The sequence below is a fragment of the Aurantimicrobium minutum genome (genome assembly GCF_029894165.1).
In the GTDB taxonomy this organism is placed as follows: Bacteria; Actinomycetota; Actinomycetes; order Actinomycetales; family Microbacteriaceae; genus Aurantimicrobium; species Aurantimicrobium minutum_A.
On sequence record NZ_JARXXU010000001.1, the window covers coordinates 796,786 to 854,456 of the forward strand.

The 57,671-nt window shown below is 56.4% G+C and carries 48 protein-coding genes (2 of these 48 only partly in view); 30 read left to right on the plus strand and 18 right to left on the minus strand.

Going from position 1 to position 57,671, the window contains the following annotated elements; all coding sequences use genetic code 11:
- The 4 genes in view from M2119_RS04150 to M2119_RS04165 are tightly spaced (at most 38 nt apart) and all read right to left on the minus strand, a layout consistent with a single transcriptional unit that may run on beyond the window.
- Positions 1–407: the 5' portion of a MarR family winged helix-turn-helix transcriptional regulator gene (locus tag M2119_RS04150; protein WP_280803693.1), read on the minus strand. The gene continues 7 nt to the left of window position 1, outside the view; the window shows 407 of its 414 coding nt (coding positions 1–407); its start codon is at positions 405–407; the stop codon falls past the left edge of the window.
- 38 nt (positions 408–445) lie between these two features.
- Positions 446–1,762 (minus strand): ABC transporter substrate-binding protein, encoded by a 1,317-nt coding sequence (locus tag M2119_RS04155; protein ID WP_280803694.1) that lies wholly within the window; start codon positions 1,760–1,762, stop codon positions 446–448.
- Positions 1,763–1,771: 9 nt separating this feature from the next.
- Positions 1,772–2,584 (minus strand): carbohydrate ABC transporter permease, encoded by an 813-nt coding sequence (locus tag M2119_RS04160; RefSeq protein ID WP_280803695.1) that lies wholly within the window; start codon positions 2,582–2,584, stop codon positions 1,772–1,774.
- Complete coding sequence (locus M2119_RS04165; protein WP_280803696.1) at positions 2,584–3,462, minus strand: carbohydrate ABC transporter permease; 879 nt, start codon at positions 3,460–3,462, stop codon at positions 2,584–2,586. Before M2119_RS04165 ends, M2119_RS04160 begins: the two co-directional genes overlap by 1 nt.
- A 95-nt stretch (positions 3,463–3,557) precedes the next feature.
- Here M2119_RS04165 and M2119_RS04170 point away from each other — a divergent pair, with 95 nt between their 5' ends.
- From M2119_RS04170 to M2119_RS04180, 3 genes are read left to right on the plus strand one after another with little or no spacing between them, the layout of a single operon-like run.
- The gene (locus M2119_RS04170) at positions 3,558–4,661 is read left to right on the plus strand and encodes a cupin domain-containing protein (protein ID WP_280803697.1); all 1,104 of its coding nucleotides are present in this window, start codon (positions 3,558–3,560) and stop codon (positions 4,659–4,661) included.
- Positions 4,661–5,500, plus strand: a complete 840-nt coding sequence (locus M2119_RS04175; protein ID WP_280803698.1) for a fumarylacetoacetate hydrolase family protein — start codon at positions 4,661–4,663, stop codon at positions 5,498–5,500. The genes M2119_RS04170 and M2119_RS04175 overlap by 1 nt, the downstream gene beginning before the upstream one ends.
- 2 nt (positions 5,501–5,502) lie before the next feature.
- The gene (locus M2119_RS04180) at positions 5,503–6,255 is read left to right on the plus strand and encodes a maleylpyruvate isomerase family mycothiol-dependent enzyme (protein WP_280803699.1); all 753 of its coding nucleotides are present in this window, start codon (positions 5,503–5,505) and stop codon (positions 6,253–6,255) included.
- A 65-nt stretch (positions 6,256–6,320) separates the two neighbouring features.
- Here the strand turns inward: M2119_RS04180 and M2119_RS04185 are convergent, their stop codons facing one another.
- The 4 genes from M2119_RS04185 to fbaA are packed head-to-tail and all read right to left on the minus strand — an operon-like array spanning position 6,321 to position 9,772.
- A complete protein-coding gene (locus tag M2119_RS04185) occupies positions 6,321–7,106 on the minus strand; it encodes an ABC transporter ATP-binding protein (protein WP_280803700.1) in 786 nt (261 codons plus the stop codon).
- A complete protein-coding gene (locus M2119_RS04190) occupies positions 7,103–8,158 on the minus strand; it encodes a helix-turn-helix domain-containing protein (protein WP_280803701.1) in 1,056 nt (351 codons plus the stop codon). Before M2119_RS04190 ends, M2119_RS04185 begins: the two co-directional genes overlap by 4 nt.
- Before the next feature lie 46 nt (positions 8,159–8,204).
- Positions 8,205–8,735 carry a DUF6264 family protein gene (locus M2119_RS04195; protein WP_280803702.1) on the minus strand — a complete coding sequence of 177 codons (531 nt, stop codon included), beginning with the start codon at positions 8,733–8,735 and terminating at the stop codon, positions 8,205–8,207.
- Between the two features lie 11 nt (positions 8,736–8,746).
- A complete protein-coding gene (fbaA, locus tag M2119_RS04200) occupies positions 8,747–9,772 on the minus strand; it encodes a class II fructose-bisphosphate aldolase (RefSeq protein WP_280803703.1) in 1,026 nt (341 codons plus the stop codon).
- A 158-nt stretch (positions 9,773–9,930) separates the two neighbouring features.
- Between fbaA and glpX the strand changes: the two genes are divergently transcribed.
- Complete coding sequence (glpX, locus tag M2119_RS04205) at positions 9,931–10,917, plus strand: class II fructose-bisphosphatase (protein WP_280804451.1); 987 nt, start codon at positions 9,931–9,933, stop codon at positions 10,915–10,917.
- On the opposite strand, the gene M2119_RS04210 is transcribed toward glpX, so the two are convergent.
- Genes M2119_RS04210 through rmuC form a run of 4 tightly spaced genes read right to left on the minus strand, consistent with a single transcriptional unit; the run spans position 10,914 to position 15,126 of the window.
- The gene (locus M2119_RS04210; protein WP_280803704.1) at positions 10,914–11,318 is read right to left on the minus strand and encodes a DUF3237 family protein; all 405 of its coding nucleotides are present in this window, start codon (positions 11,316–11,318) and stop codon (positions 10,914–10,916) included. The genes glpX and M2119_RS04210 overlap by 4 nt on opposite strands.
- A gap of 2 nt (positions 11,319–11,320) precedes the next feature.
- The gene (locus M2119_RS04215; RefSeq protein WP_280803705.1) at positions 11,321–12,571 is read right to left on the minus strand and encodes a flavin-dependent oxidoreductase; all 1,251 of its coding nucleotides are present in this window, start codon (positions 12,569–12,571) and stop codon (positions 11,321–11,323) included.
- A 56-nt stretch (positions 12,572–12,627) separates the two neighbouring features.
- A complete protein-coding gene (locus M2119_RS04220) occupies positions 12,628–13,863 on the minus strand; it encodes an MFS transporter (RefSeq protein WP_280803706.1) in 1,236 nt (411 codons plus the stop codon).
- Positions 13,864–13,878: 15 nt separating this feature from the next.
- On the minus strand, positions 13,879–15,126 hold the full coding sequence (gene rmuC / locus M2119_RS04225) for a DNA recombination protein RmuC (RefSeq protein WP_280803707.1): 1,248 nt from the start codon (positions 15,124–15,126) through the stop codon (positions 13,879–13,881).
- A 79-nt stretch (positions 15,127–15,205) separates the two neighbouring features.
- Here rmuC and M2119_RS04230 point away from each other — a divergent pair, with 79 nt between their 5' ends.
- The 3 genes from M2119_RS04230 to M2119_RS04240 are packed head-to-tail and all read left to right on the plus strand — an operon-like array spanning position 15,206 to position 17,515.
- Entirely contained in the window at positions 15,206–16,702 is a 1,497-nt protein-coding gene (locus tag M2119_RS04230) for a CoA-acylating methylmalonate-semialdehyde dehydrogenase (protein ID WP_280803708.1), read from the plus strand.
- Between the two features lie 4 nt (positions 16,703–16,706).
- Positions 16,707–17,300: a hypothetical protein gene (locus M2119_RS04235; protein ID WP_280803709.1), complete on the plus strand. Its 594-nt coding sequence runs from the start codon at positions 16,707–16,709 to the stop codon at positions 17,298–17,300.
- Entirely contained in the window at positions 17,297–17,515 is a 219-nt protein-coding gene (locus M2119_RS04240; protein ID WP_280803710.1) for a DUF6186 family protein, read from the plus strand. The genes M2119_RS04235 and M2119_RS04240 overlap by 4 nt, the downstream gene beginning before the upstream one ends.
- Positions 17,516–17,518: 3 nt before the next feature.
- On the opposite strand, the gene M2119_RS04245 is transcribed toward M2119_RS04240, so the two are convergent.
- Both M2119_RS04245 and M2119_RS04250 read right to left on the minus strand, forming a co-directional pair.
- Positions 17,519–17,851 (minus strand): type II toxin-antitoxin system PemK/MazF family toxin, encoded by a 333-nt coding sequence (locus M2119_RS04245; RefSeq protein ID WP_280803711.1) that lies wholly within the window; start codon positions 17,849–17,851, stop codon positions 17,519–17,521.
- Entirely contained in the window at positions 17,848–18,060 is a 213-nt protein-coding gene (locus M2119_RS04250) for an antitoxin MazE-like protein (protein WP_280803712.1), read from the minus strand. The genes M2119_RS04245 and M2119_RS04250 overlap by 4 nt, the downstream gene beginning before the upstream one ends.
- 72 nt (positions 18,061–18,132) lie before the next feature.
- On the opposite strand from M2119_RS04250, the gene ychF reads away from it, so the two are divergent.
- Together ychF and M2119_RS04260 are read left to right on the plus strand one after the other, a co-directional pair.
- On the plus strand, positions 18,133–19,206 hold the full coding sequence (gene ychF, locus M2119_RS04255) for a redox-regulated ATPase YchF (RefSeq protein WP_280803713.1): 1,074 nt from the start codon (positions 18,133–18,135) through the stop codon (positions 19,204–19,206).
- A gap of 14 nt (positions 19,207–19,220) precedes the next feature.
- The gene (locus tag M2119_RS04260) at positions 19,221–19,898 is read left to right on the plus strand and encodes an SOS response-associated peptidase (protein ID WP_280803714.1); all 678 of its coding nucleotides are present in this window, start codon (positions 19,221–19,223) and stop codon (positions 19,896–19,898) included.
- Here the strand turns inward: M2119_RS04260 and M2119_RS04265 are convergent.
- Positions 19,882–21,180, minus strand: a complete 1,299-nt coding sequence (locus M2119_RS04265) for a threonine/serine ThrE exporter family protein (RefSeq protein WP_280803715.1) — start codon at positions 21,178–21,180, stop codon at positions 19,882–19,884. The two genes, M2119_RS04260 and M2119_RS04265, sit on opposite strands and share 17 nt — an antisense overlap.
- A gap of 78 nt (positions 21,181–21,258) precedes the next feature.
- Between M2119_RS04265 and M2119_RS04270 the strand changes: the two genes are divergently transcribed.
- From M2119_RS04270 to M2119_RS04340, 15 genes are all read left to right on the plus strand, one after another.
- Positions 21,259–22,041, plus strand: coding sequence for an SDR family NAD(P)-dependent oxidoreductase (locus M2119_RS04270; RefSeq protein WP_280803716.1), 783 nt, complete (start codon positions 21,259–21,261; stop codon positions 22,039–22,041).
- 84 nt (positions 22,042–22,125) lie between these two features.
- Positions 22,126–23,160 (plus strand): zinc-binding dehydrogenase, encoded by a 1,035-nt coding sequence (locus M2119_RS04275; protein ID WP_280803717.1) that lies wholly within the window; start codon positions 22,126–22,128, stop codon positions 23,158–23,160.
- A 10-nt stretch (positions 23,161–23,170) separates the two neighbouring features.
- The gene (locus M2119_RS04280) at positions 23,171–23,638 is read left to right on the plus strand and encodes an SRPBCC family protein (protein WP_280803718.1); all 468 of its coding nucleotides are present in this window, start codon (positions 23,171–23,173) and stop codon (positions 23,636–23,638) included.
- 90 nt (positions 23,639–23,728) lie between these two features.
- Complete coding sequence (gene smc / locus M2119_RS04285; protein ID WP_280803719.1) at positions 23,729–27,274, plus strand: chromosome segregation protein SMC; 3,546 nt, start codon at positions 23,729–23,731, stop codon at positions 27,272–27,274.
- 23 nt (positions 27,275–27,297) lie between these two features.
- On the plus strand, positions 27,298–27,978 hold the full coding sequence (locus M2119_RS04290) for an FHA domain-containing protein (protein ID WP_280803720.1): 681 nt from the start codon (positions 27,298–27,300) through the stop codon (positions 27,976–27,978).
- A 45-nt stretch (positions 27,979–28,023) separates the two neighbouring features.
- Positions 28,024–28,839, plus strand: a complete 816-nt coding sequence (locus M2119_RS04295) for a PP2C family protein-serine/threonine phosphatase (protein ID WP_280803721.1) — start codon at positions 28,024–28,026, stop codon at positions 28,837–28,839.
- 79 nt (positions 28,840–28,918) lie between these two features.
- Positions 28,919–30,025 carry a serine/threonine-protein kinase gene (locus M2119_RS04300; RefSeq protein WP_280803722.1) on the plus strand — a complete coding sequence of 369 codons (1,107 nt, stop codon included), beginning with the start codon at positions 28,919–28,921 and terminating at the stop codon, positions 30,023–30,025.
- A gap of 2 nt (positions 30,026–30,027) precedes the next feature.
- The gene (locus M2119_RS04305; protein ID WP_280803723.1) at positions 30,028–35,727 is read left to right on the plus strand and encodes an Ig-like domain-containing protein; all 5,700 of its coding nucleotides are present in this window, start codon (positions 30,028–30,030) and stop codon (positions 35,725–35,727) included.
- 8 nt (positions 35,728–35,735) lie between these two features.
- Complete coding sequence (locus tag M2119_RS04310) at positions 35,736–36,698, plus strand: AAA family ATPase (protein WP_280803724.1); 963 nt, start codon at positions 35,736–35,738, stop codon at positions 36,696–36,698.
- A complete protein-coding gene (locus M2119_RS04315; RefSeq protein WP_280803725.1) occupies positions 36,698–37,960 on the plus strand; it encodes a DUF58 domain-containing protein in 1,263 nt (420 codons plus the stop codon). Before M2119_RS04310 ends, M2119_RS04315 begins: the two co-directional genes overlap by 1 nt.
- The gene (locus M2119_RS04320) at positions 37,957–40,155 is read left to right on the plus strand and encodes a DUF3488 and transglutaminase-like domain-containing protein (protein ID WP_280803726.1); all 2,199 of its coding nucleotides are present in this window, start codon (positions 37,957–37,959) and stop codon (positions 40,153–40,155) included. Before M2119_RS04315 ends, M2119_RS04320 begins: the two co-directional genes overlap by 4 nt.
- 9 nt (positions 40,156–40,164) lie before the next feature.
- Complete coding sequence (locus M2119_RS04325; protein WP_280803727.1) at positions 40,165–40,770, plus strand: FHA domain-containing protein; 606 nt, start codon at positions 40,165–40,167, stop codon at positions 40,768–40,770.
- 66 nt (positions 40,771–40,836) lie between these two features.
- Complete coding sequence (locus M2119_RS04330; RefSeq protein WP_280803728.1) at positions 40,837–43,383, plus strand: FtsK/SpoIIIE domain-containing protein; 2,547 nt, start codon at positions 40,837–40,839, stop codon at positions 43,381–43,383.
- Positions 43,384–43,523: 140 nt separating this feature from the next.
- Positions 43,524–44,315 (plus strand): bacteriorhodopsin-like, encoded by a 792-nt coding sequence (locus tag M2119_RS04335; RefSeq protein WP_280803729.1) that lies wholly within the window; start codon positions 43,524–43,526, stop codon positions 44,313–44,315.
- 61 nt (positions 44,316–44,376) lie between these two features.
- On the plus strand, positions 44,377–44,925 hold the full coding sequence (locus M2119_RS04340; protein WP_280803730.1) for a cysteine hydrolase family protein: 549 nt from the start codon (positions 44,377–44,379) through the stop codon (positions 44,923–44,925).
- On the opposite strand, the gene M2119_RS04345 is transcribed toward M2119_RS04340, so the two are convergent.
- Complete coding sequence (locus M2119_RS04345; RefSeq protein ID WP_280803731.1) at positions 44,922–45,524, minus strand: TetR/AcrR family transcriptional regulator; 603 nt, start codon at positions 45,522–45,524, stop codon at positions 44,922–44,924. The two genes, M2119_RS04340 and M2119_RS04345, sit on opposite strands and share 4 nt — an antisense overlap.
- Positions 45,525–45,581: 57 nt before the next feature.
- Positions 45,582–46,358, minus strand: coding sequence for a CPBP family intramembrane glutamic endopeptidase (locus tag M2119_RS04350; protein ID WP_280803732.1), 777 nt, complete (start codon positions 46,356–46,358; stop codon positions 45,582–45,584).
- 148 nt (positions 46,359–46,506) lie between these two features.
- Between M2119_RS04350 and typA the strand changes: the two genes are divergently transcribed.
- Positions 46,507–48,414, plus strand: a complete 1,908-nt coding sequence (typA, locus tag M2119_RS04355) for a translational GTPase TypA (protein WP_280803733.1) — start codon at positions 46,507–46,509, stop codon at positions 48,412–48,414.
- Between the two features lie 162 nt (positions 48,415–48,576).
- A complete protein-coding gene (locus M2119_RS04360) occupies positions 48,577–54,063 on the plus strand; it encodes a beta strand repeat-containing protein (RefSeq protein WP_280803734.1) in 5,487 nt (1,828 codons plus the stop codon).
- A 128-nt stretch (positions 54,064–54,191) separates the two neighbouring features.
- Here M2119_RS04360 and efeU read toward each other — a convergent pair whose 3' ends face one another.
- Positions 54,192–55,004: an iron uptake transporter permease EfeU gene (gene efeU / locus M2119_RS04365; protein ID WP_280803735.1), complete on the minus strand. Its 813-nt coding sequence runs from the start codon at positions 55,002–55,004 to the stop codon at positions 54,192–54,194.
- 155 nt (positions 55,005–55,159) lie between these two features.
- Between efeU and M2119_RS04370 the strand changes: the two genes are divergently transcribed.
- From M2119_RS04370 to M2119_RS04385, 4 genes are all read left to right on the plus strand, one after another.
- Positions 55,160–55,579 (plus strand): hypothetical protein, encoded by a 420-nt coding sequence (locus tag M2119_RS04370; RefSeq protein ID WP_280803736.1) that lies wholly within the window; start codon positions 55,160–55,162, stop codon positions 55,577–55,579.
- 44 nt (positions 55,580–55,623) lie between these two features.
- Positions 55,624–55,941: a ferredoxin gene (gene fdxA / locus M2119_RS04375; RefSeq protein ID WP_110233995.1), complete on the plus strand. Its 318-nt coding sequence runs from the start codon at positions 55,624–55,626 to the stop codon at positions 55,939–55,941.
- Between the two features lie 5 nt (positions 55,942–55,946).
- Positions 55,947–57,050 (plus strand): succinyldiaminopimelate transaminase, encoded by a 1,104-nt coding sequence (dapC, locus tag M2119_RS04380; protein WP_280803737.1) that lies wholly within the window; start codon positions 55,947–55,949, stop codon positions 57,048–57,050.
- 104 nt (positions 57,051–57,154) lie between these two features.
- Positions 57,155–57,671, plus strand: the beginning of a protein-coding gene (locus tag M2119_RS04385) for a citrate synthase (RefSeq protein WP_280803738.1). 791 nt of this gene lie beyond the right edge of the window; only the first 517 of its 1,308 coding nucleotides appear in the window; its start codon is at positions 57,155–57,157; its stop codon lies beyond the right edge, outside the window.

A 57,671-nucleotide genomic window follows, 5' to 3' on the forward strand; every position in this document is an offset into this window, starting at 1 on the left:
TCGAGCAATCGCTCGAGTAAAACCTGAAGTTCGTCATGCTCCTGTGACGTGAGCTTCGACGTGAGCTCTGCATCCAGCTCACTTACACGAGGCAGCAATGCCTCGTATTCGGTTGTGCCTTGTCTGGTGAGGAAGAGGCAATACCGACGCTTATCCTCGGCATGACGTTCCCGAGAAATCAGTCCACGATCAACCAGACGCTGCACGATGTCAGCGATTGTGGAGCGGTCGAGGTCGAGCTCAGCGCACAGGTCTGCTTGGCTCAAGCCGGGAGAAACTTTCAGAGAGGACAGCACGCCAAACTGTGGGCTTGAAATCTCTGAGGACACAATCCGCTGCCAATGGAACATGTGTGCTTGTTGGGCGCGACGTATGAGGAGCCCGGTGTATCTGCGTGCAGTTGTCATCTCTTGCTCCTTTCTGTCTCTGTCATGCGGACCACAGCCTATTCAGCCATCGCGGCGTTGGCTGCCACTTGGGCAGCCGGGACGCCGTCGGTCACGCTGAGGGTTCCCGTAAAGATGTCCGTGAAGTAGGGAAGGTAGGCAGCCTGTGCCTCACCGTATTTCGCACCGCGCGGTGCTTGGATGTAGCCATTTTTCAACACATCAATCATGGGTGTCACGTCAATATTCTGAGCACTCCAGTAATCAAAGAACGTTCCACGCTCGCTCATGACAGCGGTCAATGCTGCGCCGCTTTCCCCGATGTAGGAGGCGCCCTTGCCGCCAAGCCAGGCGAGCACCTTCTTCTGTGCTTCGGAGTTCGTGGCGGTGGTGGAACCTGCCGCAATGATGCCGTTGGTTACGCTCACGGCGCCCGTGGGGCCGGCAGGAATACGCGCAATTCCCCAGTCGAAAGTGGCACCCTCCTGGACGTTGGCCAGATTGTAGGAACCGGTCTCAAACAGCGCCATCTTGCCTTGAATGAAGAGATCGCGGCTGAGGTCGCCTCCGGCAGGTGGGTTGGTGTCTGTCGCCGGAGGAGAGACGTGGCTCACGTTAATGAGGTCAGTGAGGTACTGGAATGTCTGGCGACCTTCAGTGCTATCAAAAACAAACTCTTCACCGTCCTGCCAGGCGGCGCCGTTTGAGCCCAGGAAGTTGAGCACAATTGCATTGAGATCGAAAGCCGCATTGAATCCAAAGGTTTCGACTCGTTGCGGGTCAAAGCCGGCGTCAGCTGCGCTGAGTCCCGTTGCGTCACGAGTGAGCTGCTGGGTGACCTGACGCAGCGAGTCGGTACTCGCTGCGGGGTCCCAGGACAAGTCTTGAATTTGCTCTTCGGTCACGCCATATTGGGCCAGGAGGTCCTTGTTATAGAGCAGGCCAATACCAGGGTCACTGAGCTGGGGGACGCCCCACAGGGTTCCTTCTGTGGTGTATTGCTCAACGACGGCAGGGTCCCAGTCCGACCATTCCTCCGTGAAATCAGCTTTATTGATGGGCAGAAGCATGCCGTTAGCGGCATATTCAGCAAAGTTCCCGGCATTGGTCCAGAAAATATCATCATTGGTGCCGGTGGCGAGGTCCGTTCGAAGTTGGGTCCAGTAATCCGCCCACGGGATAACCACTGTTTCTGCTCTGATTCCCGTTTCTTTATAGAGCTCATCAAAGGATGTGTCGTAGGCGTCAGCCACGTTCTGATCCCATAAACGAACGGTCACGGTGGCATCCGCCGGGGCGGCAGGAGCACATCCGGCCAGGGCGACAACGGTTGTGGCAGCCAGAAGGGCGGAGAGGAGTCGAGTGATGAGTTTCACGAATGGTTCCTAGTTATCGGTTTCTTCAACGAAGGTGGTGACGAGGTTATTGCGAACAATGACAAAAGCTGAGAGGGCGGGGATGAGTGCCAAGAATGCTGCGCTGAGCACGAGGTGCCAGTTGCTGTCGTATTGCCCCTGGAGAGAGCTCATAGCGACGGTAGCAGTTGGCCAGTCTGATCCGGCAATAAGTCGGGGCCAGAGGAAGGCATTCCACATGGTGACGAAGGTCACGAGAGAGATCAGTGTGATGAAAGACTTCATCGCAGGTGCTGCGACGAACCACAGCACACCCCACGGGCCTAAACCGTCCACGCGGGCCTGATCGAGTAATTCACGGGGCAAGGTCTCGAATCGTTCCCGGAACAACACCAGCGCATAGGGGGAGAACAGGACATAGGGCAACAGGATGCCGAGCGGCGTTCCCTTCATCCCCAGAGCGGTCATGACGAAGAACAGCGGGATCACCGTTGTCACCGCAGGGATGAGATACGCCGCCAGCAGCGTCACATACAGTCCACGCTTGCCCGGAAAGCTAAAGAACGCGAATGCATACGCGGCAATCAGGGTGGAAGGAACCTGGATCACAACCATGACGACGCACAACAGCAGAGAGTTCCCCAGAGCAGCGGCAAAGTTGCTGGGGCCCCAGAGAACCTCGGAGATGTTGTCCACGAATTGCGCCGGGGAGGCCTGACCAAAGTCCAATCTCGACAGCGCTGCATCGCTGCTCATCGCGCCGAGAGCAACCAGCACAAAGGGCACCACGGTCGCCACCAGGAACAGGCTGAGAATCAGAATCTTGGGGAGGGAAATCTTCATCAGACAAACCTCCGTGTCAGGAGGCGATAGATCAGGTATTCAACTGCAATGACGGCCAGTTCAACCAGGGTAAAGATGATCGCCATCGCAGCGGATTCACCCACTTGGAAAGTGGTGAGGGCGGTTTGAGTGATGGTGAAGGTGGCCATGGCGGTTGCACCGCTGGGCCCGCCACCGGTCAAGACATACACCACGTCATAAACGTTGAGGGATGCTAACGTGACGGTGACGACAAGAAAGAAGGCAATGCGGCGCATCTGGGGCAGTTGAATTTCCCAGAACAGCCGAGCAGGCCCCGCACCATCGAGTCGGGCCGCATCGAGGGTGTGGCGGGGGATGCTACGCAATCCCGACGCCACGAACAAAGCGGTGTAGCCAATGCCAGCCCAGGCGATGACGCCAGCGACGACCAGAGGTGCTGTCGCAGGGTTGGTCAGCAGATCCTGGCGGAAGCCCAGGCTTTCGCTGAGTAGGCCACCTGTGGGAGCCAGTATCCACTTCCAAGCCACCGCGATGGCAACGGGGGCTGCCATCCAGGGCAGGAGAAAAACAGCGGCCAGCACCTTCATGCTGCGGGTCCAGGACGAGAGGTAGTAGCCCATGACTCCGCCCAGGAAGATCTGGAGTGCGGTTGCAACGAAAGCAATGACCAGCGTGGTTGCCAGTGAGCTGATGAACTGAGCGTCGCCAAGGACACGAGTGAAGTTGTCCCCGTGTCCCCATTCAAGTGGGCTGATCAGGTTCCAGTCGACGGTGGAGAGGGGCAGGAGCGTGACGAGCGGGACACCCACCGCGAGCAGTGCACCGAGGAGAGCGGGGGCGAGGAAAGGCAAGGGTGTGGCCCGCATAAAAACTACAGAATCATTCTTCTGATTCACGTCAGCACCCTTCCATTTACAGTTTATCGAGGATATAGTTGGGCTACCAACTACTTGTTGATATAGTTGGCACCCCAACTGTTTTCCTTACGACAATGGAGTTGATTCAGATGCAACAAATGGATGGAACTGCCGACACCCCCGAGCTTGTCGAGCTATACAAGGACATCGATGCTCAGTCGATCGCACCGCTGTGGACACAGCTGAGCGACCTGATGCCGATGGTCCCTAGCCCTAAGGCTGTTCCCCACGTGTGGCACTGGAAGGACCTGTACTCCATCGCTGAGCGCTCTGGCGACCTTGTCCCCGTCGGTCGTGGCGGTGAACGTCGCGCCCTAGGTCTGCGTAACCCTGGACTCCCCGGCACTGCTTACGCAACCTCGACATTGTGGTGTGCAGTGCAGTACCTGGGTGGCCGCGAAACCGCTCCGGAGCACCGTCACAGCCAGAACGCTTTCCGCTTCGTCACCGAAGGCGAAGGAGTCTGGACTGTTGTCAACGGTGACCCCGTTGCAATGCGCCGCGGAGACCTCCTGCTGACCGCAGGGTGGAACTTCCACGGTCACCACAACGAGACGGACAATCCCATGATCTGGATTGACGGACTGGACATCCCTTTCGTCAACTACGCAGACCTCGGCTTCTTCGAGTTCGGTTCCGATCGTGTCACTGACTACTCCACCCCGGATATTTCCCGCAACGAGCGCCTGTGGGCCTACCCCGGACTGCGCCCCTTGTCGGGATTAGGTAAGACCCCTAGCTCGCCCCTGGCGAAGTACAAGTGGGAATACACCGACGCTGCCCTCAACGAGCAGTTTGCACTCGAGGATGAGGGTCACCCCGCCACCGTCGAGCAGGGTCACGCAGCTATTCGCTACTCAAACCCCACTACCGGTGGCGATGTCATGCCTGACATGCGCTGTGAATTCCACCGCCTGCGTCCCGGCACCAAGACCCGCCTGCGTCACGAGGTTGGTTCCTCGGTTTGGCAGGTATTCCAGGGTAAGGGTCGCGTCGTTATGGGCGAGAAGACCTACGAACTCGAACGCGGCGACATCTTCGTAGTTCCGAGTTGGATCCCGTGGTCACTCGAAGCCGAAACTGAGATTGATTTCTTCCGATTCAGCGACGCACCATTGGTGGAAAAGCTGAACTTTGCACGTACCTACATTCCCGGACTCACTAAGGAAACGAACTAATGAAACTCGCTACCCTCCGTCTTGACGGCCGTACTGTGGCTGTTCGCGTTGATGACCTCGCTGCAGTTGAAATTGAGGGAGTAAGCGACGTTGGCGCCCTCCTGCAGGACGCAAACTGGAAGCGCACAGCAGAAGCTGCTGCAGGTGCGTCGCACGTGCTCGCTGACATCGCTCCCACCCAGTGGGCACCCGTTGTTCCTGACCCCCGCAAGATCGTCTGCGTTGGCCTGAACTACCGAAACCACATCAAGGAAATGGGCCGCGAACTTCCAGAGTTCCCCACTCTGTTTGCGAAGTACCCTGATGCACTCATCGGACCTTTCGACCCCATCGTGCTGCCTGCACACGCAGGGGACCACGTAGACTGGGAAGGTGAACTTGCCGTCATCATCGGCAAGCGTGCCTCACACGTCAAGGAAGCTGACGCTACTGCCTACATCGCGGGCTACTCCGTGATGAATGACGTCACCATGCGTGACTACCAGTACCGCACCCCAGAGTGGTTCCAAGGAAAGACCTTCGAAGCGACCGCTCCGTTCGGTCCTTACCTCATCACTGAAGGTAGCTTCGAATTCGGTGGAAAGCTCACCACCAGCGTGGATGGCAACGTCATGCAAAGCACCCTCACTAATGACCTCGTGTTCTCGCCTGAAGCACTCATTGAGTACATCTCGGCTATCTTCCCGTTGGCTCCTGGTGACGTCATCGTCACTGGAACCCCCGGTGGTGTAGGTCACGCACGCAAGCCTGAGGTATACCTCACGCCTGGCCAGGTGCTGACTACCGCCATTGAGGGCATCGGCGTTATCGAGAGCCCCGTCGTCGCCGCAGGGAAGTAATCGTGGTCGCACGCGAGGTTCAGCTCCAGGATGAGAAGCTTCTCGAGCTTCTCCTTCAGGAGCGTCGAGGTCAGGCCTACTTCTCGCGGAAAGTTAACGAACTTTCCGACGAGGACTTTGATGCCCCCTCGTTATTGCCCGGGTGGAACCGACGTGCGCTGATTGCCCACGTCGGCTTCAACGCGCGTGCGGTTCGTCGACTCATCACGTGGGCAGAAACCGGTGAAGAGACTCCGATGTACGACTCCACCACACAACGTGATGATGAGATCGACTTCGGTTCAACCCTCAACATCCAGGCCATTCGCAATCTCCAAGACCATGCAGCAATTGATTTGGATGTTGCCTGGCGTGATCTTCCCAATGACCGCTGGAACTTTGAAATCAAGACGGCGCAAGGCCGCCTCGTTCCTGTGTCGGAGACCATTTGGATGCGCATGCGCGAGGTGTGGATCCACGCGGTGGATATCGACAACGGCGGTGATGTTGCAGACTTCCCTCGGGTCGTCATCGACATGTTGCTGCCGGACTTGATCAATGTCTGGCGTCGCAAGCGCGCCATCAACCCGGTCGGCAACATCGTTCTTGCCCCCACAGACCGTGACCTTCGTCTCGTTCTCGATGAGGACGGCAAAGAGGACATTGTCTATTCTGGCACTGCCGTGGATCTGGTCCGCTGGGGTATTGGCCGTGGAAATATCGGCGTTGTTGACCAGGACGGCAACAAGGCCCCCACAGCGCCACCATGGCTCTGAGTTCTCACAACACACAGAACGGGAGTGACCTGAGGTCTCTCCCGTTTTCTGTTTAACGAATACGTTTAGCGAATAACCGTTGCACGCCAACGGCCTGCATCGTAATGAACTTCAATGTTCACGTTGAACACATTGCTGAGATGTTCTGTGGTCAGAATTTCATTGGTAAGACCAGAAGCAACGACGGCACCATTCTTCATAAGCAAAATATGGGTCGTGGTGTTGGGAAGTTCCTCCAGATGGTGGGTAACCATTACCGACGACATCTCGGGATGTTTCTCAACAAATCCATCAATCGTGCGGAGGAGATGATCTCTTGCAGTTATATCCAGCCCTGCAGCAGGTTCATCAAGCAGTAGGAGGCGAGGTTCTTTCATTGCAGCTTTGGCGAGCATTACGCGCGCAAGTTCACCCTGTGAAAGCGCGCGCCACGTTGTATCCATGACATGTTCTAAGCCGTGTGCTCGAAGTTGTTCTACAGCTTTCTCTCTTTGCAGTTTCGTGGGCTCCCAGCGCATGGGGAGCTCCAGGGTATTTGTGAACCCGGTTAAGACAATGTCGGTGGCCGTCATCGGCCATTCCAGCCCATGATGTGTACTGACATAGCTAATCTGATTCTTCAGTTTGTCTATCTCTACTGTTCCACGGAGGTGCCCAAAAATGTGTACTTGTCCTCGGCTGGGAAGTGTGTTCCCTGCCAGCAAGCTCATGACGGTGCTCTTGCCTGCGCCATTGGGGCCCACTATCGCCCAATGTTGAGAAGGACCGACCTCAAAAGAGACATCAGAAACAATGGGGCGGGCATTCCGTAGAACTGTCACGTGGGAAAATTGAAGCAGGCTGTTCGTCATAGTTCAGAAAATTCGATTATCTGGGGCTTCACTTCATCACGTGGCTTACGAGCGACAGTAGGGCTGTAGCCGAACTCTGCCTTAAAACAACGAGCAAAATGGGACTGTGTTGAGAATCCACAGTAAGCAGAAATAGCTGCAACACTCATGAGTTCCGAGTTGGGATTGTTGAGGATTCGCCGTGCAAGTTGAAGTCGCTTCGTCCTTATCGTCATGGTCAGTGTTGTGCCTTGTGAGCTCAATAATCTGGACAGCTGACGTTCGCTGACCCCAAGATCTGCTGCAATCATGGCGGCACTGAGTTGGTTATTCCTGATATGCCGTTCAATAAAGGAATTCACTGCTTTGAATTGCCCCACTGGGCCGTCTTTACTTGCTTGTGCATATATGCCGCGCAATAGGTCAAGAGCTGTGTCTTCAATTTCTCCTAGGCTGCCCTCCCGTTGGTCGCTGAGGACGCTGACAAGAAGTTCAGCCAGCGAAGTTGCATAACTGTTGCCTTTGAGGTCACCGCCAAAGCTAAATACATCAACGCCTTCTGAGAGAGCGTCTACTACACCAACAATCTCTTCGAACAAGGGGCGGGGAACAATGAAAACTAGTTCTTTTAGACCTTGCGCAAATACGCGGACAAATGGCTGGTCAAGGCTGATGACAAGCATGTTACCGGGGTGGAGTTGTCGAACACCATCCTTAAAATAGACCGCGGCATCACCATGAATTGTGAAGTTCATCATGACGGAGTTTGTGAAATTTCGCGCAATATGTTCGTGGGTCCGCTCTACCATGTGAGATTTGGCTGAAACATGGCCAATCATGGTTTGTGGCAGATGAACCAACATAATTGTTGCGATTAACGGTTCATCATCTAATGTCCGAGCGCTAAGTTCATAGAGTGAATCTGTGATGTGTGCTTCCCACGAAGCTCGTCTCAGGGCATCTGCAACCTCAGCAGTTGAAAATCTCTCAATGATTTCTTGAAGTTGCGGGGACTCCTGAATTACTTCACCTGACTCGGTAATGGTTAGTTGCACTCGTTTTTTTCGAGCCATGCCATTTCCCTTCTCGGCGCAGTCAAAGTCACTCTTTGGAGGGGAACTACTTGCTTGCTGCCAGGTTCATCAGTGCTTCCTGGAAGCTAGGGTCACTCAGGAGTGCAATAAAGATGCAGGCGGTGGAGAGCATGTTGGACACAACAGCTCCTGTAATGGGAACCCACCAGCTCATCTTCTTCGCCTTCATGCGCTGGCGTGACCACCACACAACCAAGGCCAAGATGACGGCCTGAATCGTCACTGCAACCCAGCCCATCAGGGTGGCAAAGGCAATGTTCTGGAACGTGCCTAACTCCAGAGTGGGAACAAGCTTGTTCATTTCCTCATACAACGCGTTCATCGTGTTGCGAGGGTTGATGTAGTCGCCCAGGCCCGTGAAGACGGAGAAAATTCCGACAAAAATCAAGCCCCAGGTGAGGAATCGATCAAAAGCAAGGCTCCGCTCCCGCTTCTCCTCAGGAGTCAGCGGAATCGGAGCCTGCTTCAGATCAGGAGTGTTGTCTTTTTTCGGGTTCACTTTCGGAGCCTTCTCAGATTTCTGGGGAGCAGGCTGTGTTTCAGGTGAATCCGACATTAAATACTTTCTTACTTGCCCGAGTGGCCAGCAGAACCCAGCTGCTGTGTGGACTGAACGACGCGAGCTGCCATGGCAGTTTCTGCCAGCTTGCCCCAGGCGCGAGGGTCGTAGACCTTCTTGTTGCCCATTTCGCCGTCCACCTTGAGCACGCTGTCGTAGTTGCGCAGCATGGTGTCTGCAACAGAACGAGTGAAGGCGTACTGGGTGTCGGTGTCGATGTTCATCTTGATGACACCGTTCGCAACAGCTTCTGCGATCTCTGCATCGGTTGAGCCGGAGCCACCGTGGAAGACGAGGTCGAAAGGCTTAGCGCCGGTGCCATACTTCGCCGCAACACCGTCCTGGATTTCCTTGAGGAGTTCGGGGCGAAGCTGGACGTTTCCTGGCTTGTAAACACCGTGCACGTTACCGAAGGTCATGGCGGCCATGTATCGGCCGTTCTCGCCCAGACCCAGGGCTTCAACGGTCTTGATGCCGTCTTCGACGGTGGTGTAGAGACTGTCGTTGATGTCGTGAGAAACACCATCTTCTTCGCCACCGACAACACCAATCTCGACCTCGAGAATGGCGTTAATGTTTTTGGTCTTGGCCAGCATCATCTGGGCAATCTCGAGGTTCTCTGCCAGAGGCACAGCGGAGCCATCCCACATGTGGGACTGGAAGATGGGGTTACGACCGGCCTTAACCTCTTCCTCGCTTGCAGCGATGAGGGGCAGAACGAAGTCATCGAGAGCATTCTTAGGGCAGTGGTCAGTATGCAGTGCAACGGTGATGGGGTAGCTCTTCGCTACTTCGTGTGCGAACTTGGCGAACGCGAGGGCGCCGGTTGCACGAGCCTTGACGGTGTGACCTGCGAAGTAGTCTGCGCCACCGGTGGTGACCTGGATGATGCCGTCAGAACCAGCTTCGGTTAAACCCTGCAAGACAGCGTTGAGCGTCTGAGAGCTCGACACGTTGAAGGCGGGGTAGGCAAAGCCCTTGGCTTTGGCCTTATCGAGCATCTCTGCGTACTGTTCCGGTGTTGCGACGGGCATGTCATCTCCTTGTGCTGGCGCGAATATAAGTGGGAAAGCGCTCTTCTAGTCTAACCAGCCGGCACGAGCGGGTGTTTGTCCTCAGCCGGGAGAGATTTCGTCTGTGTGTGCCCGTCGACTCGAGCACAACGCGCGTCGACGCCTAGGCTGGAGCTGTGATGACAACAAACACCGGAACTTTGAACCTGCACCCTGATCGCAACCTTGGTATGGAGCTGGTGCGTGCCACCGAAGCTGCTGCAATTCGTGCGTATCCCTTCATTGGTAAGGGTGATAAGAACGCAGCCGACGGCGCCGCCGTCGACGCCATGCGTGAATTTCTGGGAACCGTGGACTTTAGCGGAACCATCGTCATCGGTGAGGGCGAGAAGGACAATGCCCCCATGTTGTTCAACGGTGAAGTTGTCGGCACCGGCCGCGGCCCTGCCTGCGATATCGCCGTGGACCCCATTGATGGAACCAGCCTCACCGGTGCTGGTCGTCAGAACGCCCTGTCTGTGATTGCCGTTTCTGATCGCGGAACCATGCTAGATGCTTCGTCCGTGTTCTACATGAACAAGATTGTCGCCGGCCCCGAAGCAATTGGTGTGGTGGACATTCGCCAGACCATTGCAGAAAACATTCGTGCACTAGCCAAGGCCAAAGGCAAGCCCGTGAGCGAAATGTCGATTGCAGTTCTTGATCGTCCCCGTCACGAGGGTTTGATTGAAGAGATTCGCGCAGCCGGTGCTGGAACACGTCTTCTTCTGGACGGCGACGTTGCCGGCGGCATCAATGCGGCTCGGTACGAGTCACGTATTGATATGTGTGTTGGCATCGGCGGTAGCCCCGAAGGTATTGTGACCGCGTGTGCCATCAAGGCACTCGGTGGCTTTATTCAGACCACGATGGCGCCCAAGGATGAGGCAGAAGCTGCTAAAGGCATTGCTGCCGGACTCAAGATGGATTACGTCTACACCGCCAACGAACTGGTCAGCAGTGACAATACTTTCTTCGTGGCCACCGGTGTGACCGATGGTGCACTGGTGGAGGGTGTTCGACGTAAGGGGCCGGTCATCCGCACGGACAGCATCATTCTTCGAGGCCGTTCTGGCACTATCCGCCGCGTACAGGCTGACTACCGCGCAGATCGCTGGCTCGCTTAAAGAACCGGTGACACCTCGAGTACCACCTGGTTAGCCAGGCGTGCTCCGGTTGCAGCAAACAGTCGCTGGTTAATATCTGGGCGGTCCGCCGATGTGGTGAAGCGAATAGAGGTGCGGAAATACACGTTGCCATCTTCGGCCACGTGTCGAATGCCGCGTGATTCCACCTCGACCAGCTCACCGCTGTCGAGCTGGAGGGCATAGTGTGCGTCCAAACTCACGGTGCCATCGCTGTGAATCCACTGCCAGTCAGTCCCCGGCAAAACAACACCGTGACCCATCACACCCGACACGCGTCCACCGGTGATGGGAACCATCCGGCGGTGACCTATGGCGGTCTTGCCAAAGTCCACAATGTCGGCAACCTCAACCTCGATCTGCGCGAAAACTTCTGCACTCAAGGCTAGGACCTGCTTTCTTCGAGGAGGGTGTCCCACGAGGGACGGTTGTTGAGGGTCTGCTGGTCGAATCCGGCAACCTTCTTGTAATTCTGGGCGATTTCATCGAGTTCTGACTGCGCAATCACGTCGTTGATGTTGGTGAAGCCCTGTGGTGCACGTTCGTGCACCATCTGGAGGACTAACTCGGGACCCATCTGACGATTGGCGTTCTGAAGTGCAGTTGTCTTGGGGAGGCGCTCGTTTTCGTAGAAAGCCAGTGCATCTTCGAGGGGCAGAGTTGCGAGTGCATAAGCCAGGACGCGGGCATCAAGCAGGGCCTGTGAAGTTCCATTTGAGCCAACGGGGAATGTGGGGTGCGCGGTGTCACCCAGCAAGACAGTGCGACCTCGAACCCAGGAGGTGAGGGGTTCGCGGTCCACCATGGGATATTCCAGAACTTCCTCCGCAGTACTAATGAGTTCTGGAATGTTGAGCCATTCCCACTCCCAGTCAGCAAACAACTGCGCAAAGCGTGAAATGGGAACGGCGCGATTCCAGTCGTTCTCTAGATCAGTCATGCCCGGGTCAACCTGTTCGGCAATCCAGTTGATTTCCTGCAGGCCGTCCTCGCCGACGGGGCTGAGGGGATAAGCCACGAACTTGAGATTGCGATAACCGGCCATAAACATGGAACGGCCGCTGAGGAATGGCTGTGCCCGACTGGTTGCCCGCCACAGCACCGCACCATTCCAGATAGGGGCGCCTTCGTTTGGGTACCACGCAGCACGCGTGGCGCTCTTGATTCCTTCGGCTGCAATGAGGAGGTCACCGCGAAATTCTCCGGCCGTGGTTTCCACGATGACGGTGTCGCCTTCGGTGCGCTCAGAGAGGACGCGCGCATCAGTTTTCAGTGCGTCTGCGCCTAAGCGTTCCTGCACCTTCTGCGCCAGAAGTATCTGGAAACGCCCGCGGTGGACGGAATATTGTGGCCAGTGATACCCAGCGTCCAGGCCACGCGGCTCGGACCAAATGACGTTTCCATGTTCGCTGATATAGCTGAGGTCAGCGGTGCGAATCCCTATCGCGTCGAGATCGTCACCCAATCCAAGTTCGGTGAGCTCCCGAACGGCGTGAGGCAGGATGTTGATTCCAACGCCGAGAGGCTTGATTTCTTTGACCGATTCAAGAATCTGAATGTCGGTGATTCCGACGTGGTGCAAGGCGAGTGCAGTGGCTAACCCACCGATACCTCCGCCGGAAATAATGACACGCAACTGGGCTCCTCTGCCAACGTCGAATGCTCAAATTCTAGCGAAAACCTATCAAGTGTTTAGTGCCGTGCTAGCTCTTGGTCAACACTGCGGTTTCGCCGAAGAATGAGTGCTGCCGGCACGTTCACGACAACAGAAATGATCATGAGGGTGGTAAGAACAACCGTCCACGTTCCTGACAGGTTAAACAGGGCACCCATCACGCCAGGCGCAATTGCCGCACTCAGATAGGCCACAATCTGAGCAAACCCACTGACGGCCATTGCGCTGCGTTGAGACTCTGTGCGCACATTGATGAGCAACATAGACAGCGGGAATTCCAGGCAGCCAATACCGACCACAGCAACCCAGACCCAGGTGGCATGAGTGGGCACAAAAAGTAATCCGAGATAACCGGCAACAAAGAAAACACTAGAGATAGTGACGAGCCAGTGTGCATGGCGACCCATGCGCTTCGCAATCCCTGGGGTGAGGAATGCCAAGGGCAAACCCATGCCTGTGAACAGGGCGAGCAGAGCACCACTCTGCGCAGGCGTGACGCCGGCAATATCTATCAGGATCACCGGCATCCACGCGTACATCGCATAGCCCGTAATCGACGAGACAGCGAGAACAGCACCGATCGCCCAGGCGGTGGGGGAGCGCCACGGGTGGGCCTGGCGGGCAACGTGCGCCTCGTCGGTGACCCCGGTGATTTTTTCGCGGCCGTGTCTGCGGTATTCGATGATCCAAGGAATCAACGCCACGAGGGCAAAGATGGACCACTGCGCGAGCGATCCGCGCCAAGACACCACCTCAGAAACTGGAACTGCAATCAGAGCAGGCAGGAATGCGCTGACCGCCATGATCGACATATAGACAGAAGTGAGCGTGCTGACACGGTCGGGGAAGTACTTCCGCACCACAGGCGGCATGGCCACGTTGGCAAAACCCATACCCATCAGTGCCACGAGCGTGCCCAGAGCGAGTGTCTGCCAGTTCACAGAGAGGGCACGAATGAGGTGACCCGAAATCATGAGTATCAACCCCACAATGAGCGTGCGCTCTAATCCAATCTTCTTTTCGATTCGAGGGGTGAAGATACCGCCGGCAGCAAAGCTCAACGGCGCAATGGCGCCGAGAAGCGAAATAGCAAAAGTGTTGAGTTCAAATGTTTCATTAATTGCGGGAATCAGAGGTGACAGTCCAGCCACAGCCGAACGCATGCTGAATGCCACCAGCGCGATTCCGGCAAAAGCGAGAACGCGCCCTGCCCAGAAGGCACGAGGCGCGTTAGTCGCGGACGGGGAACTCACTGTCCCATCCTGTCACTAGCTGGGGGAGTCGGTGACGCCCAGCATGCTGTTATCGGGGTCCGTGAGCTCGCCTGCGGTGAGTGGTTTCGGAGCGTCATGGACTTCAATGCCTTCGGAAAGAATCTTGGTGGGATCGATACCTGGGAATTTTCGCGCCGTTGAAAGGACGCGAGTTTCCAGTGAGGAAATGAAACCGTTGTAGTGCTTGACGGTGTTCTCGATTGCTTTACGTAGGTCTTCGGTGTGCTTGGTCATGGTGCTCAGGCGTGAATACAGTTCGATACCCAGATCAAACAGCTTCTTCGCTTCATCTGTGACAACCTGCTGCTGCCAGGTGTAGGACACGGTCTTGAGAACAGCCCAGAGGTTGACTGGGGAGGCAAGCGCTACACGCTTACTGAAGGCATAATCCAGCAGAGTGGGGTCAGCTTCCAGGGCAGAAGCCAAGAGCGACTCGCTGGGGATGAAGGCCAACACAAATTCAGGGCTGAAGTCGAAACCGCTCCAATAGCTCTTTGAGCTCAGAGCATCCACATGAGAGCGCACAGCTTTCACGTGAGCATCCATCAATGACTTCCGGCGAGCGGCTTCCTCGCCTGTTGCGGTGAGGGGAATCTGGCTGGCCTCCAGATAGGAGTTGAAGGGGACTTTGGCATCAATCACGATGGTTTTGCCGCCGGGAAGATTGATCACCATGTCCGGGCGGATGGTTCCGCCATCGGTTTTCATGGTGGTTTGGGTATCAAAGTCAACATGCGCGGTGAGGCCGGCAACCTCCACCAGGCGACGCAGTTGTGCTTCACCCCAGGTGCCGCGAACACTGTTAGAGCTCAAGGCTGACGCCAAAGACTGTGTAGTGGCACGGAGCTCTTCGCCGAACTGCCGAGATGCGGTGAGTTGCTGAGCGATCTGCCCGTACTGTTCTTGACGCTGGTTTTCCAGGTCGTTGACCTTGGTTTGCATCGCCTGCAGTGTTTCTTTCACAGGCGCCAGAGCTTCAAGAACCTTGTGCTCCTCGCGCGCCCGTACAGCGTCTTCGTCGACCTTGCGCTCACTGACCTCGCGTAGTTCGGTGAGCATCCGTTCGAGGGTGTGGATCTGCTCGTCTTTGCCGGTCAGAAGAGCTTCTGCGGTCGCAACGCGCACAGCAAGCTCACCCGAGTCACGGGGAACGGCCGTGCGGGAGCGCAAACCCCAGCCCACGGCGATACCGGCGATGATGCCGGCAATGAGTCCAAGCACGAGAAAGAGAACTGCATCCATATCTTTAGTGTGTCAGCAGGTACTGACATTTAGGGGTCGCCACGGTTAGAGTGAGGGAGCACAGAAGGAATTGATATTCATGTCACAACTCCCCGTTGTCCCTCACTGGATTGATGGGGCACTTCGCCCCGGCAATTCGGGTCGTACCGCTCCTGTTTTTGATCCCGCCCTGGGTATCGAAACTAAGCAGGTCGCTATCGCTGATGCGACTGAAATCAATGCAGCCATCGCTGCAGCCAAGGCTGCATTCCCCGACTGGCGTGACCAGTCCCTGGCCAAGCGTCAACAGGTCATGTTTGCCTTCCGCGAGCTGCTCAATGCACGCAAGGGTGAACTCGCTGAAATCATCACCTCCGAGCACGGCAAGGTTCTTTCTGACGCCCTGGGTGAAATCACCCGCGGCCAAGAAGTTGTCGAGTTCGCCTGTGGTCTGAACCAGATGCTCAAGGGCGAGTACTCGGAGAACGCCTCAACCGGCGTGGATGTCTATTCCACTCGCCAGCCACTGGGTGTTGTGGGCATCATTAGCCCCTTCAACTTCCCCGCCATGGTCCCGATGTGGTTCTTCCCTGTCGCCATCGCCGCTGGAAACACCGTTGTACTCAAGCCATCAGAGAAAGACCCCTCAGCTGCGATCTGGTTGGCGGAGCTCCTCACCGAAGCAGGTCTTCCTGATGGAGTCTTCAACGTGCTCAACGGAGACAAGGTAGCTGTCGACGGTCTGCTCGAGCACCCTGATGTTCAGGCCATCTCTTTCGTGGGCTCAACCCCTATCGCCCAGTATGTCTACGAAACCGGTGCCCGCAACGGCAAGCGTGTTCAGGCACTCGGTGGTGCCAAGAACCACATGCTCGTACTTCCTGATGCCGACCTCGACCTCGTCGCAGACTCCGCCATCAACGCGGGCTTTGGTTCCGCCGGTGAGCGCTGTATGGCGATCTCCGTTGTTGTTGCTGTGGAGCCCGTTGCTGACCCCCTGATCGAGAAAATCGTGGAGCGGATGGGCACACTCATCACCGGTGACGGCCGTCGCAATTGCGACATGGGTCCACTAGTGACCAAGGTGCACCGGGACAAGGTGGCCTCCTACATCGATATCGCCATTGCTGACGGCGCGACTGTCGTCGTGGACGGCCGCGACGGCACTTTTGACGGTGCTGCCGACGGCTTCTGGTTGGGTCCCACCCTGGTGGATAACGTGTCGACCTCCTCCAAGGTCTACACCGAGGAAATCTTCGGCCCTGTTCTCTCTATCGTTCGGGTAAAGAGCTATGAAGAAGGTGTTGAGCTGATCAACAACGGCGCCTTCGGTAATGGAACCGCGATCTTCACCAACGATGGTGGCGCAGCTCGTCGTTTCCAGAACGAAATTGAGGTCGGCATGATCGGCATCAACGTGCCCATCCCCGTCCCTGTGGCGTATTACTCCTTTGGTGGCTGGAAGAACTCACTGTTTGGTGACACCAAAGCGCACGGTGCTGAAGGTGTTCACTTCTACACCCGAGGCAAGGCCATCACCAGTCGCTGGCTCGACCCCAGCCACGGTGGCATCAACTTGGGCTTCCCCCAGAACTAGTCTCATGTCACGAGCCATCGGAGTGAAACCACCCCGGTGGACTCTGAGCGCCATCCTCTGGATGAGCGTGCTCACCATCATGGCCACGTTCCAAACCTGGCGCGGCGCCTATGTTGATGGCATCTTGTTCTATGCCATCGTGGCCATGCTGGTCATTGATCGCCTCACGGGCGGTCGTATTGTGCTGATGAAAAAGCCGATTGTCGCTCCGAAAGTTATCACCCTCGGAATTACAGGAGTCTTGGGAGCAGTTCTGGTCATTGCCCCACGGCATAGCTGGATTGACCTCATTGCCTTTATTGCCATCGGCGTGACGGTGCTCGTCGTAGCATGGGAACCCTACGAGGTCAGAGTTACACGTCCGCGACAGGCCTTGGTGAGATCCATGTGGTTCTGGTCGCTGGCCGCTGTCGCAATATGTCTCTGGGAAGCCACCGCTTTTGTGCTCAGTGTGACGATGCCCGGGGGAAATGAAAACTTTCCCACCATCTCCGTACTTCTTGATCCCTTTGTGGAAAATCTGTGGGGCCGAGTCGTCTTCGTCGGGCTCTGGTTGGCTGCTGGCTATGGACTTCTTCGTTTTTGGAGGAAGTCATGATCCGCAGCATTGTCGTTCTGGGATACATCGTTATTGTTCTTGTCGCCATAGGTGTCGAGATGTATGCCCAACGCAGGCCATTCGTTATTGCACCGCTGGGAGACATGCTGGATCGCGTGATGCAGTCTCGAACAACCAGGGTCGGTGTGATTGCTGCGTGGTGGTGGTTTGGCTGGCATTTTGCCTTCGCCGACACCGTCCAGATAGAGCTCTAGCCACTATCGGGCTGTGCCGATTCCCAGGTGTGTAAGTAAAGAGCGTTCAATTGCACGCATTTCAGGCAAACTGAGAGCCCCGATGCGCTTACTCACATGTGAAGTTTTCACCGTGGTGATTTTGTCCACTTGAGCGAAGCTTTCTATTGACTCTCCGTCTGGGGTTTCAAGGCGAATCGCAACCCGGATACGTCTCAGTTCACTGGGCATGGACGTCAGAGGAATGATAGTGACACTCGAGGCTTCCTGGGCGCTGTCATCTTGGATGATGATGCCTGGACGCGGCTTGCTGGAATACGTTCCACCGGCAACCGTCCAGATTTCTCCGCGTCTCACGCGGGCTCATCCCAAATCCAGCCAGAGTGTTCAGAGAGCCATTCATAAATGTCATCCTGCTCATCTGCTTTGTTGATACTGGCATATTCACGTTTCATGTCTGACAAAAACTTTTCGTTTGCCCGGTCGGGTACCCAGATTTGTAGAAGGCGGTAGCCCTCTTCTTCCATTTTCTTGCGGTGTTGTGCAACTCTCATACGACTAGACATACCTGAAATTGTTACATGTAACTCTCTGTGGTGGCAAGAGTGTGGATAACTCCACCGCTACGATTAACCCTTGTGGCTCTAACTATCGCAATCGTGGGACTGCCCAATGTCGGCAAGTCAACCCTGTTCAACGCTCTGACCAAGAGCACCGTTCTCGCAGCGAACTACCCGTTCGCCACGATTGAACCCAACGTGGGAGTAGTCAACCTCCCCGATGAGCGCCTCGGCGTCCTCGCGGGCATCTTTGGCTCTGAACGCCTGCTGCCAGCGGCGGTCTCCTTTGTCGACATCGCCGGCATTGTGAAGGGGGCTTCTGAAGGTGAAGGCCTCGGAAACAAGTTCTTGGCCAATATCCGTGAAGCTGACGCCATTGCGCAGGTTGTGCGTGGATTCTCTGACCCTGACGTCGTTCACGTTGATGGCACCGTCAACCCAGCCTCCGACATGGAGACCATCAACACGGAGTTGATCCTCGCTGACCTCCAGACGCTGGAGAAGGCCATTCCTCGTATTGAGAAGGAAGTCAAGGGCAAGAAGGCAGAGCCTGCTGCTCTCGAGACTGCTCTGGAAGCACAGAAAGTACTCAACGACGGCAAGCCACTCTCGTCCACCACCATTGATCTCGCACCCATCAAGGAACTGGGTCTCCTCACGGCCAAGCCTTTTATCTATGTGTTCAACGTGGATGAGGATGTTCTCGGTGACGCTACTAAGCGCACTGAACTTGAAGCTCTCGTCGCCCCTGCCAAGGCTGTTCTCCTCGATGCCAAGCTCGAGTCTGAACTCATTGACCTTGACGCCGCAGATGCTGCCGAACTGCTGGCCTCGACCGGTCAGGATGAGTCCGGTCTCGACCAGCTCGCACGTATTGGCTTCGACACTCTCGGACTACAGACCTACCTCACCGCAGGTCCGAAGGAAGCTCGTGCCTGGACTATTGGTAAAGGCTGGAAAGCTCCTCAGGCTGCTGGTGTGATTCACACCGACTTCGAGCGTGGCTTTATCAAGGCCGAAATTATCTCCTTCCAGGATCTGGTTGACACTGGTTCCGTCGCAGAGGCTCGAGCCAAGGGCAAGGCCCGCATGGAAGGTAAGGACTACGTCATGCAAGATGGCGACGTCGTCGAATTCCGCTTCAACGTCTAGCGAGGAGATCTAGCATGTGTGGAGGTTACGCGCTCGCGGAACCGACCGACGTGCTGGAAGACGTCTTCAATATTGATCTGGTGGGGGAGAACCTCCCCGGGCCCAGCTGGAACATCAGACCCACTAACCAGGTTCCTGTGGTGGTGGACACTCTGGGTGCCGCAGGCGACCAGCACCGGCGCTTGGAAAGCGCTCGCTGGTCATTGATTCCCTCGTGGGTGAAGGGGGAACCCCCGAAGTTCTCTACCTTCAATGCTCGTAGCGAAGACGCTGCATCAAAAGCTTCCTGGAAAGACGCGGTGAAATCCAAGCGCTGTCTGGTTCCTGCTTCCGGTTACTTCGAGTGGGTTGTGGAAGACGGAGTGAAAGTTCCGCACTATATTCACACGGAAGAAACCCTTGCTTTTGCTGGGTTGTATTCGTGGTGGCGGGCAGTAGAAACAGATCCCTGGATGCTCACCGCCACCATTCTGACCATGCCTACGGTTCCAGAACTTGCGGCTATTCACGACCGCAATCCTGTGCCGTTGCCCAAGCAATTCTGGTCAACGTGGTTGGATCCACATGCGGTGGGAACTCAAGACCTCGTGGATGCGGCCGTTGCCGCCGCGGTTCCTGTTGCTGCGTTCCTGACCCAATATCGAGTGAACCCGCTGCGAGGAAACGGCCCGGAGCTTATTTCCCGGGCTTGATTGTGACGGACTTCAGAATGAGTCCTGCTCCGTTGCGCATAATGAGCTTGGCGTCTGGAGTGATTTTGGACAGCAATGGATACACCGCAGTGGCCAACATCATGCCGATCGCCATGGCAAAGAATGTCAGGCCTGCCGTGCCGGCAACGTTGCTGAGGTCCTGAGCAGATTCGAGTTCTCCGGTGATCGCGACAAAGCCAGTTGATCCAGGCACGATCAGCCAGAACGTGGGCAGGAAGATGGCCAGATCGCCGGGACCTCCGCCGAGGCGTGCATTAATCGCCCACGAGGTGATGAGGCCCACGGCTGTGGCGATTCCCGCAGACAGCGGGACACCCAGGCTGGGCAATGTGAGAACGGAAATGGCGAAGCTGAGCATCATGACAAACAGGCTGGGCAGCCACAAACGAACGGGTGTGCAGAAGTAGAGGAAGGTTCCGATGCCATAAATCGCGGCACCGGCCCAGGCAACCCACGCGGGTGTCATGGTGGCGGTGACGTCTTCAAGCCTGGACGCAGGTAGTCCGCTGGCCGCAATCGCCAGAGCTCCGCCAAAGGCCATGCTTCCCAAAATCATGACGGCATAAATCAAACGTGATGCCCCAGAAACCATATATCCGCTGACCAGTTCGATGATGGCCGAGGTGAGTGCGGCGCCGGGAAGCAAGACAACGACGAGCATGGCCACCATGCGAATAGGGTCAGGCTTATCCAGGAAGATGGAGAGTCCCGCCACCATTATTCCTGCCAAGAATGTGGCCATTAGAGGTAACAATGCAGCGAAACGGGTGGAGCTGCTGAGAAACAACACCAGGGTTCCAATGACGGCACCCATGACTGCCACTGCGCCCAGTGCAGGAAGGTCTAAGCGAAATGCCGCACCAAACCCGAGTGAGGAGAGGGCATATCCCAGGATGCGCAGCCAGGCAGGGTAAAGGGGTTTCTTGGTCGCAATGGCGCGCAGACTTTCGGCAACATCGTGGGCATCGTCCTTGTTGTGACGAGCCTGGGCCAGGACGGACTGCACTTGGGTCATTTGATCAAAGCGGTAACTGGTTTTCACAACGTGCATTTGGGGGACACCGTGGCGTTTGGTCTCGGTCAGCACCAATGTGGGCAGCAACACAATTTCTGCATCCGCGTCGTAGGCCTCGGCCAGGTCTCTCAGAACAGCTTCTGCCTGGGGTGCGGGATAGGTTGAACTGACCATCGCGGCAGCTGCTTCGGTGAGCATGTCTGTGACGTCTGGTCGCGTCGAATCGGGGGAGTTCTGCGCTGTCATGAGATAACGGTAACAAAGCCCAGGCGCAACCTAGACTTGGAGCCTCGCACCATTTCTGTTACGGAAACAAGGTTTGCCATGGAATACACCGGATTGACCACTCTCATTACTGGCGCAAGTTCAGGTATTGGCGTGGAGTTTGCAGAGGGCTTTGCAGCACGCGGAAGCAACCTCGTTCTCGTCGCCCGGCGCAAAGACCGGCTGACGGAACTCGCCTCCCGGCTCGAGAAGCAGTATTCGGTCCAGGTCTCGGTCATTGCACAGGACCTGAGCGTGCCCGGTGCCGGGGCAGCTCTCGAGAAGGCAGTGGCGAAGCAGAAGTTGACCGTCGATGTTCTCGTCAACAATGCAGGGTTTGGAGTTAATGGCTATTTCGTGGATGAAGACCGCGCCGTGACCCAAGCAGAAATTACCCTCAACATGGGCACTCTGGTTGATCTCACCGCTGCCTTCCTCCCCGGCATGATCAGCCGCGACAAGGGTGCCGTGGTTAACATCGCCAGCACGGCATCGTTCCAGCCTGTTCCTGGCATGGCTGTTTATGCGGCAACCAAGGCCTTTGTTCGCTCGTTTACGGAGGCTCTCTGGGGTGAACTGGGCACCTCACAGGTGCGGGTGCTTGCGGTGAGCCCTGGTGCGACGGAGTCAGAATTCTTCGAGGTAGCCGGCGGAAAGCCCTCAGGCACGTCGATGCCCGCATCTGCAGTGGTGGACACCATGTTCACGGCATTAGATAAGCCACGTTCCACGCCTTCTGTCGTGGTGGGGGGAACCAACGGTTTCACCGCCGGTTTGGTGAAGTTCTTTCCCAAGAAGTCGGTCATCCACATGGCCGGTGGCATGTTCCTGCCCAAGAAGTAAACAGCTCGATGCGGGCCAGAGCCTGCCCGGCATAGTCTGGAACAGAAATATTTCACCTGTTGCCTGACGAAACGAGTACACATCATGAGAGCCACATTCCTGTATGGAGCCGGTGATGTACGCGTCGTGGATGTTCCAGAACCTACTCTCGTCGCCCCAACAAATGCCATACTCTCGGTTGTGCTGGCCTGTATTTGTGGCAGCGATCTGTGGGATTATCAGGCCATGCCGGACAATCCCGGTGGACGAGGCAAAGGCCATGAGGTTATTGGGGTAGTTGAGAGCATCGGCGCCGAGGTTATTGACTTTGCCGTGGGGGATCTGGTCCTTGCTCCCTTTGTGTGTTCAGACAACACCTGTGATTTCTGCCAGGAAGGGTTGCACTCTTCCTGCCGGAACGTGTCCTTCTTTGGCGGAGACGGTACTCCGGGTGCTCAGGCCGAGAAGGTGCGCATTCAGCAGGCAGATGGCACTTTAGTAAAGGTGCCCGTCAGTGTTGATTCACCGCTTCTGCCCTCGATTCTGACTCTCACCGACGTGATGTGCACGGGACACCATGCCGCAGTGTGTGCGGATGTGTCACCGGGAGACACGGTCGTCGTGATCGGGGACGGTGCTGTGGGTTTGTGTGCCGTCATTGCCGCCAAGCGCCGTGGTGCTGAACGCATCATTTTGATGGGCCGTCACACAGCCCGAACAGATCTCGGCCGTGAATTTGGGGCAACCGATGTCGTCGCCGAGCGTGACGAAGAAGGTGTAGCCAAGGTTCGGGAGCTCACCGGCGGCGACGGTGCCGCCAAGGTGCTCGAATGTGTGGGAACGTCCTCCACGATTTCCATGGCTCTGGGCATATGCCGAGATGGTGGGGTGGTGTCCTGTGTGGGTGCCCCTCAATATTCCGAGGCACCCCTCAACTTCGGTACCTTCCTGCGCAACATCACCGTCACCGGTGGCGTGGCCCCCGCGCGCGCCTATATCGATGAACTGATGCCCGATATTCTCGCGGGAACGATCAATCCCGGTAAAGTTTTTGACCAGGAGATTACTCTCGACGACGTTGCGGTGGGCTACAAAGCCATGGCAGACCGTCAGGCCTTGAAAACCATCGTTCGACCCTAGGATTTTCACCATGCAGCACAACTTCCTCTACTCCGTAGAACGTGAGTACACCCAGCCCATGTCACGTATCTGGGAAGCCTGGACCGATGCTGCCCAGCTCGAAGCCTGGTACCACCCCACTGTGCTCGCGAATGTTCCCGGTTCTTCCGTCTCGGAGCCGCACGTTGGTGGCGCCTGGGCAATTGCGGTGGATGTGCCTGAAGCAGGTTTTCAATCCTGCTTCTGGGGCACCTACACCGCAGTGGAACCGCATGTCCTCATCGAGCACACCATGCACTACAGCCAAGACCCGGCAGAATTCGCAGCGAAGGACCTCTCCGGGGAGTTCGCCAAGATCGTCGTGAACTTCGAAGAGCGCGCTGGTGGTGCCTGGGTGAAGTTTTCTCAATATGGAGAACTTCCGGAAGAACACATCCCGATGGCCCAGGCAGGAATGGAAAGCTATTTCCAGTCTTTGGCCGACTTCCTCGGCGAATAACTCTCTGCTGCTTCGTGGTGTTGTGAGCTCCCACAATCCACTAAATTTGTTAGATAGTGCGCTCGCACTACTGACCGGGGAGCCTTCGACGTGTATCTGAAAAGCCTGACGCTCAAAGGCTTTAAGTCGTTTGCCCAACCGACCACTTTCGCTTTCGAACCTGGGGTCACCTGCGTGGTGGGCCCCAACGGTTCAGGTAAGTCCAACGTCGTCGATGCTTTGGCCTGGGTCATGGGTGAGCAGGGTGCAAAAACCCTGCGCGGCGGCAAGATGGAAGACGTCATCTTTGCCGGAACATCCACCCGGGGACCCTTAGGTCGCGCGGAAGTTCTGCTCACCATCGATAACTCTGATGGCGCTCTACCGATCGAGTATTCCGAAGTAACGATCAGTCGCACCCTGTTCCGTAATGGGTCGAGCGAATATGCCATCAATGGCGAGAACTGCCGTCTGCTCGATGTGCAAGAGCTGCTCTCCGACTCAGGTTTGGGTCGGGAGATGCATGTCATCGTGGGTCAGGGCCGACTTGATAATGTTCTGCAAGCCAGCCCTGAAGATCGTCGTGGCTTCATCGAAGAAGCTGCCGGAATTCTCAAGCACCGTCGCCGCAAGGAAAAGACGGTGCGCAAGCTCGAAGCGATGCAGGCTAACCTCACTCGCTTGACCGACCTGGCTACCGAAGTGCGACGTCAGCTTAAACCTCTGGGGCACCAAGCAGAGATTGCCCGAGAAGCACAGAGCATTCAGGCAGAAGTGCGCGACGCCCGTGCGCGTATTTTGGCCGATGACGTTGTCCAACTGCGCGTCACGCTCGATGCGCATAACAAGACAGAGTCTGAGCGTCACTGCGAACGTATCGTGTTGCAAGAACAGCTGGAGCGCACCATGCTCCGCGTTCGTCGCCTGGAAGCAGACCAGAGTGCGGATGATGTCGAGTCGGCACGCAAAACCGTCTTTGCCCTCGAATCCATCCAGGAACGCCTGCGTGGTCTCTATAACCTGGCCAACCAGCGCCTTGCTCTCTTGGGCGCAGACACTGACCAGCAGCCACTGGGTTCGGGGGTCAACCAAGCCATGATCGAGGGCGCAGAGTCCGAAGTCGAGGTCATGCGTGGCATCGTGATCGCGGCAGAAGCTGCCTGGCACGCCGCCCAGCAGGCAACCGTGTCAGCCCGCGCCAAGCTCGACTCCATCGATGAACAAATCTCTGCCCAGTCTGCTTTGGTCTCCCAGCATGACCTGGAGCTCACCAGCCTGCGCGGAAAGAAAGAAGCAGCCGACTCGGCACTGGCTGCCGTGCGCGGAGAAGTTCTGCGTCAGCAGAATGCACTGGATGCGGCAACCGACCGCAAGGTTTCAGCCCAAGAGAACCTCGCCCAGGTCGAATCCGATTCTGCGGATACCACCGCGGGTGAAACCGGGCTCAACGATGCGTATGAGGCAGCTCAAGCAGCGGTAGTCGAAGCGGAGTCCACCATTGATCGTCTCCGTGATGAACTCCACACGCTCGAACGTGAGCGTGATGCCCTCCAGGCGCGCACGGGGGCACTCTCGATGGCGCTGGATCAGAAAGATGGCTCTTCTGCACTGGTCAAAGCCAGGCTCTCCGGTATTCGTGGACTCGTTGCTGAACATATCCAGGTGACCAGCGGTTACGAAGCAGCTATTGCGGCGGGATTGGGTTCACTTTCGGACGCCGTTCTCGCAGATGACATGGATTCAGCCATCTCGGCACTGGCGAACGTCGATCGTGATGACCTCGGCCGCGTCGAGATCGTGGTGGCAGAAAAGCCCCGCACTTCCTCTCTGTCGTTGCCTTCTGTTGCCGGGGTAGTTCCTGCCTCCGATGTGGTCACTGCCCCCGAAGGTGTGCTGGCGCTGCTCGCTGCCACGGTCATCGCAGATGACCTCGAGGCAGCTCGGGCAGCGTGGAAGCAAGGCTTGGAAAAGTCTGAGGCCAACGTCACCATCATTACGAAAGCTGGTGAAGTTCTCACTCGTTTCGTCCTGCGCGGGGGTTCTGGTTCCAAGCAGAGCCGCATCGAACTCGTTTCTGAGCGTGACACAGCACACAAGCGCCTGGATGAGGTTGTTGGCCTGATTGACAAAGCTCGTCTCGAGTTGGCTGACCAGCGCGGTGTTGCACAGGTGGCCAAAGAACGTTCTACGGCGGCCCTTGCAGCCTTGCGGGAATACGACTCACAGCTTGCTGCCCGTTCCGAAGCACTCAACCGTGCACGTGTGCAGGTGGAAGCGGCCGTGGCAGAGTCAGAGCGTCTCAGCGCATCTGTGGCCTTAGCGGCATCCTCGGTAGAAGAAGCAGAACAGAACGCGCACCGCGCAGGTTCTGAACTGGACGCCGTCGAGTCTCGACCACGCCCCATCCTGGACGTCTCTGCCCGTGATGAACTCTTTGCCGAACTCGAAAGTGTTCGGGAGAGCGAAGTCCAAGCACGACTCGAACTTGAAACTGCACGTGAACGTGTCCGCGCTGAAGAACTCCGCGTGGAGGGTCTGCGTCAGCAACTGGATGCGGACCGTGCTGCAGCGGAAGAAGCAGCACGCCGTGCAGTAGTGCGCCGTCGACAAATCGATGCGGCTGCTGGCGTCGCCGAAGCGCTTCCTGCAGTTCTCGATTCGGTAGATCGTTCTGTGTCGGAGGCACGTGTTCTTCTGGGGCAGCGTGAAGCAGACCGCGCAGCACAAAACCAGGAACTGGTTTCGCTGCGCCAGGAAGAATCACAACTGCGTGAGCGGCTGCACTCGATCACCGAGAACGTGCACGGCCTGGAACTCCAGATCTACGAAAAGAAGATGCACCTCTCTGCCCTGTTGGAGCGTGCCGGGAATGAACTCGGCCTGGTCGAGGACGTCCTCATTGCCGAATACGGTCCCGAAGTTAGCATCCCTGTTCCTGCAGCAGCTGATGCTCCAGCTGATGCAGAGCCTGAAACTAAAGCCTATGACCGTGCCGAGCAGCAAATTCGTCTCGAGAAGGCAGAACGCAAACTCGGTCAGTTAGGTCGAGTTAACCCGCTCGCGCTCGAAGAGTTTGCTGCACTGGAACAGCGCCACACCTTCCTCACTGAGCAGCTCACGGACCTCAGCAACACGCGTAAAGACCTGATGACGATCATTGATGAGGTGGATAACACCATGCAGTCGGTGTTCCAGACCGCTTTCGATGACACACAGGCCGCCTTCGCGGAAGTTTTCCCGATCCTCTTCCCCGGTGGTTCGGGGAGTATTACCTTGACCAACCCGGACGACCTGCTCACCACGGGTATTGAAGTGATGGTCAAGCCTGCCGGTAAGAAGATTGACCGTCTGAGCCTGCTCTCTGGTGGTGAGCGATCACTGGCCGCAGTTGCCCTTCTGGTGGCTATCTTCAAGGCGCGCCCGTCGCCGTTCTACATCATGGACGAAGTGGAAGCAGCACTTGATGACGCCAACCTCGGACGCCTGCTGGCGATCTTTGAGGACCTGCGTAACTCCAGTCAGCTCATCGTGATTACGCACCAAAAACGCACGATGGAGATCGCCGACGCACTCTATGGTGTGTCCATGCGTCAAGACGGTGTTTCTGCCGTGGTGGGCCAACGTGTTGCGGCGACGGAGAACGCACCAGCTTCCTAGGAGGCTCCAGGCGAGGTCAGGGTATGAACGCAGACACGTCGAACGACAACATCCCCGAGGACCAGACGGCCCTCACCGTGAACGATGACACTGTCATTGGGGCAGATTCTGCCGAAGATGACACCATCATTACTGTTCCCAGTGATGCCACGATTGTGCAGGCACCCGGAGTGGAGGAACACACGGTCGTCGGAGCTGTGGTGTCCGAAGAAACCGTCATCCCCTCCAGCACAACCGATGAGTACCCCACGCTTATCGGTTCTCTGATGGATACTTCGCTTGGCTTGGCAGAGATACTCGCTGATGTGGAAGAAGCACACGAGGCAGAAGCTGCCGAGCGAATATTACGCACGGAAGAACTTGCTCAGCAATCACGATTTTTTCTCCGCCACATCAATGGCACCCGCACATCCCTGACCCAACCTGTCATCGCTGGCCGCCTTCCGGCAGCGCCGAGGCGGGGCGATGTGGCCGTGCAATTACTGGTGCTCGACTCTCCAGACGGAATTGTCTCGGGAACTCACGCCCGCATCGAAGCGCAGGGAGACGTGGTCGTGGTGACTGACCTGAACTCCACCAATGGCACACGGGTGATCATTCCGGGGAAGCCCACCGTGTTGTTAGCACCGGGGGAATCGATGGCACTGGCTAGTGGCGCGATGATTGACCTCGGGGACTCTAATAGACTTGAGGTTCTTGGCTAGCCCACATGTCGTGTGGCATCTGCCCCACCCTCTTGGAGATTTTCTGTGACTGCCCTTGGCCAGAACTCGACCGGCACAATTGTTGCCGACCCGAGCACCGGGGCGAGTGTCACTCTCACCTGGGCTGCCGGCACGGACGTGGGAAACCACCGAGCCAACAACGAAGACTCGTATTCCATCGCCTGCCCCGTTTTTGCTGTCGCGGACGGCATGGGCGGTCACAGCGCCGGCGATATCGCCAGCGATGCTGTAGTGCAGCGCATCGCAGGTCTCGAAAAGCCCGGATTTGCAAACCTTGATGAGCTGGAAATGGCGTTGGCCATGTCGGTGGTGGACCTTCGTGCCCGCCTCACCCCTGATCAGCAGGGTGCTGGAACCACGGTCACGGGTGTTGCTCTTGTGCAGGAAGGCCCCCAATTGCAGTGGGCCGTGTTCAACATTGGTGACTCTCGCGTCTATGCCAAGCTGGCCGATACGTTTGAGCAGATCACGGTGGACCACTCGGTCGTGCAGCAGTTGGTCGATGCGGGAACTATCACCAAGGAAGAGGCTGATTACCACCCTCACTCCAACGTGATTACCCGAGCTGTCGGCATCATTGACGAGCCTGTCCCGGATTATGTTGCGCTTCCTGTCGTTCCCGGCATGCGGTTGCTGCTCTGTTCGGATGGCCTCACCAAAGAGCTCACCGATGTAGGCATTGAGCATTTCCTCACCACCGCGGCGACCGCCGAAGATGCGGTGGCCGACCTGATGAACGCCGCACTGACAAACAGCGGCCGTGACAACGTCACGATCATTGTGATTGACGTTATCGCGGTCACGGTGGGGCACACCGAATCCTCAGCTTCCCCTGCCTAAACTGCAAGTGCGCTGAATTTACGGCGTTATTTGCGTTGACCGCACCAGCATTGCTGGCAGTGAAGGGAGGGAAATACAGATGACTCGTCGCCTGCCCTCCAGCCCGCCTGTTCTCTCCGGATTCACGTTCATTCGAGTCTTGGGTTCCGGTGGTTTCGGTGACGTCTTCTTGTATGAACAGCAGCTTCCTCGCCGCCAGGTGGCCGTCAAAGTTCTTCTCCCAGAAGTAGTCAATCCTCGGGTGAGCAGCATGTTCCAATCTGAGGCAGAACTCATGTCTCAATTGAGTACCCACCCGGCCATTTTGAGTGTCTTTGAAGCAGGGGTGAGCTCTGATGGGCGCCCCTTTCTCGTCACCGAAGTCTGTGTGGGTGGCTATGGCGAACGTTTCCGCGCAGAAACCATTCCCGTGGCAGAAGCGGTCCGCACGGGCATCAAGATTGCCGCCGCACTGGAAACCGCGCACCGGGCCAATGTCCTCCACCGTGATATCAAGCCCGGCAACATTCTGGTGACCGCCTATGGTCACCCGGTGCTCAGTGACTTCGGTATTGCGTCCTCGGTCTATCAGGGCGATAACTCAACAGCTGTCGGGTTGAGCGTTCCCTGGGCAGCGCCCGAAGTGATTCGTGAGAGCACCACCGGAACGACAGCGTCAGAGATGTGGGCACTTTCCGCGACAATTTATTCGCTTCTGGCCGGTCGCAGTCCCTTCGAAATTCCGGGCAAAGACAATTCTCCCGGCCACCTGGCGGGTCGAATTCTGAAAAGTTCTCCACAGCCCATAGGTCGTCCTGATGTTCCTGCCCAGCTCGAGAAAGTACTCTTCTCAGCTATGAGCAAGAATCCCATGGAACGACCACACTCGGCACTGGAATTCGCGCGCCAGTTGCAGCAGGTCGAAACCTCGATGGGTCTAGCCCAAACACCCCTGGATGTGGTGGGGGATGAGTGGGGCTCCACCGCTATCCTCATCAACGAGAACGACCGCACCGCACTCGCTCCCCTCGATGCACACACGGGCGCGGCCTGGAAGCGGAAGGGCTACAACACCACTCCAGCCAAGCGTGACGAGATTGCGCTGGCCGCTGCGAAGCGCCGTCGTGTGCTGTTGTGGGGCTTTGTTTCCGCTGCTGTGGGTGTTGTGGGAGTCATCGTGGGCGTGATTGCATTGACGGCCGGGTAATCATGTTCCGAACGTGGCTCACCCCCGGTCGCACGACGGCCATCAAGTGGACGTCTGCTCTGAGTGTTTTTGTGCTGCTCATCGTGGGGGCGCTGTTAGCTACCGGTTATCAGGCCCAGCGCGTGAACCTTAACGACGGTGCTGTCTGGGTAACGAACGGAGACAAGCAGGCCATTGGCCGTGCCAACACCAAAGTTCTCGAACTCAACACTGTCGTCACGACAGACTCCACCCGTATGGATCTGGTGCAAAACTCGTCTACCGTTTTCCTTCTCAATGACGCCACACGCTCACTCGATGTGGTGAACCAAGCCACGGGCTTGGTTTCTGAGAGCATCCCCTTGCCCCAAGATGTGACCTATGCCGCTCTCGCCGGCACCAACGTGATCTTGCACGCACCGGCAACCGGTGATGTCTGGGTTCTTCCGTCGGCCACCATTTCTAACTTTGACGCACAGACGCAGCCAGCCAACTTCACCGTGGGCGCAGACTCGGTCGTTGCTGTGACCACCGAGGGCTATCTCGTCGGTGCCAGTGCGCAACTGGGCACTCTCACCACGCTCAACACCGTGACGTCCGTCACTCCAGAGAGCCAAGCGCTGGACGGTGAGCTCACCGCAGATAACCTCGGTATCACGGTGATTGGGGAACGCTGGGCGCTGCTTGATCGTGCCACGGGAATCCTTTATACCGCTGGCCGTGTGATTGATCTGGGAAGCCAGATAGAAAACAGCACACAGGCTGTACTGCAGTGGCCCAGTGCACAGGGTGTGCAGGTGGCCAATGGGCAAGTGAGTGCTGTCTCCGGAAACTCTGGAATCCTGCTCTCCACGTCTTCAGGTCTCTCTGCAGTGAACTTGGATAGCGCAGAAGTAACCACAGTAACGAGTTCACGGGGACGCGCGGCAGCGCCGCTCATCTCAGGAGACTGTGCCTTTGCGGCATGGTCGGGTGGGGATGTGTGGTCGCACTGCGGCGCAACAGAAGCCCTCTCCGAGGTTGCAGATTCCATGCCGGGAACAGCGCAGCTTACGTTCCGGGAAAGCGCAGGTGTTGTTGCGCTCAATGACACCGTTAGCGGTCTGGTCTGGGCCGTCCAGGGTGGCGTTCGCTTGATTGATAACTGGGATTCTTTGCTGGAACAACAGGCTCTCGAAGAGCAGGTTGTGCAAACCAACTCGGCCGATGCTCCCGAATATGACAAGGACCCACAGCCACCTGTTGCGGTGGATGACGATTTGGGTGCCAGGCCGGGTCGAGTAACGGGTCTTCCCGTTCTCCTCAATGACTATGACCCCAACGGGGATGCATTGGTCATCGACTCTGTCACAACCATTCCGGCAGCATGGGGAGAAATTTTCATCAACGCTGACCGCAATCAGGTCATGTTGCGACTGACCTCCGAAGCAGCCGGAACCACGCAGTTTGACTACACCATCTCGGATGGTCGTGGCGGTGAAGCTACTGCCACGGTCACGGTCACCATTCGCCCCGAGAGTGAGAACTCTGCGCCCGTCCAGGCTCGTCCGACCCGCACTGACGTGGCTATGGGTGGACAGGTCATTGTGAACGTATTGGGCGACTGGATTGACCCCGATGGCGATGCCATCTTCGTCCAAGCTGCTTCCACCGAGGAGCCTGATTCCCTGTCATATTCCCCTGCCGGTCGTGTGGCCTTCACCGACTCCGGTCGCGGTGGTGGCGGCACCAAGCAGGTTGCACTGGAAGTCTCTGATGGCCGGGCATCAGGGTTTGGCTCCGTGCAGGTTAACGTCCGTGCCGCAGGTCAGGTGCCCATTGTGGCAGAAGCTTTTGCTGTGATGGCGATTGCAGGTCAGCCGCTCACTATTGATCCGTCACCCCACATTCGCGGCGGCTCCGGTGTTCTCAGCTTGACGGGAGTTCCCGCTGTGGCCGGGCTGGATATCGTTCCCGACTTTGCTGATTTCTCATTTACCGTGACACCTTCCCGCACCGGTTCCAGCTACATCACCTATGCCGTGACAGATGGAGACACCACGGGTTCCGGTGTGGTTCGCATCGATGTCATCGATCCTCCCGAAGTTTCGGCGCAGCCCGTAACCGCTGCTCACGCGGTGTATGTGCCCCTGCAGCAAACTCGCTCGGTAGATGTCACGGCAACTGACCGGGATCCTGCAGGTGGAGTTCTCGTGGTGACCGGTGTGATGAATGTTCCGGTGCAGTCGGGCATTCAGGTGGAAGTGACGGAGCACCGACTCATTCGAGTGACCCTGACGAAACCGTTGGATGCTCCGGTGTCGTTCAGTTATCGCATCAGCAACGGAATTTCGCAAAGCGAAGGCACCATCACAGTTGTGCAAACTCCGGCACCCACAATTGCACAAGCTCCCGTCGCACTACCTGACGTGGTCTCGGTGCGCGTGGGGGACGTTATTTCCATTCCCGTCCTCGCAAATGACATTCATCCCGATGGTGGTCAGCTCACCCTGGCGCCCACGCTGGATCAGGACGTTAGCAGCTCGGCAGGTCTGCTTTTCGTCTCCGGTTCGCAGCTACGTTTTTTAGCGGGCACTAACCCTGGAACATATTCAGCGGTGTATCGCGTAAATGCCGATAACGGGCAGTGGGCTAGCGGCACCGTCACCATTGCCGTTCGTGCCATCGATGCCGATACTAACCAAGCACCGACACCCCGCTCGGTGACCGCGCGGGCCATGTCGGGACAAACCGTGCGGATACCTATTCCTCTGTCGGGTATCGATCCTGACGGCGACTCGGTCCAATTCGTGGGCCTCGATACCAACCCCGAAAAGGGTTCCATCTCGGCGGTGGGCTCTGACTGGGTCGAGTATGAAGCTTCGGCGTATGCCACCGGCACAGACACCTTCTCCTATTCCGTGGTGGATGCTCTGGGAGCTCAAGGCAGAGCCTCGATCCGGGTGGGAATCGCAGAAACTTTGGCTGGAGGTCGCAACCCCATCGCGGTGGCAGATAACGTCACAGCGAGGCCTGGAGCAACTGTTTATGTGCGTGCATTGCTCAACGACAGCGATCCGGACGGACGTCCGCTGACACTGCTGAGTGTCACCCCACAGGATCCTTCTGTCACGGCTGAAATAGTGGGCGATCTGGTCAAGATCACGGCCCCACGCACGCTTGGCCGCTACGGCATGGTCTACGAGATTGAAAATGACCTTGCGGGCACAGCATCGAACTTCATTACCCTCGATGTGCAGGACCAGGCGCCTCTGTCCAAGCCTGTCATTGGCGATGCTGTGGTGAGTTTGAGCGACATACTGGGCCGTAGCTCTGTAGATGTGAATGTCATGGCAAACGCTTTCTTTGCCGATGGCCCCGTCTCGAGTCTGCGACCAACGATTGTCGGCGGATATGGCGCCACCGCTCGCGTGATTTCTAGCAGTACGGTTCGCGTGCAGGTACTGGCGACCAGCCAGATCATTCCGTTCCAGGTCGCTCACCCCGATGACCCCCGTGTGGTCTCCACCGCGTTCATGTGGGTTCCTGGAACCGATGATGCCCTGCCACAGCGCAAGCGCGGTGTTGCCCCCTTGACGGTGGTCAGTGAGGAAACCCTCCGCATCAACATCAATGACTACGTCATCGCCGCTTTGGGGAAAACGGTGAGCATTACCGACAGTGCAACCGTGCGTGCCACCCACGCGGATGGCTCGCGAGTGGTGGTCAACGACACCACCTTGAGCTACACCAGCGAAGATCGCTACTTCGGACCTGCGTCAATCTCGTTTGAGGTCACCGACGGTGCTTCCGCATCCGCCTCGGGGGCTCACACCGCCACGATCGTTCTGCCGATTACAGTGACGCCGCGTGAAAACATGCCCCCGGTCATGTTGGGTGCAGACATCGACTTAGAACCTGGTCAAGAAAAGACTCTGGACCTCGTTCGTGTGACCCGTTACCCCTACGTCGATGACCAAGACGAGCTCGAATACACCGTCACCGGTGCGGGACAGGGTGTCAGCGCGACCCTGTCGGGTCAGACGCTGACGCTCACAGCCCGTGACGATGCCGCCAAGGGTCGGACCGTTCCGCTCACAGTGACGGTCAAGGACAAGGTTGCCGACGGAAACTCGGGCGAGATTATTGTCCGCATCGTGCCTTCCACCAGGCCACTTGCTATCCCCGCGACAGACAGCATTGTGGCCACGCGTGGTGAAACCCAGACGGTGGATGTTCTGGCCAATGACGGGGCAACCAACCCCTTCCCTGGACAGCCCCTGCGTGTGGTTTCTGTCCGTGGACTCAACAACGGCAACATTCCTGCCGGGGTCACCGTGACGCCCTCTGCAGATAAGGCCACCCTGACGGTGACGGTGTCCTCCTCGGCCGACCCCAGCGATACCACCCTGGAATATGAGGTGGCAGATGCCACCAATGATGAAGATCGCTATGTCTGGGGCATCATTAACATTTCGGTGCAAGACGCACCCGATGCACCTGCCGCGCCCACGCGCGCAGCTGGATTCGTTTCTGGTGCGCTGACTCTGTCCTGGCCTGCACCAACAGCAAACAACTCAGCGATTACGACCTACATCGTGGAAAGCGATGGTGGGTACCGCAAGGAATGCACATCCACCATCTGCACGCTCGATGGCTTGCCCACCGGTCAGCGTTTCCGATTCTCCGTATCTGCGGTTAACGGGATTGGCAACTCAGGCCCGGGGAGCTGGAGCACACCACTGAGTGCTGATGTTGTTCCTGACGGCCCCTCCTCGGTCACCATCAGCACACTCGGATATGACAGCGCTCATCCAGACGGCGGCGGGATATCAGTTTCGTGGAGTGCCGTGGGCGTACCCTCCGGCGGAAGCGCCGTCACGGCGTACCGGGTTGTGGTTCTCGAGGATGGTTCCACCGTCCGCGGCTCCTTCGAGATCCCCGCTGGCACCACCCCCAGTATTGGTCCACTTTGGTACTCTGCAGGTCACAGCTATGTTGCTCGGGTCACACCCATCAACGATGCAGACACAGATAACTGGAACTCCACCACCTCCAATCCGGTGACGGCCATTGGCGCCCCCATTGCCGGTGGCGGGCTATCTGCCAGCCAAACCGGAACGAACGGTGAGACGGTATTCAGCTGGGCACCGGTGGGGGCAAACGGTGCCAACACGGTGAGCTACTTCGTTCGTGGTTCAACCTCACCACTGAGCTCTGGAACATGCCCCGCAGATTATGCTTCTGCAACGCCTCTGGGCTCGGCAACCTCCTGGAGTGATGCAACTGCGAAGAATCCCGGAAGTTACTCCTTCGCTGTGTATGCCACTAATGGCTTCAGCTGTGTGGCTCAAACAACAAGCGTGACAATTAGCCAGCGCGTTCCGGGGACTGCGAGCTATACCTCTGTTGAATGTTTTGACACCAGTACACAGCTTCCTTGTGGAGCTAACCCAGCGCAGGGAACTAGATTCTCCATCCGCGTGATTGATCCCACGGTGGATGCCTTTGCCAACACAGTCACCATCTGGCAAATCAAGGTGGGTACTGAATGGAAAGACCTCACTGAGGTCACGACAACACCTCGTCCCACGAGTCCAACCTACGAAATTTCAGACACTGACTATTTCGCAGCCCAGGGTGCATCTGGTTCAGGCCAGACTGTAGTCATTCGGGGATGCGCAACGACAACTAACTGTGGTGCTGACGGTGGCACAACACAGATCACGATCCCCGCACAATAGGAGAAACAATGAGCATGAAGCCTGAACAAGCAGCCGGGTTCCAGAAGGTATTCGACAAGCTCGTCGAGAACGTGGAGCAGGTCCTGCTGGGCAAAAATCGCACGGTGCGCCTGGCCTTCACCGCCATGCTCAGCGGGGGACACCTCCTCCTCGAGGACTTCCCGGGAACAGGCAAGACCTCCCTGGCTCGGGCGATGGCACAGAGTGTGCAGGGCAGTCACTCACGCATCCAATTCACCCCTGACCTGCTGCCCGGCGATATTACCGGCGTCAGCATCTTTGACCAGAAGCAGGGAGTGTTCGAATTCCACCGTGGGCCGATCTTCTCCAACATCGTGCTTGCGGATGAGATCAACCGTGCCAGCCCCAAGACACAGTCCGCTTTGCTCGAAGTCATGGAAGAACACCAGGTCACTGTCGATGGTGTGACACATGAAACCGGTGAGCCATTCATGGTTATCGCAACGCAAAACCCCATCGAACAAGCGGGCACCTACCGTCTGCCTGAAGCTCAGCTAGACCGTTTCCTCATGAAGGCTTCTCTCGGATATCCCGATCACGCCTCCACCATGCGCATTCTGGAAGGCTCCGCCAAGAAAGCTGCCGGAGAATTAGATGGGGTTGTTCCCGCAGACATGGTGGTCAAGCTCATTGAACTGGCCAGGACCGTGCACGTGGACACGGAAATCAACGACTATGTCTCGCGCATCGTGGAAGCGACACGTTTCGCTCCTGAAGTCCGTCTCGGTGCCTCGGTACGTGGTGCTCTTGCCCTGATTCGAGCATCGCGAGTCCATGCAGCGGCGCAGGGACGCCACTTCGTTATCCCTGATGATGTCAAGGCGCTCGCCGATTCTGTCCTTTCTCACCGTCTCGTTCTGGACCCCGAGGCAGAGTTTGATGGCGTCACCGCGAATAACGTCGTGGGGAAGATTCTCATTGATCTTCCTGTGGGAGCACCCGCAGAATAATGATCTTCCGCGTCGTCACCTCGAGAGGCTGGGGCTGGGCAATTATTGCTTTGCTCTGCCTTGTGGTGGGCGCGGTACTGGGCTGGATTGAACTCATTGGTCTGGGAATTGCCGGGCTCGTGACTTTCGGTGTGGCCACGTTGTATGCGCTGTTCCGCCATGCACACGAGGTTTCCTTCCGGTTGGCTCACCACCGTGTAGTCGTGGGAGAGGACGCAGAAGTACTCGTATCGGTAGAAAACCCCACTCCTCACTCGCTGCTTCCGTTGGATGTCATTGTTCCCGTGGGGGAGCAACAGGTGGAAACACACGTGGGCCGCCTGCGCAAGGGTGCACGTGAGGACATCACGGTGCCCGTGCCTACCGGCCACCGTGGAATGGTTGCAGTCGGGCCTGCCCGTGTGGTTCGCCAAGACCCTCTGGGGCTCATCTCTCGTGAAGTTGTGCACGGTGATCCCCAGACGCTCTATATCCATCCAAAAACTATTGGCCTGCTCAGCATGAGTAGCGGATTTGTCCGAGACCTCGAAGGCAATCCGACCCGTGATCTCACAGATAGCGACCTGTCCTTCCACGCACTGCGCGAGTATGTTCCTGGCGATGATCGCCGCAATATTCACTGGAAGTCCACGGCAAAAACTGGCCAATTCATGGTTCGACAATTTGAACAAACCAGACGTAGCCATCTCATGATCGCGCTGGACACTGAGCCCGAGGTTTTTTCCGGTGATGACGAGTTTGAGCTTGCTGTGAGCGTGGCAGCGTCTGTTGCTGTTCGCGCGATCCGTGACACCAGAGAACTTTCAGTCCTCGTCAGTGCAGACGCCCAAGTGGTGTCGAGTGGCCGCATGAGTGCGTTACGAGAGGCTGCACGAGAACTGGCGACTCGGCGTCGCGCGGAGCGCGGGACGGCCACGGCCAAGATTCGTGCGCTGTCGACCATCTCCCGCGAGCGGTTACTCGATGAGCTCTCTGGAGTTCACCTGCAACCAGGTAGTCCGAACATTGTGGAACTTTCACGCCTCGCGTCGGTGCAGGCTGGGGATGTATCGATCGTGTTCCTGGTCACCGCAGGCTCTGTAGATTCAAAGACTCTGCACTCGGCATCGGTTGCCTTCCCCGCGGGGGTCGAGGTTGTGGTGTTGTGTTGCGCCCCAGAAGCATCACCGGTGACTCGCCGAATGGGGCGTTTGACCGTGGCGACCATTGGTCGCCTCGATGACGTCCAACAGCTCCTCGGTAAGCGGATGGTGACCGCATGAGAGCCGTGATCGTTGCACTCGCGGTTCTGGTGTCCCTTGTTCCGCTGTGGCCGGTCTATCACAGTCCCGCATTTTTTGTGGCGGTTGTGGGCGGTGCGCTACTTGGTAGTGTGATCGCCTGGATTTCAGCACTACGTCAGTGGTCGGTTCTGCGCACCACACTGGTGGTTGTCCTGGCCATACTGATCTTCGGTGTTCCTCTGGCGGTTCCCACCGCAGCGCTTTTTGGTTTCCTTCCGACGCTGCCAGGTCTTCTCACGCTGCTGTCGGGAGTGGTGCTGTCCTGGAAGCAGCTGGTCACCATCATGCCTCCTGTGGGCACCTATGAGGCCTTGCTTGTACCTGCATTCCTCTTAGCATTAGGGGGTTGTGTACTGGCCGTGTCGCTGAGTTTGCGTCTCACGAAACAGTCGGGAAGGTCCAGTCTCGCAGCACTAGTTCCCGTTTTCACACTGGGTGTCTCGATTTGGTTGGGATCCGGGCAAGGCTTCGCCGCCATCGTGGTCTCAACTGTGGTGTTCGTCCTCATTGCTTTCTGGTTTGCCTCCGCCACGCGTGGCATTGCGCGCTCGGGACTGCGGGCTGTGGGAATCGTGTCGGTGGCAACGGTGGTTTCCAGCGCGATCCTGCTCGTGGTGCCCATCACTGACCGCAGTGTGTGGCGCAACAGCATTGAACAGCCTTTTGTTCTGCAAGAGGGCACAAGCCCTCTGTCGGAATATCGTGCTTTTGTTACCGGAGAATTTTCCTCCACCGATTTACTGACTGTCACTGGATTATCCGCGGGGGATCGCGTTTCTCTCGCCACCCTCGATAACTACACCGGCGTGAACTTCACCGTCGGCGGAACAGCTGCCGACTTCACTCGCCTCCCTGGCTCGGTCTCGACAGCCGGGGTTGAGGGGGATGCTGTTCGTGCACAATTCCAGCTCCAAGATCTCGCAGGGCCCTGGTTACCCCTTCCGGGCGCCTTGGGCTCCCTCACGTTTATTGGCCAGAATGCACAATCGCTGACCGATCATTTTTATTACAGCCGGCCTGCCGCAACAGGAGCACTCACGGTGGGCTTTGTGTCGGGGGATAGCTACCAGACCAGTGCCATGGCAGCCCCGCTCGTGACGCTGTCACAACTGGCCGACCAGGCTCCAGGAACTGCCACGCTCCCTGCGCCGGCGGTCATTCCTGAGGGACTGGATGCCTTCATTGCCCTTTCTGCCCGGGGGGAGACCACTCCAGGTGGCCGTTTGCAGGCAACCCTCGAAGCTCTTGCTGCAGAAGGATATGTCAGTCACGGCGCCCCTGATGAGGTGCCCAGTGCTTCGGGTCATGGTGCGAACCGCATTGCCGCACTTTTTGCCAGCACGCCAATGGTGGGCGACGCTGAACAATATGCCAGCGCTGCGGCCTTGATCGCGACGCAGACTGGTTTCCCTGCCCGTGTGGTGATGGGGTTCCTCATCCCCCAGGGAACAGGTGCAGATGCTGCAGTGAACCTGACCGGCGCGGACATGACCGCGTGGATCGAAATCTCCACTGAACAAGGTTGGGTTGCCGTCAACCCCAACCCTGACGCGCGTCCCATTCCTGAACAGCAACCCGATGACCCAACCGAGGTGGCGTTCCCGCAGACGGCGGTAGAGCCTCCCGCACAAGAAGAACCTCAACTCAACGACAACACCGTGCCTGAGGCAGCGGAAGAGGAGCAGCCCACTGCTTCTGATCCTGTCTTGCACATAGTGCTGGCAATTGTGACCGGTGTTTCCTGGCTGCTTCTCATCCTGGGGCTGAGTGTGTCTCCGTTCCTGGGCATCATCGCTCTGAAACGGCGCCGGCGCTCACAGCGCCACAGCGCCGAGGGCAACCGGGCTCAAGTTGAGGGCGCATGGTCAGAAATGCGAGATGTCATGACAGATCATGGTGTGCTCACCATACATTCGGCCACCCGAACTGAAACGGCGAGCCAGATTGGCCTCCAAGCCGCCTCAATGGTGGCAGCTCTCGGCGATAAAGCCCAATATTCGCCTGACCCCGTCAGTGACACAGATGTCCAGCGGGCGTGGGCTGATGTCATGAGCGTGGAACTCGAATTGGGTGCAGGGCTCACGCGTTGGCAACGAATACAGGCTCTTGTTTCTCTGAAATCATTTGGCTGGTCACGGGCACGCTTCACGAAATGGCGCGGGTCACGCCGGTAACATCGCACCATGTCGTGTGAATTTTGTCAGAGTGAGTTGCCTGCCGGTGCCTTGTTCTGCGGTGAATGTGGAAACGCTGTTTCGCGGAAACCCCTCGCACCTGCACCTCTGGAGACACCTCCTCCTGCAGCTGAACACTTCGCTCCTGTTGCCACGGGAGAGCCTGAGACCACGTCGACAAAGATTGTTCCCCGTGTCGAGGGTGTGAACCTCTCTGAGCTCTTCGAATCTTCCCCCCAGGAACCTGCCCCGACGCCTCGTTTTGCAACCGAAAAAGAGCTGAGCTCGGTGTTGTCGTTCACCATCACACTGGGCAGTGGTGAGTCTGTTGAACTCACCCGCAGTGGATTACTGGGCCGCATGCCGGCGCCTACCGACGGCGAAGAATTTGAACATCTCATCGTGGTTACTGACCCGGGACGATCTGTCTCCAAGACGCATCTGGAGCTGGGCGTCGAGAATGACGAGCTGTGGGTAGCGGACCGCAATAGCGGAAACGGCTCCATCATCCGGGAACCCGGCGTGGTTCCTCGCCGCGCACAACCAGGAACTCGCTATCCGGTTGTGCGGGGAACCCGCATCGACATCGGGGATCTCCACCTCACCATTTCTTAGCGAGAGTTATCCACCGATAACGTGCACGGCTGTATGCGGGCCGACCTCGTGTGATGAAGTGCGCTTATGCGCTTCCCTCTCTTTGCCCTGATCGCTCCGCTCATCGCCAGTGTTGTGCTGTGGGCGGTGACCGGGTCTGCGATCACTTTGCTCTTTGCGCTTCTCGGCCCGGTCATGGCTCTTGCTCAGTTCGCGGACGGGAAGTTGCATGGCCGTCGACAGTTGAAGCAAAGACAGATTCAGCTCGAAGAAGATGAAATACGTGCGGTGCTGGAGAACAACAACGCTCGTGAAGAAGAACGACAACAACAACTTCAGCAGTTTCCTTCAGCCACTGCATATTGCGGCGAGGACGTAGCATTTCGCCCATTGTGGGCGGCAGGAGAATGCATTCCTGGCAGCCAGCGCATTGTTCGGCTGGGGGTAAGCGTCGGAGACGCGTTCCCTGTTGTCCTAGATCTCTCCGCGGGGGTAGCCGTGCAGGGTGATGACGTGGAAGTTGCTGCGGCCCTCCGTGCTTTAGCAGCTCATCTGGCATGGAAGTGGGGTCCTGCAGAAGCGTTTCGGGTAGAGCAGGACCTTGCTGCGCAGCCCGAATGGCTGAAACTTGATTCTGAGAGCGCAGCCAGGCAGGAGAAGCTTGTCTTTCATATCTCTGGTGGGACACAACTTCCCCCGGGGGTGCGATATCTGTTGAAAGTGAGCACAGGGCGGGGTGTGGTGGTAGATACCGCCCTGCAGGGCATGGCCGAGAACTCCTTACCCCAGATCGACATTGATTTCCTCACTCGAGCCCAAGCGCAGCCCATCCTGAGGGTGTTGCAACTGGAACGAGAAGCCCGTTCCACTCCGCACCGATCTGGATTACCTGAGAAAGCATCGACCAGGCTCGTGGAATCCGAGGAGTATCAGTCGTGCCGAACTACTTTGGTGGTGTGTGCCGGGGAGCAGGCGACGCAGCCTTTGTTTCTTGACCTCGTGAGTGCCGGCCCGCACGCTGTCGTCACCGGGATGACCGGAAGTGGCAAAACAGAGTTCTTACGGGCCTGGTTGTTGGCGCTGTGCTGTAGCTACGCACCCGATCAGCTCTCGCTCCTCATTGTGGATTTCAAGGGCGGGGCCGGTTTCCAGTCTCTCGCAGAGCTTCCCCACGTTGCCGGGCTCGTCACGGATTTGAATCCCCACGAGGTGCATCGTGCGGTGACATCGCTCCGTGCAGAAATTCGTTATCGGGAGAGAATCCTCGTTGACCACCAGGTCACGGATATTCGGGACCTGCCCCTGACCTGTGAGCTCACCAGATTGATTGTGGTGGTCGATGAGTATCGGGCACTGCTGGAGAGGTTTCCTGATTTTGCCCAGCTCTTCGTTGATCTCTCTTCGCGAGGTCGCGCGCTCGGGATACACATGATTGTTTCGAGCCAGCAGATCGGGGGAGCCATGGGTGACGCCTTACTCGCCAATTGTGCACTTCGGATTAGTTTCCGGGTATCGCAGAAGCAGGACTCACTGACTGTATTGGGTACGGACGCAGCCCACACCTTAGAACACGCTGCCGGCAGGGCGCTACTGATGGGGACGGGAATCGCACTGCGAGAATTTCACGCACCGCTGTGTTCGTCGGACGATATTCATCTCGTTGCATCACGAGCCCAGGCGTGGAGTCTCGAACATGCCACCTGGCAGCGCAGAAGGCCCTGGCTTGCCCCGCTTCCTCGGCATATTTCTCTCGGGCAGGCTCCAGAACGTGTGCCGGAAACTGCGTGGCTCGGTCTCGCAGATCTTCCCGAGCACCAGGTGCAGAGTTGGGTTACCTATTCGCCCGCCCACGATGGAAACCTTCTCGTCGCAGGCCCTGCCCGGTCGGGCGTGAGCACCGTGTTGCACCTCCTTGCCGAACAATGTGACGGAGCAGTGATCGACAGGGCTGAACACGCCTGGGATGTGGTTGTCGAACAGGAAGGCAACACAACTGGAGTATTGATCCTCGACAATCTCGACACAATCCTGGAGGAGTTCACACTCGAGCATCGTGAGGAATTTGTGCGATGCCTCACCGCGTGTGGTCGAGAACTCCCAAGGAGAGGGCAGGCGCTCATTGCAAACTGGTCAGATACGCCACTTTCATATGGTGGCTTCGCCAAGGTATTCAGTGCTGTTCTGAACCTGCAGGATGCTCAGCTGCCTGGTCGCGCGAGGTGGAAAGAGCACGAAGTTCAACTTGCGTCGTCCCCACCTGCTGCGCGGAAACACTTCTCGATCCCGACAGTGGAATGTCAACCAGGCCAGGAATACGTCGTCATCACGCGACGCCTCAACGCGGTGAGTAAAGAGCTGTCGACGCGTTACCCAGATCGGTTCGCCACTTTGGGCACTGGGCTCACGATTTCCTCGGCAGAGGGGATTTACGTGGGAACTCCCGATGCGTGGTTATCTCGTCATGCAGTGTTGCAGGAGAAGCTCTCTCATGCGGTTGTTGTTCTGGATAGTTGCTCACCTTCGGAGCTTCGATCCTTGCGGTTAAGTTCTCGAATATTTCCTTATGTCGAGCCCGGAAAAGTTCTCCTGATGGAGCCAGGCGGGCTGATTAGCCGGGCTCAAATGTTTATTTGAACATTTCCCCATCACAGCGATATATCGCTGTACGATGAATCCATAACACCTCTGGTGACGCCAAGCCCCAATGTCGGGGTGTGGACCTCAAGGCTTTCCGCCACCAATAGATCTATTGACTATTGGAAGGCTCCTGCACAATGAATAACCTCTCAGAACTGTTGACTGATACTCAGTTCAACATCGTTTTCAACATGCTCTCTCTCGGCATTGCGAGCATGCTCTTCACCACCTTCTTCTTGGTGCTGGCACGAGATCGCGTGTTGCCGCGCTATCGACTTGCGGTGCTGATTTCGGCAACAGTGACGGGTATTGCTGCCTATCACTACTTCCGGATGTTCGACTCGTTCAACCACGCATTCTCAACTCTCGATGGCGCCGTCAACAATGCTGCTGTCTATAACGTGGGCTACCGCTACGTGGACTGGTTCCTGACCGTTCCACTGCTGTTGGTTGAGACTGTCGCAGTACTGGCGCTGACACGTCAGCTCCAAGGCTCGCTTCTCAAGCGCTTGGTTCCTGCCGCAGCCCTGATGATTCTCTTGGGTTACCCCGGTGACGCCAAGATCGATCTCTGGGGAATTACTGCCGGCTGGTGGGGCTTGTTCTCGACCATCCCCTTCCTCTACATCATGTATGTCCTGTTCGTAGAGCTCGGCAAGAGCTTTGTTCGCCAGTCCGCTCCGGTTCGGAAGAAGCTTCAGCTTCTTCGCATCCTGCTGATTGCGACCTGGGGCTTTTACCCCATCACCTTCATCCTCGCGATGAACAGTGATGGTTTCTCTCCAGACTCCTTCGTCGCCCGTGAAGTGGGATACACCATCGCAGACATCTTGGCGAAGTGTCTATTCGGTCTGCTGATCTTCTCGATTGCTCGTATGAAGTCTGCAGAAGACGACGCAGAGTTCGCGAAAACAGAGTTCCGCGACTAAACACAGCATGAGAAGCAAGCCAGGCACCCTGTTGTGCCTGGCTTTCTTCTATGCTCGGGGTATGAGCCGGAACGCATTAATCGTGATTGATGTTCAGCAAGGGTTTGATCAATTGGAATATTGGGGGCCTCGGAACAATCCCGCGTGCGAAGACAACATCCGGGCGTTGCTGAAGAAATGGCGCGCATCTGGCCAGCCGGTAGTCCTCGTGCGGCATGATTCAGCGGGGCCACAATCGCCGCTTCGCCCAGGGCAACCAGGAAATGATTTCAAGCCAGGCATCGATGGCCCGCATGATCTTCTGATCGCCAAGACTGTCAATTCGGCTTTTTATGGAGAGCCTGACTTGGATGCGTGGTTAACAGCTTCCGAGATAACCGACGTCACTATTTGTGGAATTACAACCAATCACTGTTGTGAAACAACGGCCCGCATGGCCGGCAATCTGGGCTATGACGTGACCTTCGTCCTGGATGCAACGCATACCAATGACCGCATCGACGTCGACGGGAATGTTATTCCGGCGGCTGACATTGCGCGAACGACAGGTGCAAACCTGCATGGTGAATTTGCCACCGTGCGCAGCACAGCAGAAGTCCTCGCAGGTTAGTTCAGTAGGGACTTCTCGACCACGGTCATGATGAGGTTCATCCAGGCTTCCTGATCGACCTTCTCGGGTGCGATGTCATCGACAATGCGGCCAACCGTATATGCCTGGACGAACACTGCAGCAGCGCGGGCATCAACCGTGGGGGACATCCAGCCTTTGTTCTGTGCTTCGACGAAGAGGTCAGTAAACGCTTCGGTGAGACGCTGCTGTTCAAGGCCCAGCGCGTCGTGGAAGCGAGGGCTGCTGTACGTGAGGCCGGCCGCGCGTGCACGCTCCAGGCGGAAGCTTGAGCGGCTTTGTGCCTGGTTGTAGACATTGAGCTCGCGGAGTGCTCCGAGGAGCTCCTCTTTGGAACTGACGGTTGCGAGAATCTGAGACAGGGCATCGATGGTCGCATCGACGTTCACGCTAAATCGAGCAATCAATGCTGCCTCAACGAGGTCTTCGAAGTCTTCGAAGTGGTGGTACAGCGAACCCTTGGAAATCCCGGAAGCGTTGAGTACCTGGTCGGCAGTAATGTGCTCGGGGTCTGAGCCGTCGAGCAGTTCAACCATGGTCATGATTAATCGATCACGGGTGGGGTGCGAAGTCTTGGGCATGCTGCCCATTCTACTGAGCGTGCAAGCCAGGCCGCGGTGTATCAGCTGATGTGCTCTTTATGTTCCTGGCAGGAATCCAGGGGCGATTGATTTAACCAGTGCATATCCGGTGAACGAGACAATGTCGAGTATCCAGTGCGCAATGACGAGGGGCATCGTGCGACCCCAGCGTTGGTAAGCCAGTCCGAACACGATTCCCATCGCCACATTGCCGACAAAGGGTCCAAAACCTTGGTAGAGATGGTAGCTCCCGCGCAAGATCGCACTCGCACCGATAATGTGCCAGGTTTTCCACCCCAGTTCTCTCAGGCGAGTGAAGAGGTAACCCACCACGATGAGCTCTTCGACGAGCGCTGCGCGCAACGCGGCAAGAACGAGAACGGGCACCGTCCACCAGAAGGTATCGAGCGCGGTGGGAACAATGGTGACGGTGAAACCGAGTGCATGGCCGACGAGATACAGTCCTAGGCCTGGGATGCCGATGACCGCGGCCAGGCCCACACCGCGAAGCAGGTCTTTCCCCGGCTGTGAGAGAGTGAAACCGAGTTGTGTGAAGGCACTCTTCCCTGGCTGTTCCAGCAGCCAGAACACCAGCACCACGGGGACGAGCCCAAAGAAGATCCCCAGAAGTTGATACACAAGATCGAATACGGGCTGGTCAGCCAGTGACTGGTTGATCACCGCTTTCTGGGCGTTCAGGGATTGTTCACTGGAGAGTTTCCGCAGTAACGAGACAATCGAATACACCGCCGAGGACCCCAGTGAGAGCCCTAGCACGATGGCAATCTCAAGCCACGTGCGCGAGCGCCGCTGTTTCTGGGTCCATTCGGTCACGCCGATAAGCCTAGTTTGGGATGCCTGCGGTATGCTGAGAGTGCTCGATTTTCCCGGCATCGCACATCTTTGGTGCCGCTGGTTTATTCATGTCGGGCACTCACTTCTAACCAACGATGACCATGTCTGGTCATCGAGAGGATTTTTCATGGCGCACGCCCTCCGCACAGACCGACGTAACGTCGCAATCGTTGCACACGTTGACCACGGTAAGACCACCCTGGTTGACGCCATGCTCAAGCAGACCAACTCCTTCGACGCCCACTTTGCTGGCGAAGACCGCATGATGGACTCGAACGACCTCGAACGCGAAAAGGGCATCACCATCCTCGCGAAGAACACGTCGGTTTCTTACGAGGGTAAGCACGCCACCGATGGTCCCATCATCATCAACGTGATCGACACCCCAGGCCACGCCGACTTCGGTGGCGAGGTGGAACGTGGTCTGTCCATGGTGGACGGCGTTGTTCTTCTCGTTGACGCCTCTGAGGGCCCACTGCCTCAGACTCGCTTCGTACTGCGTAAGGCACTGGAAGCGAAGCTTCCCGTCATTCTTTTGGTCAACAAGACCGACCGCCCCGATGCTCGTATCGATGAGGTTGTGGGCGAAAGCCAGGACCTGCTTCTCGGTCTGGCTTCTGACATGGCCGATGACGTACCTGACCTCGACTTGGACCTCGTCCTAGACGTTCCTGTTGTGTATGCATCTGGCCGTGCCGGTGCTGCCAGCCACAACAAGCCAGAGAACGGTTCGTTGCCTGATAACGATGACCTTGAGCCTCTGTTCGAAGCCATCCTGCAGCACGTCCCTGCGCCGTCTTACGATGACGCTCACCCACTGCAGGCTCACGTGACCAACCTCGATGCGTCGCCATTCTTGGGTCGTCTTGCACTGCTGCGTATCTTCAACGGAAACATCAAGAAGGGCCAGCAGGTTGCCTGGGTCAAGAACGATGGCTCGGTTCAGAACGTCAAGATTACGGAACTGCTCATCACCAAGGCGCTGGAGCGTTTCCCCACCGACACTGCAGGCCCTGGTGACATCGTCGCTATCGCCGGTATTGAAGACATCACCATTGGTGAAACCATTGCTGACCCCAACGATGTTCGCCCCTTGCCCACCATCACGGTGGATGATCCTGCGATCTCGATGACCATTGGTACCAACACCTCGCCCATTATTGGCAAAGTCAAGGGCCACAAGCTCACCGCTCGCATGGTCAAGGACCGCCTTGACCGCGAGCTCGTCGGTAACGTTTCGATCAAGTTGGTTGACATTGGTCGCCCCGACGCCTGGGAAATCCAGGGCCGTGGTGAACTTGCTCTCGCCATCCTCGTCGAGAACATGCGCCGTGAAGGCTTCGAGCTCACTGTGGGCAAGCCACAGGTTGTGACCAAGAAGGTGGACGGCAAGGTGCACGAGCCTTTCGAGCACCTCACCATTGACGCCCCCGAGGAATACCTTGGTGCCGTGACACAGCTTCTCGCAGCTCGTAAGGGCCGCATGGAGTCCATGACCAACCACGGCACCGGCTGGGTTCGTATGGAATTCATCGTTCCGTCCCGCGGTCTGATTGGTTTCCGTACCGAGTTCATGACCATCACCCGGGGCGCTGGAATCGCGAACGCTGTTTCTCACGGTTATGAAGCATGGGCAGGTTCCATCGTGACTCGCACCAATGGTTCGATTGTTGCGGACCGCGCTGGTGTGGCAACACCGTTTGCCATGGTCGCACTCCAGGAGCGCATGAGCTTCTTCGTAGAGCCCACTCAGGAGGTTTACGAAGGCATGGTCGTCGGCGAGAACTCCCGCGCTGATGACATGGACGTCAACATCACGAAGGAAAAGCAGCTGACCAACATGCGTCAGTCCACCTCCGACAGCTTTGAGCGCATGACGCCCTCACGCAAGCTCACGCTGGAAGAGTGCCTCGAGTTCGCTCGTGAAGATGAGTGTGTGGAGGTAACCCCTGAACACGTTCGTATCCGTAAGGTCGAGCTGGATTCCAACGCTCGTGCGCGGACCACGAGTCGCCTCAAGAAGCAGAACGAATAAATCTCTTCAGATTTACTAAGAAAAGGGCTCCTACGAAAGTAGGAGCCCTTTTCTGTTGTTGAACACCGCGAAAAAATAAAGGTTTAATCCCCTTATGCTTAAGGGAAATATCCCTTAGTTTCTTAAGGTGATAATCACTGAAATTTTCAAGGGGAATCATTCGTGAAAAGCAGCACCTTATCTGTGACTCGGATCTTTCACTCCCGCACAAATCAGTGGATTAGCGGACTTTTTGCAATCGTTCTCTTCACCGCAGGCTTAGTTGCTTTCACGCCTATTGCCGCTAGTGCAGCAGTTCCTACTGCACCGACAATTACTGATGTTGATCAAATCGATCAAGGTCTTACAATCACATTTACAGCGCCTAGTGGTGTGACTCCTTCGATATCTAACTATGAATATTCAGTTGACGGAGGGGCGACCTGGACCGCCTCAAACCCTGCAGTGACCTCAAGTCCCATTACGATTACCGGATTGAACAACTGTCAAACATATTCAATTTCACTGCGTGCAGTTAATGCTGACGGTGCGGGTGTCGCAGCCGAGCCTTGGAACGGCGTACCTGGGGCACTTCAGTATGTTTTAAATAATGGTTTGATGAGATTCGGTACAGGGGCAGAAGCTTCAGTTCAAACTAATGGAAATCTAAAACAGCCCTGGTATAAAAATTCATCTGGTGGTTGGTCCCCAATGACTTTCTCTAACTATGCATTGAACTATGGGCTTGCAGTAGGAGGCGACGGCTCGAGTGAATGGAATGCAAATGGTTCGTTAGTTGAGTTCAACGGGGTTACCCTTGAACGCCAAACAATCGACTGTTCTCAATTTGTCACTACCTCCACATCTGGGAATCTTGCAACTGGCTACGGATCACTTTCAACAACTGGGAGATACACGTTTCCAGGAAGCGGTGAAGTGGTTGAAATATCTCGCAAATATACCCAGAGCTTAACCAGTAAATACACCACATTTACTGAAACAATTCGAAATGTTGGCTTGGTGCCCATGAGGAACGCACGCTTATGGGTAGGAACCCAGGATGACTGGATCGGTAGTGATGACCGAAATACCAAAAAACGTGGAAATATTTCTAACGGAGCGTTTGTTCAGATTCCACAGTCGAGTACCCAAGCCAAAGTTTTGGAAATATCAAACGCTTCAGATACCGTTTATTTCTACACAACCTCAAACCTTGGTTACGTCACGGGCTTAAACGGGTACGGTGATTTTACTCAACGAGTCATGAGGCAGAACCCTGGAACTGCGCTAACGAGTGTTTACAATGACGGTTCGTATGGGATGTATCTTCGATTCCAAGATTTGGATCCAGGTGCTTCTGAGTCTTTCAACTGGTATTACCTTGCGTCTTCATCTGCTGAAGCTGCAAACCTTCTTGGGAATGTAGCATCGTCTGCGTTACCAGGTGCGCCTTCGATTAGTTCCGTAGATGCTGGTGACGGCCAGGTATCAGTTGACTTCGTTGAAGGAACCACTGGTGGATCCGGCCTAACAAACTACCAGTATTCGACTGACAGTGGAGCTACTTGGCAAACCCGTTCACCAGCTTCAATTTCTAGCCCGCTTGTGATTAACGGACTCACGAACGGCACTTCTTATGATGTCAAGATTCGTGCCGTGAACTCAGAAGGAGCTGGTACCTCCACGAGCTCAACGCCCGTAATTCCAATAGGCGCTCCCCAAGCCCCGCAGATCACATCGCTTTCACAAACGGACACTTCCGTTACGGTCTCCTTTAATGCACCTGGTTCTGATGGTGGCTCCGCAATTACCTCTTACCAACACTCAAGCGATGGCGGAAATACTTGGATTTCACCCACACCTGCTGTCACTTCATCGCCTGTGACCATCACTGGGTTAATGCCTGGTACGCAATATCAAATTGCTGTCAGGGCGGTAAACGCTCAGGGGGATGGAATTTCAAGCGCTAGTCAAAGTGTGACTACCTACACTGCTCCCGGTGCGCCGACCGTGGGGGCAATAACCCCCGGAAACCAGAGTCTTTCAATTAGTTTTGTCTCCGGCACGAGCGGTGGAACTCCGTATACGAATATTGAGTATTCGTTGGATGGAGGCGCCTCCTGGAATACTCGGTCCCCTACAAGCACCGATTCTCCTTTGATTGTTTCCGGTCTGACAAATGGAACTTCGTATGATGTTGCACTCAGAACGGTTAACTCAGTGGGACATAGTGTGCGTTCTAACATTGTCACTGCTGAGCCAGTTGCCGTCCCGGCTGCAATCACTTTCCCCCAAGGGACAAATGTCACTCCTAGTAGCGGAACCCTTACCTTAACTTTCGCGGCTCCTGATAATGGGGGGTCCCCCATAACCGGTTATCAATACTCCACTGATTTGGGTGTGACATGGCGTGACCGAACAGATTCTGGCGGTACTTCAACCACTCTCACTATTTCCAAACTCTCTGTGGACGGAGCAACAGATTTAGCAAACGGTACTGCTTATCGTGTTCAAGTTCGTGCTGTGAATTCTGTTGGACCGGGTCTTGCTTCCAACGATGCTAGTGGTACTCCCGCTACGGTCTCTGCAGCCCCAACCATTGACTCTGTGACTGCTCGAGACAGATCACTGGAACTTGCATTCACCCTAGGTAGCAATGGTGGAGCACCCATCACATCTCTTGAATATTGTTTGCTGGATTGTTCAACTTCTTCAAACTGGATTTCTGTTGCAAGTGTCTCTAGTCCACTTCGGATTACGGGCCTTTTCAATGGAATCGCATACACCCCGAGTATTCGGGCAGTCAATGCTCAAGGACCAGGCACTTCGGTAACCGCAGCTTCTTCGACCCCTGCAAGTGCTCCAACAGCAGTGACAATTTCCTCAGTGACAACAGGGGCCGGCCAAGCAGCGGTCCTCTTCAATGCCCCATCGAGTAACGGTGGTCTTTCGATAACGAATTACGAATACTCATTAGATGGTGGGACAACATGGGTGACGCCATCTCCCACCTCTACTGCCACCACCATAACTGTGCTTGGACTAACTAACGGAACCAGCTATGGCTTTGCAGTTCGCGCAGTTACAGCATCAACCACTGGTCTTGCGAGTGCCGTGACATACGGCACTCCATCGACTACACCGAGTGTTCCTGTTTCTCCTACTTTGGAGGCAGCAAGTGGACGAATCAACGTTTCACTCACGGCACCAGACAATGGTGGTTCGCCAATCACAACCTACGAATATGCGCTTTCTTCCAACGGTGGGGCGTATGGAGCGTGGGTTTCAACAAATTCAACTTCGACAAGTTTTATGATTCAGGGCGTGACAAACGGCACTGCTTATGGTGTAAAAATTCGTGCACTGAACATCAATGGCTCTGGAACGGTATATACCCATTCAACAACTGTCACACCAGTTGGAGTCCCTGATTCTCCTGTGGTGACATCTACGAGTAATTCACAAATTCTGAATAGTTTGACCACCCGCCAGATTGCTGTTAACTTCACAGAGCCAGCAAATAATGGTTCTGCCATTACTAACTATCAGTACTCAACCGACAACGGAGCTACGTGGATAAACAGAACAGACACGACTGGACGTCTTTCCCCCATCGTGATTTCTAAATTATCTACTGACGGAACCACTGATCTCAACATAGATACCCCATACACATTAAAGATTCGTGCCATCAACGCGAATGGAAATGGTGACGCTTCGGTCGCGGTTTCTGCTCGAACCGGCGGTGCCGTGGATACAACCGCGCCAACCGTGACATTGAGTCGTGTGGCTGGTGATTTCAGTTCCTCTCGGAACCTGACATTCCTGGCAACTTTTAGTGAAACTGTGTCAGGCGTGACGACATCAGACATCGTTCGCAGCTCAGGTACGGCATCATGTTCCATTTCAAGCGTTTCAGCTGCTTCAGGGACGTCTATCAATATCAACGTGAGCTGCACAACTGACGGAACGTACCAGATTAGAATTAACGCAAACACTGTCACCGATGGCCAGAACACAGGCCCCACTTCAGCGGTTACTTCTAACCTCGTAACCATTAACTCGGTTGCACCCACTGCAAGTATTCAAACAGCGAGCGCTACCTCTGGCAGTAGGACTCTTACTTTCCCGGTAACTTTCAGCTCATCGGTCACAGGAATTGGCTACAGCGACTTTGTTCAGGCAAGTGGAACTGCAAGTTGCTCCTCGATTGCTGTCTCTGCGGCATCTGGGACCACTGTGAGCTTCACAGTTTTATGTTCAACTGATGGCACTGTAACCATGAGGCTTCTTGCCAACTCGGTGGCAAATAGCTATTTCTCAGCACCCGTAAATGCCGTGGATTCCTCCCAAGTAACAATTGACTCCAGTGTGCCTACCGCTACGGTCGCTTCGCCTTCTACTCGAACAAGCTCACGTTCATTGACTTACGTCGTGACCTTTTCAGAAACCGTTTCGGGCGTGAGCGCATCTGATTTTGTTCAATATGCGGGAACAGCGAGCTGTACAACTTCTGCTCTATCGGCAACGAGCGGCACAAGCATCACGTTTACTGTTACCTGTTCGAATGATGGTTCAGTTCAGATGAGGCTTTCCGCTAATTCCATTACAGATGGAATTAACCTCGGTCCTTCGGCAGTTTTGAATTCAAATATGGTGACGGTCGATCAAATAGCACCTTCAGCTTCCATCGCATCACCAGCAGTCAACTCGAAAATCCGTGTCCTGAGTTACACGGTTGATTTCAGCGAAATTGTGACTGGAATTTCTGATGCTGACTTTGTACAGAGTGCCGGAACAGCAACATGTTCAACCAGCAGTGTTTCTCAGGCCTCTGGTCAAAGCGTCACATTCAAAGTGACGTGTACCTCGGATGGAACTGTAACCATGAAGTTCTTATCGGGTTCTGTTTCTGACGGTCTCTATACAGGGCCGTCCGCAGATGTACTTTCGCGTGAAGTGAACATCGACTCCACTGTTGCTTTCGTGATTACGCCTCGGGTTTCACCGCGCTCTGGGCCAGTAATTCAACCTGCCCCGCAGGTAACACCGGCTCCACGGGCACCCACGCTTCTTAACGGTGAATTGCCCCGAGTTACAACCTCAGCACCTGTGATCATTATTGATGGAACTGCCACAACTACTCAAATCACTACCTTGCCATCAGGTGCGCAACAGATTTCACTGTCTGCAGGTGCATCCGTATCGCTGGACGCAGTGAGCGAGAAGACGGGAAAATCAGTTTCTGCTTCTTCATCTGGCGTAATGCAAATAAGCCACGGTGACAGCCTTGTAATCCAGGCAATTGGTCTGCAGCCAGGCTCCGAAATTGAAGTATGGCTGTTCTCGACACCAAAATTGTTGGGAACAGTGATTGTCGGACCCGATGGAACTGCATCTGGAGAGTTTGCAATCCCTGCTGGTCTTCATGTGGGTTCTCACACCGCGCAGATTGACGGCATTGATTCAACCGGCACAGAAGTTTCTGTGAATACGGCACTTCAGATTTCTGAACAGAAAGCTTCTTCCACAGTGGAAACTGCGGGTTCCCAGTCCTCCGGTACTTCAACGATCACCATGGTGGTGTGGATTGGGGCTGGAGCGTTACTCCTGGCTCTGCTCTTCTTCTTGTTCTTCCTGTTCAGGAAGCGCATTAGAAACTCAGACTAAGCTTCGATAAGTCTTCGTGGAAATTCTGTGTTGAGGAAATTCGTAGGGCGTTGCTAGCAGTACAAACTGACTCACCGAGAGGCAGATCATTGTTTTTGCGTGCTTGACTTTGCGCAATTGAGTTAGTACTACGAAGTAGCTTTATCTTTCATCTTGCTCAGGAACAAGCTCAACGTGATCGCGACAAAGAGTACCCAGCCAATGACCTGGAGCCAGCTCATTTCGGGGGTGAAGCCAATGGTTCCCCGCAGGATCACGCCATACCAGCTGTCAGAGGGGATAACGGAGCTCACATTGAAGGCCTTGTCCGCATCGCCGGGAATGAGTCCAGCTTCCTGCCATTCGTGGATGCCGTAGCTCAGGACGCCTGCTGCCACGATGATGAGGAAAGCTCCAGACCAGGCAAAAAACTTTTTGAGGTTCAGGCGCACCATGCCCTTGAAGATGAGCCAGCCCAGCAGGGCGGCGATACCCAGCCCGAGAATTGCACCAATGGTCGGAAGAAGCTTTTCCCCGGTTGCAGTGGCAGCAGCCCAGATAAAGAGAGCTGTTTCGATACCTTCTCGAGCAACGGCCAAAAAGGCTACAAACATAATTCCCCAGCCATTGCCAGCCAGGTTCTTCTCGACATCGGCTTCAAGGTGGGTTCTCAGTGAACGGGCGGTCTTCGCCATCCAGAACACCATCCAGGTGACGAGGGCAACGGCGAGGAAGGAAAGTGCACCTGCCAGTATTTCTTCAGCTCGACCATCGAGTTGGGCAACTCCGGTACCCAGCAAAATACCGACGAGGGCGGAGAGGAGAGCGGCACCAATGACGCCGGCCCACATTTTGGGCAGCACATCTCGGCGGTCAATCTTGATGAGGTAGGCGCCGAGAATACCGATTATCAGTGCAGCTTCGAGGCCTTCACGAAGACCAATGAGGAGGTTAGCGAGCATGTGTGCACTGAACTTTCTGGTTGAAAACTTAGGTTAGGTTTACCTAACTTAGGTTAACCTAACCTAGACCTCACGGACCCGTCAATCCTCACTTGTTCACTCAGTGGAACTTTTGCTCAGGATGTAGATGAATTCCCGCTGACTACACTTCTGTTATGAGCCAAACTCCCCCACACCGCCCCCTGGGTACCCGATTACTCCTGAGTGTGGGAGCACTCCTGATGGGGCTGCTCGTCGGCTCAGTGACGACCGTGGTGCACCAAAACGTCGTCACGATTGCCGGTGCGGTCATTCCCTGGGGCCTTATCTTGTGCTTGATAGCTGTGACAGGTTTTCTCATCGGGTTACGCATTGTGGTGCAGGACCGGCTCATTGTGCTCTGTGCGGCTCTCGGCATCGTGGGAATGGTGTTCTTCCTCAGTCAGCGCAGTGTGGGGGGATCAGTGCTCGTTCCCAACAACCTGTGGGGCAGCATCTGGGCCATCGCGCCCACATTGATAGCCACCGTGGTCGTCGCGTGGCCCCAGCTTCCTGAACGTCGCCGTGGCGCGAGTACGACTGCTGTTTCTTCCTGAGTAAACTAAAAACCAGTACAACCCGTTCGTTAGAGGAGTTCCACGTGACCTACGTCATCGCCCTGCCCTGTGTAGACGTCAAGGACCGTGCCTGCATCGACGAATGCCCCGTGGACTGCATCTACGAGGGTGACCGCATGCTCTACATCCACCCCGATGAGTGCGTGGACTGTGGCGCGTGCGAACCCGTCTGCCCCGTCGAAGCGATTTACTATGAAGACGACCTCCCTGAGCAGTGGGCTGACTACTACAAGGCCAACGTCGAGTTCTTCCAGGAAATCGGCTCACCCGGTGGTGCGGCCAAGGTTGGCGTGATCAAGGGCGACCACGCCGTGATTACCGCTCTGCCACCCCAGGCCTAAGTCTTATGCTCGTCGAGCTGCCCGATTACCCCTGGGATGCCATGACGCCCTATGTGGCGAAGGCGAAGGCTCACCCGGGCGGAGCACTCGATCTCTCTATCGGGTCTCCCGTCGACCCCACTCCACAGGTCGTGCGCGACGCACTGGCCCAGGCTACGGACTCACACGCCTATCCCACCACGGTGGGAACTCCGGCACTGCGGGAAGCCATTGTGGCCTGGTATGCCCGTCGCCGCGGAGTGACCGGACTGAGTGTGGACAACGTTCTGCCCACCATTGGTTCCAAAGAATTCGTCGCGTGGCTACCCTTCATGTTGCGCCTCGGCCCCGGCGATGTTGTGGTTCATCCCACTGCCGCCTATCCCACCTATGACATTGGTGCGCGGATGGCGGAGACAACCCCATTTGCTTCGGATGATCCAGCCGAGTGGCCCGATGAAACCAAGCTGGTCTGGCTCAACAGCCCCGGAAACCCTGACGGCCAGGTACTCGATAGTGCCCAGCTCACAGCGCGAGTGGAGCGTGCCCGCGAGCTGGGTGCATACATCGTCGGCGACGAATGTTATGCAGAGCTTGGCTGGACAGGGCGCTGGAGTGAAGAACGTATTCCCTCACTTCTGGATCCACACGTCACCGGGGGAGACCTCAGCGGTATCCTCACTGCTTACTCCTTGAGTAAGCAGTCCAACCTGGCTGGCTACCGTGCCGCGTTTGTTGCCGGAGATGCAGAACTCATTGCTCAGCTGCTCAACATTCGTAAACATGCGGGCATGATGTTGCCAGGACCCGTGCAGGCAGCCATGGTTGCGGCGTTGAATGATGATGCTCATGTCGCAGCGCAGAAGGAGCTGTACCGCGCTCGCCGAAACGTGCTCCTTCCGGCTCTGAATTCTGCCGGGTACCGCATCGATCACAGCGACGCTGGCCTCTATCTGTGGGTGACCGAAGGTGTGGATGCCTGGGCGTCGATTGACAAGCTGGCAAGCCTGGGAATCATTGCGGGTCCGGGTGTTTTCTATGGTGATTTCTACCCCCAACACGTGCGACTTTCACTCACCGCGAGTGATGCACACATCGCTGAGGCTGCTCGTCGTTTGCACAGCGTTTAGCAACCGTTCTTTTTGCCAATAAGCTTGAAGAATTCGTTGAAAAACCACACACCGGTTTGCCAGCGGATACCCGTTCACCCAGACAGTTTCCACAAGGAGTCTCCGTGACTGAAGCCACCAACTCAGTGCCGCAGGGCGATACCGTTTCCCTGACCTACAACGGCAAGACCGTTGATTTTCCCGTACTTCGGGGAACAGAGGGTAACCCCGCCATCGATCTGTCCTCACTGACCCGCGAGACCGGTCTGACCGCACTCGACTACGGCTTCGTGAACACATCGTCCACCAAGTCAAAGATCACCTATATCGATGGTGAAGCCGGAATCCTGCGATATCGCGGATTTCCCATCGACCAGGTGGCAACCAAGCTCTCCTTCGTGGAAACCGCGTACCTTCTCATCCACGGCAACGTTCCTTCGCAGAACGAGCTCGAGAACTTCGAAGACAACATTCGTCGTCACACCCTGCTGCACGAAGACCTCAAGGACTTCTTCTCCGGTTTTCCCCGCCGCGCACACCCCATGCCTGTTCTTTCCGCTGGTGTCTCCGCCCTCTCCACCTACTACGAAGACTCCCTGGACCCCAGCAGTCCTGCCCAGGTTGAGACTTCCACCTACCGCC

Bases quoted from the DNA above. Each gene is read 5' to 3' on its own strand.
- M2119_RS04290 (WP_280803720.1), top strand. From the start codon at position 27,298: ATGAACGCAGACACGTCGAACGACAACATCCCCGAGGACCAGACGGCC.
- M2119_RS04230 (WP_280803708.1), top strand. From the start codon at position 15,206: ATGTCACAACTCCCCGTTGTCCCTCACTGGATTGATGGGGCACTTCGC.
- M2119_RS04370 (WP_280803736.1), top strand. From the start codon at position 55,160: ATGAGCCAAACTCCCCCACACCGCCCCCTGGGTACCCGATTACTCCTG.
- efeU (WP_280803735.1), bottom strand. From the start codon at position 55,004: ATGCTCGCTAACCTCCTCATTGGTCTTCGTGAAGGCCTCGAAGCTGCA.
- M2119_RS04310 (WP_280803724.1), top strand. From the start codon at position 35,736: ATGAGCATGAAGCCTGAACAAGCAGCCGGGTTCCAGAAGGTATTCGAC.
- M2119_RS04315 (WP_280803725.1), top strand. From the start codon at position 36,698: ATGATCTTCCGCGTCGTCACCTCGAGAGGCTGGGGCTGGGCAATTATT.
- M2119_RS04340 (WP_280803730.1), top strand. From the start codon at position 44,377: ATGAGCCGGAACGCATTAATCGTGATTGATGTTCAGCAAGGGTTTGAT.
- M2119_RS04335 (WP_280803729.1), top strand. From the start codon at position 43,524: ATGAATAACCTCTCAGAACTGTTGACTGATACTCAGTTCAACATCGTT.
- M2119_RS04280 (WP_280803718.1), top strand. From the start codon at position 23,171: ATGCAGCACAACTTCCTCTACTCCGTAGAACGTGAGTACACCCAGCCC.
- M2119_RS04260 (WP_280803714.1), top strand. From the start codon at position 19,221: ATGTGTGGAGGTTACGCGCTCGCGGAACCGACCGACGTGCTGGAAGAC.
- M2119_RS04330 (WP_280803728.1), top strand. From the start codon at position 40,837: ATGCGCTTCCCTCTCTTTGCCCTGATCGCTCCGCTCATCGCCAGTGTT.
- M2119_RS04235 (WP_280803709.1), top strand. From the start codon at position 16,707: ATGTCACGAGCCATCGGAGTGAAACCACCCCGGTGGACTCTGAGCGCC.
- M2119_RS04265 (WP_280803715.1), bottom strand. From the start codon at position 21,180: ATGACAGCGCAGAACTCCCCCGATTCGACGCGACCAGACGTCACAGAC.
- M2119_RS04185 (WP_280803700.1), bottom strand. From the start codon at position 7,106: ATGACGAACAGCCTGCTTCAATTTTCCCACGTGACAGTTCTACGGAAT.
- M2119_RS04160 (WP_280803695.1), bottom strand. From the start codon at position 2,584: ATGAAGATTTCCCTCCCCAAGATTCTGATTCTCAGCCTGTTCCTGGTG.
- M2119_RS04190 (WP_280803701.1), bottom strand. From the start codon at position 8,158: ATGGCTCGAAAAAAACGAGTGCAACTAACCATTACCGAGTCAGGTGAA.
- M2119_RS04300 (WP_280803722.1), top strand. From the start codon at position 28,919: ATGACTCGTCGCCTGCCCTCCAGCCCGCCTGTTCTCTCCGGATTCACG.
- M2119_RS04305 (WP_280803723.1), top strand. From the start codon at position 30,028: ATGTTCCGAACGTGGCTCACCCCCGGTCGCACGACGGCCATCAAGTGG.
- M2119_RS04240 (WP_280803710.1), top strand. From the start codon at position 17,297: ATGATCCGCAGCATTGTCGTTCTGGGATACATCGTTATTGTTCTTGTC.
- M2119_RS04275 (WP_280803717.1), top strand. From the start codon at position 22,126: ATGAGAGCCACATTCCTGTATGGAGCCGGTGATGTACGCGTCGTGGAT.
- M2119_RS04320 (WP_280803726.1), top strand. From the start codon at position 37,957: ATGAGAGCCGTGATCGTTGCACTCGCGGTTCTGGTGTCCCTTGTTCCG.
- M2119_RS04270 (WP_280803716.1), top strand. From the start codon at position 21,259: ATGGAATACACCGGATTGACCACTCTCATTACTGGCGCAAGTTCAGGT.
- M2119_RS04250 (WP_280803712.1), bottom strand. From the start codon at position 18,060: ATGTCTAGTCGTATGAGAGTTGCACAACACCGCAAGAAAATGGAAGAA.
- M2119_RS04195 (WP_280803702.1), bottom strand. From the start codon at position 8,735: ATGTCGGATTCACCTGAAACACAGCCTGCTCCCCAGAAATCTGAGAAG.
- fbaA (WP_280803703.1), bottom strand. From the start codon at position 9,772: ATGCCCGTCGCAACACCGGAACAGTACGCAGAGATGCTCGATAAGGCC.
- typA (WP_280803733.1), top strand. From the start codon at position 46,507: ATGGCGCACGCCCTCCGCACAGACCGACGTAACGTCGCAATCGTTGCA.
- rmuC (WP_280803707.1), bottom strand. From the start codon at position 15,126: ATGGATGCAGTTCTCTTTCTCGTGCTTGGACTCATTGCCGGCATCATC.
- dapC (WP_280803737.1), top strand. From the start codon at position 55,947: ATGCTCGTCGAGCTGCCCGATTACCCCTGGGATGCCATGACGCCCTAT.
- M2119_RS04345 (WP_280803731.1), bottom strand. From the start codon at position 45,524: ATGCCCAAGACTTCGCACCCCACCCGTGATCGATTAATCATGACCATG.
- M2119_RS04170 (WP_280803697.1), top strand. From the start codon at position 3,558: ATGGAGTTGATTCAGATGCAACAAATGGATGGAACTGCCGACACCCCC.
- M2119_RS04325 (WP_280803727.1), top strand. From the start codon at position 40,165: ATGTCGTGTGAATTTTGTCAGAGTGAGTTGCCTGCCGGTGCCTTGTTC.
- M2119_RS04175 (WP_280803698.1), top strand. From the start codon at position 4,661: ATGAAACTCGCTACCCTCCGTCTTGACGGCCGTACTGTGGCTGTTCGC.
- glpX (WP_280804451.1), top strand. From the start codon at position 9,931: ATGACAACAAACACCGGAACTTTGAACCTGCACCCTGATCGCAACCTT.